The organism is Rhizobium fabae, from assembly GCF_003985135.1.
Lineage (GTDB): Bacteria > Pseudomonadota > Alphaproteobacteria > Rhizobiales > Rhizobiaceae > Rhizobium > Rhizobium pisi.
Genome location: NZ_ML133666.1, coordinates 1 through 56,553, shown reverse-complemented (window position 1 = coordinate 56,553; position 56,553 = coordinate 1). Strand labels below are relative to the sequence as shown.

The window sequence follows — 56,553 nt, the reverse complement described above, 5'->3', positions numbered from 1 at the left end:
GAGAAGTGCACATCCTTGAAGGAGATCGCGCCCTGGCCGATCCGAAGCTCGGCCGCGTCAGGCGCGTCCTTGACCTCGGCCTTTACTTCCAGAAGGTCGAACATCTGCTCGATGTCGGTCAGCCCCTGGCGGATTTCGCGATAGACAAAACCGATGAAATTGAGCGGCACGGAAAGCTGCAGCAGCATCGAATTGACGAAGACGAAATCGCCGACCGTCTGCTCGCCGCGCTGAACGGCCATCGCCGACAGCACCAGCATGATGGTCGTGCCGATGCCGAAGATGACGCCTTGGCCGAAGTTCAGCCAGCCGAGCGAGGTCCAGACCTCGGTCGCCGCCTTCTCGTAGCGTTCCATCGATTTGTCGAAGCGCTTGGCCTCCATCTCCTCATTGCCGAAATATTTGACGGTCTCGAAATTGAGGAGGGAGTCGATCGCCTTGGTGTTGGCATCGGTATCGCTGTCGTTCATCGACCTGCGGATGGCGATGCGCCAGTCGGATGCGCGGATCGTGAACCAGATATAGGCCCAGACCGTGAAGGCGGTGACGGCGAGATAGGAGAAGCCGTAGCCCCACCAGAAAATCACTGCCGTCAGCAGGAATTCGATGACTGTCGGGACCGTATTGAGGATCGTGAAGCGCACGATCGTCTCGATGCCCTTGGTGCCGCGCTCAATGATGCGCGAGAGACCGCCGGTCTTGCGCTCCAGATGGAAGCGCAGCGACAGTTCATGCATGTGCACGAAGGTCTTGAAGGCCAGCTGGCGCACCGCATGTTGCCCGACGCTGGCAAAAAGCGCGTCGCGCAGCTGATTGAGGCCGAGCTGGATCAGCCGGGTGACGTTATAGGCGATGACAAGCGCGATGGCGCCGGCAAGGAGCGGCGGCACGGTGCCGGCGAGATCCATCCTGCCGTTCAGCGCATCGGTCGACCATTTGAAGAAATAGGGAACGAGCAGCAGCACGAACTTCGAGATCAGCAGGTAGACCGAGGCCCAGACGACGCGCATCTTGAGATCGGCTCGACCGGCCGGCCACATATAGGGCCAGAGATTGAGAAGCGTCCGCAGCAGGTGGGATTCAGAGACTGTCTTGCCGTTTGCCATGGGTGTCTCCAGCCCGGATGAAACTTGCCGCGGTTGCGGCGCTTCGATGCCGTCAAAAGCACGAGCTCGGAACGTGCCCGAAAGCGCTTCCCGCAACCCGCAGGTGCCATCGCCAGATAGGGTGCCGGATCGACGAATACAACAGTTGCGGGGTTGAGGAAAAGAGAAGCCGGGCGGTTATGCCGCCCGGCCTCGTCATGCTGTCTTTGAAGCCTAGAGGTGCTGGCCGGAAAGGCGCTTGCGGTGCAGCTCTTCGGCGTTCGGCAGCGCATCCTTCGGCAGGCCGAAGATCTGGCCAGGGCGGATGCGATCCGGATCGACGATCTTGTCCTCGTTGGCGATGTAGATCGTCGTATAGCGAACGCCGAGGCCATAGGTGCGGCGCGAAATCTGCCACAGCGTGTCGCCGCGGCGAATGATGACCGCCGCGTTGTTTGCCGTCAGCGGCGCTTGTTCGATCGTCTTCGGCTCGTTGCTGGCCGCCTCATTTGCAGCCGGTGCGGCCGGCGCAGGTGTCGCGGTGAGTTCGGCAATGATTGAGCCGAGTTGGTCGAGCGCAGCGCCGACCGATTTCGCATCCTTGGGCAGGCCCTGGATCAGTTTCAGCGCTTTAGCGGCGGTCTGCGAGGCCGAGCCGGAGGCTTGCTTGAAGGCGTCGGAGGCATCGACTGCCGGGCGGAAGTCCGCGACCGAGCGCAGCGCGAATTCTGTTGCCGAGCGCGCTGCCGCAAGCTGTTCGGCGCCGGGTTGCTTACCGTCGGCAAACAGCCCCTTCAGCAGACCGAAGGCCTTGCCGGCCTCGGCCTTGCGTTTGCCGAGCTCCCCTTCGTCGAGCGGCACCAGCGAAGAGCCGCTGCTTGCCTCGGCTGGAACGGATTGCGCGGCAACCCTTATCTGATCGCCCGCCGGGCGGTTGAAGTTCACCGAAGCGCGCACGATCACCTTGCCGGCGGGATCGACGACATCGACGCGGATCTTGTGGTCGCCGACCGAGAGCGCCACGACGCCGTCGATGACGAAATGGCCGTCGGAGCCGGCCGTGTCCTGGCCGACGAGGCTGTCGTCGGCATAACCGATGACCTTGGCGTTGGAGCGCGTTGTTCCGGCAATGAAGATCTTGTTGCCTTCGATCTCGACGGCATTGACCATCACATCGGGCGCGACTGTCTTGTCGGCCGGGGTATTGGCGCTGCCCGAGGAGGCATCGGGCAGGCCTGGCGTCTGCAGCGCCAGTTCGCCGGTCGGGGCAGGGGTTGCGGTAGGCGCAGCCGCGGATTCGCCTGTCGCCGGCTTGTCCGCAGGCGATGATGCCGGATTGGAGGCATCGGCGACTTCGGTTCCGCCCTTCGGCGCGGTGATGATGCGGCTCGCCGCGCCCGGTTTGGAAACCATGGCGAGCAGGTTGGCGCCATTGCCGTCCTTCGGCACTGAAATAGTCGCGACCTCTTCGGAAAGCGTGCTCTTGCCGTCCTTGCCGGTAAACTTGAGCACAAGCTGGTGGTCGCCCGCCGGAAGCGGATCGTCGAGCACGGCAGCGAAATCGCCGCTCGCATCGACATTGGCCGTGGTCACCACCTTTTCGCCGTCGAGCACCTCGAGCTTGCCGTTCGGTTCGGCTGAGCCGGCAATCACGGTCGAGCCGTCGGGCTCGACGCGCAGCACGTCGAAGGCGGGAAGTTTCGGGCCGGCATCCTTCGCCGCTGCGGCAGGTTCGGGCGCGCCGGTCAGCGCGGTCTCGGCCTTGGCGATCGCAGCAAGCGCATCGGCGACATTCTCAGGCAGCGACTGCACGATGGCGAGCGCCTTGGACGCGCCGTCCTTGGCCTTCGCGGCAAGGGTCTGGGTGGCGGGATCGAGCCCCTCGGGGATTGCGAAATCGGCTAGCGTCTTCAACGCGCCGACTGCTTTGGTCTTGGAGGCGGTGAGCACATCCGCAGCCGGTCCCTTGCCGTCGGCAAACAGTGTCCTGAGCTCGCTGAGGGAAGTGCCCGCACCGGCGGTGAGGCGGCCCACCTGATCGGCAACCGCAGCCGAGTCGGCGGAACGCGATGTCTTTGCCGACTCATTAACCGTGTTCTTGAGGTCCGTGCTCGCCTGGTTGATGGCGTCGCCGACTTTGGTTGCATCCCCGCCGATGCGCGGCATGACGAAAAACACCATCAGTAAGATTGCGATTACGAGCACTGCAAGGGCCAGCAAGCCGGCACGGTTCTTCATCATTATGTCTCCCAAGGCGGCAATTTGCCGTAGTAACCAAAATTGCTAGCGATTCCCGTTGCTTTCCACAAGCATTCAAAGCAATTAGGCAAGCTAGGCACGCTGCTTTTCAGTCAATTTTCTTGACTGCATTGAAATGGAATAGTTGTTTTGCCCTCATGACCGAACAATCTGTATCGATTCGATCCATCTGCGTTTACTGCGGCTCCAGACCGGGACGCGATCCTTCGCACATGGCAGCCGGGCGTGCTCTCGGAAGAGAGATCGCCGAATACGGCCTGCGCCTCGTCTATGGCGGGGGAACCAAAGGCATCATGGGCGCGGTTGCCAGCGGGACGCTTTCAGGCGGCGGTCAGGTCACGGGCATCATTCCCGAGTTCCTGATCGATATGGAAGCGACTCGCCACTCGCTCGGTCAGCTGAACGAACTTATTGTAACCCCTGACATGCACGCGCGCAAACACACGATGTTCGAGCGCTCCGATGCCTTCGTAGCACTACCCGGCGGCATCGGCACGCTGGAGGAGATCGTCGAGATCATGACCTGGGCGCAGCTCGGCCGCCATGAGAAGCCGATGGTTTTTGCCAACATCAACGGCTTCTGGGATCCGATGATGGAACTGATGCGCCATATGACCGATGAAGGCTTCCTGCACACCGCCCACCGGGTGCAGCCGCTTATCGTCGACGAGGTCTCCGGCATCATTCCGGCGATTATGGCCCAGGCGGCCCAGCTCGCCGCCGACCGCGACGGCGAGGACGAGGTGATTTCGAAGATGTAGGTGGGCTGGTGACGCCCGCGGCTTCAGCGCCCGCGGCTTGTCCGCAGCATTGACCAGCTATAGAGGAACAGCCCCGCCCAGATCAGCGGGAAGGCGATCATGCGCGCTGTGCCGAGCGGCTCGTGGAAGGCGAAGACGGCGATCAAGAAGATCATCGTCGGCGCGATATACTGCATGATGCCGATCGTCGAGAGCTTCAGAAGCTTGGCGCCGTTTGCGTAGATCATCAGCGGCACGGCGGTGATGAGGCCGCAGCCGAGCAGCAAGGCCGTGTCGGCAAAGCCGGTGCGATAGAGATGGCCCTGGCCGCTGCCGAATTCGAGATAGAGGATGTAGAGGAGGGCCGGTCCGCTGAGGAGCAGCACTTCGAGGAAGAAGCCCTGGTTCGGCCCGAGCGGCAGCGTCTTGCGGAACAGGGCGTAGAAACCCCAGGAGATCGCCAGCGTCAGCGCCACCCACGGAATGCCGCCGCTATCGAATGCGAGAACGACGACGGCGAGCGCTGCAAGCGCGATCGCCGCGATTTGCAACGGCTGCAGCTTCTCCTTCAGGAGAACCGATCCCAGGAAGATGCTGAACAGCGGATTGATGAAATAGCCGAGTGCCGCATCGAGCGAATGGCCGGCGCCGATCGCCCAGACGTAGGTGCCCCAGTTGACGGTGATCAGCGATGCCGTCAGCGCCGCCATCGCCAGCATACGCGGCGAGCGGAGTGCTGCGCGGATATCTCCAGTGCGTCCGAGCACGATCAGCACGATGCCAGCCAGCGGCAGCGACCAGACGATGCGGTGCGCAATCACCTCGGCCGGCGAAATATGCGCCAACGCCTTCATGTAGATCGGCAGGAAGCCCCAGAGCAGATAGGCCGTGAGCGCGAAGGCGAAACCGCGCGGACTGTCTTCGTTCTTAGCCAACGGAACGGATGCATCGGTCGACATCGAGTGTTTCCATCTTTGTTCTTCTTCTGATCCGGCCTAGCTTAAGCGCCGTGAATAGGCCAATTCATTTCGTTGAATGAAGGGTGAGAGGATCTGAAGCAGAACGAGGCGATGGACGGAGGATGGCGACAAAGGTCGGCATCACCCTCCCACGCGGAACCGGCGGAACAGACTTATTCCGCCGCGATCTTGCCCGCCAGCTGCCGGTTCTTCATCAGCTTGTAGATGACCGAATCCATCAGCGCCTGGAACGAAGCATCGATGATGTTCTCCGAGACGCCGACCGTCCACCAGCGCACACCGTCGCTGTCGGTGGATTCGATCAGCACGCGGGTGATCGCCTCCGTGCCGCCATTGAGGATACGCACCTTGAAATCGGCGAGCACCAGATCGTCGATTTCATGCTGATACTTGCCGAAATCCTTGCGCAGCGCGAGGTCGAGCGCGTTGACCGGGCCTTCGGCATCGGCAACCGACATCAGCGTCTGGCCGTCGATGGTGATCTTGACCACCGCCTCGGAGACGATCTTCACACGGCCAAGACTGTCGAAGCGGCGCTCGATCATCACGCGAAAGCCTTCGATGATGAAGAATTCCGGGATCGTGCCGAGCGTGCGGCGCGCCAGGAGCTCGAAGCTCGCATCCGCGCCCTCGTAGGCATAACCGATCGATTCACGTTCCTTGACGATTGAGATCAGCAGATCGAGCTTCGGATCGTCCTTGGCAACGATGATGCCGCGCCGCTTCAGCGCATTGATGAAATTCGCCTTGCCACCCTGGTCTGACACCATGACCTTGCGGAAATTGCCGACACTTTCGGGCGGCACGTGTTCATAGGTGCGCGGGTCCTTGATCAGCGCAGAGGCGTGGATGCCGGCCTTTGTGGCAAAGGCGGAGGCCCCGACATAAGGCATCTGGTGGTCCGGCGAGCGGTTGAGCAGCTCGTCGAAGGCATGCGAGAGCCGGGTGAGGTTGAGCAGCCGCTCCTCGTCGATCGCCGTTTCGAAACGTGTATTGTAGGCGCTCTTCAGCGCCAGGGTCGGGATCAGCGTCACCAGATTGGCATTGCCGCAGCGCTCGCCGATACCGTTCAGCGTGCCCTGGATCTGCCTGGCGCCGGCTTCGACGGCAGCGAGCGAGTTGGCGACCGCCTGGCCGGTATCGTTATGGGCATGAATACCAAGACAGCGGCCGGGAACGCCCGCGGCGATCACCGCCTCGACGATGGCGCGCACCTCGGGCGGCTGCGCGCCGCCATTGGTGTCGCAGAGCACGACCCAGCGCGCGCCGCTCTCATACGCCGTCTTGGCGCAGGCGAGCGCATAGGCCGGATTGGCTTTGAAACCGTCGAAGAAATGCTCGCAATCGACGATCGCCTCCTTGCCTGCGCCGCCCGCCGCCTTGACGCTTTCGGCGATGCATTCGAGGTTTTCCTCGTTGGTGCAGCCGAGCGCCACTGCGACATGATAGTCCCAGCTCTTGGCGACGAAACAGATGGCGTCGCTTTTTGCCTGCAGCAGCCCGGCAATGCCGGGATCGTTGGAGACCGAAACGCCCGCCCGCTTCGTCATGCCGAAGGCGACGAAGGCCGCCTGGCTGGTGCGCTTCTCGCTGAAGAAGGCGGTATCCGTCGGATTGGCGCCGGGATATCCGCCCTCGACATAGTCGATGCCGAACTCGTCCAGCATGGCGGCGATCGCAATCTTGTCCTCGACGGAGAAGTCGATGCCGGGCGTCTGCTGCCCGTCCCGGAGCGTCGTGTCGAAGAGGTAGATGCGTTCTTTCATGTCGTTTCCTCCCGCCAAGCGGGTTGTTATGGAGTGCGGATGAGGGGCTGCCCCGACACCAACAATCAGTCTTGCTTCCCGGCAAACTTGTCCGTCGCCCGGATCAGTTGGTCGAGGATCCCGGGCTCCGAATAGGCATGGCCCGCACCTTCGATCAGGTGAAACTCCGCCTTCGGCCAGGCCTTGTGCAGCAGCCAGGCGTATTTTGCCGGGCAGGGCATGTCGTAGCGGCCATGCACGATGACGCCTGGAATATCCTTGAGCCTGCCGGCATCGCGGATCAGCTGCCCTTCGTCCATCCAGCCGGCATTGACGAAGAAATGGTTTTCGATGCGCGCGAATGCGTAGGCGAATTCCGGCTCCTCGAACTTGCCGCTCGTGGAAGGTTCCGGCAGAAGCGTGATCGTTTCGCCCTCCCAGATGCTCCAGGCCTGCGCGGCCTCCAGGCGCACATTTCTGTCCTCGTGCGTCAGGCGGCGATGATAGGCATGCATCATCTCATGCCGCTCATCCGGCGGAATGGGAGCGATGAAGCGCTCCCACTTATCGGGAAACATTTCCGAGACGCCGAACTGATAATACCAGTCGAGCTCGGCTTTGGTCAGCGTATAGATGCCGCGCAGGATGAGCTCGGACACGCGCTCCGGATGCGTCTCGGCATAGGCAAGCGCGAGCGTCGAACCCCAGGAGCCGCCGAACACCTGCCATGTGTCGACGCCGGCCATTTCACGCAGTCGCTCTATGTCGGCGACGAGGTGCCAAGTCGTGTTGGCGTCGAGCTCCGCATGCGGCGTCGACTTGCCGCAGCCGCGCTGGTCGAAGAGCATGACATCGTAAAGAGCGGGATCGAAAAGTCGGCGATGCGCCGGCGAGATGCCGCCGCCCGGGCCGCCATGCAGGAAGACGGCGGGCTTGGCGCCCGGCGTTCCCGAGCGCTCCCAATAGATCACGTGACCATCGCCGACATCGAGATGGCCGGAGGCATAGGGTTCGATTTCAGGATAGAGCGTGCGTAGCACTTCAGTCATATCTTCACGCCTTTTGCGGGCCAGACGGCGGTATCGTGATCGGGATGCTGGAAGGAGATGATCGCCTCCTGCCGGGAGTAGAAATCCGGGTCCTTGTGAACAGGAGCCTCGAAGATCGTCTCGACCCAGGGCAGGCGGGCATCGTAGTTGACCTGGATCTGCGGTGCGAGATCGCTGCGATCGTCGAATGTGCCGATCGCAAGCTCCAGTCCGCCCGGATGACGGTAGGTCATCGGCGTGCCGCAATCCCTGCAAAAGCCACGCTCGATATTGACGGAGGACTGGAAATAGCTCGGCTCGCCGCGCGTCCATTCCATCCCTTCCTCGGGTGCGGTGACGAGCGCCGAGAAGAAGCCGCCGAACTGCTTCTGGCACATGCGGCAATGGCAGATCGACGGCCGCCCGAGCTTGCCCGATATGCGGAAGCGCACGGCGCCGCATTGGCAGCCGCCTGTTCTTATCTTATCCGTCATGGGCTTTCTCCGAGTGGCCAGCTTTTCGTGTCGTGATTCGGGTGCTGATGATTGCTTGCCGCGATCGCGTTCTCGCGGTCGGGCGTTTCAGGCTCGGCCTCCACCGGCAGCCCGTCGAGGGCGTGGAACCAGGACATCTTGCGTCCGGTGTTGGATTGTATTACGGGCCGGACCGCATCGGGATCATCCAGTGAGCCAAGGGTGATGTTGATGAAGTCCGTTTCCGGAATATCGTAGAACAGCGGCGTGCCGCAATCGCCGCAGAAGCCGCGCCGCACCAGATCCGATGAATTGAACCATTTGGGTTCGCCGCGCGTCAGTTCGAAATCTTTCCGCATGGCCGCTGCCAGCGGCAGAAAATAGTTGCCGGCGGCCTTCTGGCACATGCGGCAATGGCAAATATGAGGATAGCCGAGTTCGCCGCTGGCCCGATAGCGAACCGCGCCGCACTGGCATCCGCCCGTCTGTGCTGCTGTCTCCGTCACGCGCGATCCTCCGGCGGCCAGACCGGCGTATCGTGGTCGGGATGCTGATAGGAAACGAGTTCGTGCAGGAAGGAGCCTGCAGTCAGATCCGCCTCGGTTCGCTCTCCAGGCAACTCGTGCAGATGATCGACAAAGCCGATCTTGCCTTCCACGCCCCACTGGATGGTGGGCGGCAGTTGCGACGGATCGTCAAAGGCGCCCGCGGCAACCGCCATTCCATCCGGCGCCTCATAGGTCAGCGGCGTGCCGCAGTCACCGCAGAAACCGCGCTCGACGAAATTGGAGGATCGGAATTTCTTGCGTTGGCCCCGTGTCCATTCGAATTCCATCCCGCGCACGGAAACCAGCGGCGCGTAGTACGCGCCGAACGCCTTCTGGCACATGCGGCAATGACAGATCGATGAATCCGATGGCGTCCCTCGCGCCCGAAACCGGATCGCCCCGCATTGGCAGCCGCCGGTGTAGGTATTCATCATGGCAGATCCTTTCCGATTGTTCGGATGATATGGCTGCACACGTTGTCGATATCGCGCAGGATGTCGTCGTTCCAGAAGCGCAGAACAGTCCAGCCGTCTGCCTGGAGACGTCGAGTCCTGATGTCGTCATAGGAGACGTTCGCAGCAAGCGCGTGCTGCGAGCCGTCTATTTCGACAACAAGGCGATGGGCGGGGCAAACGAAATCGACGATGTAGCCGGCAATAGGCATCTGTCGGCGGAAGCCGAGACCCATCAAGCGATGAGCACGAAGCTCGTTCCAGAGTTTCAGTTCAGCATCGGTCATGGCTTTGCGCATACGCTTGGCATTTGCCCGCCGTAGCGGGGGAACTGGTGTATGCGACACGTCTTGCCTCTCGCTCCGGGCAACACCCCCCTCTGCCCTGCCGGGCATCTCCCCCACAAGGGGGGAGATCGGCAAGATGCGCCAGCTTCCCGAAATCTTTATCGCGCGCCAAGTGGCTTCGGCCACTTTTGATCTTTGATCAAGACGAGCGGACGCCCCCAGCCAATCTCCCCCCTTGTGGGGGAGATGCCCGGCAGGGCAGAGGGGGGTATGTCTCGCCGCCGAACCCATCCTACCGCTTAACCTCCCACGTCGTCACACGCTCGCCCGTCACCGCATCCTTTCCGTCCTTCAGCTGGATGCCTTTCGCCGTCAGTTCGTCACGGATCTTGTCGGCCTCGGTGAAGTTCTTCGCCTTCAGCATTTCGAGACGCATGGCGACTAGCGCATCGACTGCTGACGCGACGGCCGCGTCGATTTCCGTCTTCTTCGGCAAGAGACCCAGGAGGGCGGCCGTTGCGGCAAATGTCGCGCCGGCGGCGGGATCCGTATGGGCTGCTTGCGCCAGCGCATGCAATGCCTGCACCGCCGCGACCGTGTTGAGGTCGTCGGCGAGAGCAGTCAGCACGGCCTCGTCGGGCTTGGCATCGCCGGCTTCGGTCACCGGCCATTTGGCGAGCAGACGTTCGGCCTCTTCCAGTCGCTTGATCGAAAAATCGATCGGCTCGCGGTAATGCGTCATCAGCATCGCCAGACGCAGCACCTCGCCCGGCCATTTGCGGCCGCCGAAAGTCTGCGTGTGCAGCAGATCATAGATGGTGACGAAATTGCCCTCGGATTTCGACATCTTGCGGCCTTCGACCTGCACGAAGCCGTTATGCATCCAGACATTCGCCATCACCTCGGTGCCGTGGGCGCAACGCGACTGGGCGATCTCGTTTTCATGATGCGGGAAGATCAGGTCCAGCCCACCGCCGTGAATGTCGAAGATATCGCCGAGATAGCGCTGGCTCATCGCGGAGCATTCGATATGCCAGCCGGGTCGGCCGCGGCCCCAGGGGCTCTCCCAGCCGGGCTCGTTGTGGCTCGACAGTTTCCAGAGCACGAAATCGCCAGGGTTCTTCTTGTGCGCATCGACGGCGACGCGGGCGCCGGCCTGCTGCTCGTCGAGCGGGCGTTTCGAAAGCTGGCCGTAATCGGCCATGGATTTGGTGTCGAACAGCACTTCGCCTGATGCGACATAGGCATGGCCGTTACCGATCAGCTTCTCGATGATCTCGATCATCTGCTCGATATTGTCGGTGGCGCGCGGTTCGACATTCGGCTCGAGGCAACCGAGTTCGGCGACATCGGCGTGAAACTGCGTCTCGGTCTTCTCCGTCACCGCACGAATCGCTTCGTTGAGCGGCAGGCCCGGATGGTCCCTCAGCGCCCGCGCATTGATCTTATCGTCGACGTCTGTGATGTTGCGGGCATAGATGACATGCTGTTCGCCATAGATATGACGCAGCAGGCGGAACAGCACATCGAAGACGATGACCGGTCGGGCATTGCCAATATGGGCGTAATCGTAGACCGTCGGGCCGCACACATACATGCGGACGTTTTCGGCATCGATCGGCTTAAAGACCGATTTCTCCCGCGTCAGCGTATTGTACAGCTTCAGTTCCGGCGTGCCGCCCATTTCACTCTCCTAAAATGCATATGCAGAAAAATACCACCACCGGCAGGCCGGGGCGTTTCGCATCTTGGACATTTGGGAGACGAAAACGGCCAGGCCAGCTTTGGGCTAGCGAATAATCTTCCGGCAAATAATGCAGGTAACCGTTTTCATGACGCGTTTTATGGCGCGGGATCGAGGTTTGGTCAAGGGAGTTGCTGAGCCATTTCCAACATTGCCGTTCGCGTCAAAGAAACGTCGGAAAGTCGCTCAAGCCGGCAGCCGATAATCCACCAGCTTGTTCTCGCGCACGATGAACAGCTTGCCGGTCTCGGTCACACCCGGGCCGAGCAGCGGGAGGATCGCCTTCGCGACTTCGGAAGGATGCGGCAGCGTCATCGGGTCTTCGCCCGGCACAGCCTGCGCCCGAATGGCGGTGCGTGTGGCGCCCGGATCGACGCTGGTGATGCGCAGCGGCGTCGATTGGGTCTCGCCGGCCCAAGTGCGTGCCAGCGCTTCAACAGCGGCCTTGGAAGCCGAATAGGCGCTCCAGAAGGGGCGGCACTTGTGGGCGGCGCCCGACGACATGATGACGGCGCGGCCGGCATCAGAACGGGTCAGCAGCGGATCGACCGAGCGGATGAGACGCCAGGTGGCATTCACATTGATGTTCATCACCTTTTCGAAGACCTTCGCCTCGATATGGCCGATCGGCGAGATGACGCCGAGCACGCCGGCATTGGCAACGAGAATATCGAGCTTGCCCCAGCGCTCGAAGATCGAGCCGCCGAGACGGTCGATTGCCTCCATGTCGGCGAGATCGAAGGGAACCAGCGTCGCTGAGCCGCCAATGGCTTTGATGGCATCGTCCAGCTCTTCCAGGCCACCAACGGTGCGAGCGCAGGCAATCACATGCGCGCCGGCCTTGGCGAGTTCGAGGGCCGTGAAATAGCCGATGCCGCGCGATGCGCCGGTGACCAGCGCGATCTTGCCTTCAAGATTGATGTTCATCTGTCCCGGTTCCGGATGTGCTTGGAAAGGTGAGGGGCGCAATAGGCCCCTCACAAGGGAAAGTCAAAGCGGAAGCGGCTCAGCCGTTGCTGGCAAGCATGGAAATCTTGTTGCCCATGGACTCGCCGTTCTTGTCGAGCAGGCGGGTCGGATAGTCACCGGTGAAATAGTGATCGGTGAATTGCGGGCGGGCCGGGTTACGATCCTCGCCGCCGACGGCGCGATAAAGCCCGTTGATCGATATGAAGGCGAGCGAATCCGCGCCGATATATTTGGCCATGGCTTGGACGTCGGCATACTGGTTTGCCAAGAGCTTTTCGGCATCGGGCGTGTCGATGCCGTAGAAGTCAGGGAAGAAGATCATCGGGCTTGCAACGCGGACATGGACTTCGCGTGCGCCGGCCTCGCGGATCATCTGCACGATCTTCAGCGAGGTTGTGCCGCGCACGATGGAATCGTCGACCAGCACCACGCGCTTGCCTTCGATCATCGCCCGGTTGGCGGAATGCTTCAGCTTCACGCCGAAGGCGCGGATCTGCTGTGTCGGCTCGATGAAGGTACGGCCGACATAGTGGTTGCGGATGATGCCGTATTCGAAGGGAATTCCGCTTTCCTGCGCGTAGCCGAGAGCAGCAGGCGTGCCGCCATCCGGTACCGGCACGACCACATCCGCATCGACGGGCGATTCCTTGGCGAGGTTCATGCCCATGTTCTTGCGCGTCGTATAAACGTTCCGGCCGCCGACGACCGAGTCCGGCCGGGCGAAATAGACATATTCGAACAGGCAGAGGCGTTCCGGCTGCGGCTTGCTGGGCTTGCGCGCATCGATGCTGATCGAGCCGTCAGGCTGGATTTCGCAGATGACGACCTCGCCATTTTCCACGTCGCGGATGAACTTGGCGCCGATGATGTCGAGCGCGCAGGTTTCCGAGCAGAAGATCGGCTTGCCGTCGAGTTCGCCCATGACCAGCGGGCGGATACCTGTGGGGTCACGCGCGGCGATCAGCTTCGTGCGCGTCATGGCGAGCATCGAATAGCCGCCCTCCATCTGGCGGATGGCGTCGATGAAGCGGTCGGACGTGGAAGCGTGGCGGGAACGGGCGATGAGGTGGAGGACGACTTCGGTATCGGAGGTCGACTGACAGATGGCACCGGTCGCGATGATCTGCCGGCGCAGCGTCAGGCCGTTGGTGAAGTTGCCGTTATGGGCAATGGCGATGCCGCCTTCCTCAAGTTCGGCAAAGAGTGGCTGCACGTTGCGCATGGCCACTTCGCCTGTCGTCGAGTAGCGCGTATGGCCGATCGACATGCCGCCCGGCAGGCGGGCGAGCGTCATCGGGTTGGTATAATGGTCGCCGACGAGGCCCATATGGCGCTCCTGATAGAAGCGCTTGCCATCGAAGGAGACGATACCGGCTGCTTCCTGACCGCGATGTTGCAGGGCATGCAGGCCGAGGGCCGTCAGCGCCGCGGCATCAGGATGTCCCAGAATTCCGAAAACGCCGCATTCTTCATGCAGCGTATCTCCGTCGAGCGGATCGTCGGTCGGGAAGGAATGGGACTGGTTCATTTCTGCGGGCCTCTGCTCTCACAAGAATGGATCGGCATTTCCAGAAATAGCTAAGCCCGGCTGAGCTGGAATGCCCGGCCGGACCCTCATTTCACGTCCCGCTCAAATGGCGATTGCCTTAAGGCGGGTCAAGCTCTTGAACACTGTGTCAATTCGCCGGCTGCTGTGCGCCGTCGGCAGGCGCAGTCGGCGCGTCTTCCGCCGGAGCCTGATCGGCCGGCGGCGGGGTGGCGCCTTCGCCCTGTGCCTGCGGCTGAAGCTTATCACGGATGCTTGCCGGGATCATCTGGGCAAATTGTTCCGGTAGAACCGATTTCAGCTTCACGACCATCGAATCCAGGAACGGCTTCGACTTCGCGTTATTGACCCAGGCCGGACGGTGGTCGACGTCGACGAGCCAGTTCCAGAAGGCCACAGCGACGACCAGCAGCAGCACGCCGCGCGCTGCCCCGAATAGGAAGCCGAGCGTGCGGTCAAGCGCGCCGACGCGGCTGTCGATGATGAAATCGGCGATCTTCATCGTGATGAAGGAGATGACGATGAGCGCGATAAGGAAGACGACCGCTGCCGAACCGACGGTCGCGATGCGGTCGTCATCGGTGTATTTCTTCGCGTAGGGCAGCAGGTAGGGATAGAGGTAATAAGCGGCGGCGGCCGAACCGCCCCAGCTCGCAATCGAAAGGATCTCGCGCGAAAAGCCGCGGACCATCGCCAGCACGGCGGAGAAGAGCACGACGCCGATGACAATACCGTCGAAAATCGTAATGGGCATGTAAATTCAACTCCAGGACTGCCGCTTGGCGGCCGTGTCGTGCCTTATCGTGTGCCTCCTATATCATCACCAATCTTGGCAATGAAAGGATCAAACCTCGTCTTCCACACGCAGCGCTCCCTTCGACCCGGCGATGCGCGCGACCAGATCCGGCAGGCTCTCGACTTCGCTCCAGCGCCCGCCGGAGCCCTTCGGCAATTCGGCGGAGGCGGATGGAAGCAGCGCTGCAGAAAACCCCAGCTTCTCGGCTTCCTTGAGGCGCTGGGCGGTGTGCGCAACCGGCCGGATGGCGCCCGACAGGCTGACTTCGCCGAAATAGACGCAATCTGCGGGAAGGGCAATACCGGCAAGCGAGGAAACGAGCGCCGAGGCGACGGCGAGATCGGCCGCCGGTTCAGAGATACGGTAACCGCCGGCGACATTGAGATAGACGTCGTGCTGGCCGAGTCTGACGCCGCAATGGGCCTCCAGCACCGCAAGGATCATCGACAGCCTAGCCGAATCCCAGCCGACAACGGCGCGCCTCGGCGTGCCGAGCGAGGTCGGCGCCACCAGCGCCTGCACCTCGACGAGAATGGGGCGGGTGCCCTCCATGCCGGCAAAGACGGCTGCGCCCGGCGATTTCTCGTTGCGCTCGCCGAGGAAGAGCTCCGAGGGGTTGGCGACTTCGCGTAAGCCTCTGTCGGACATTTCGAAGACACCGATCTCGTCGGTCGGGCCGAAGCGGTTCTTGACGGTGCGCAGGATGCGATAGTGATAGCCGCGATCGCCTTCGAAATAGAGCACGGCATCGACCATGTGCTCGACGACGCGCGGGCCTGCGATCTGCCCGTCCTTGGTCACATGCCCGACGAGCACCATGGCGGCCCCCGTCTGTTTCGCGAAGCGGATCATCGCCTGCACGCCGGTGCGCACCTGCGTCACCGTACCCGGCGCGGATTCGGCCAGTTCGCTCCACAGCGTCTGGATCGAATCGATAATGACGAGATCCGGCCGCTTGCCCTCGGCGAGCGTCGCCAGAATATCCTCGACATTGGTCTCGGCCGCCAGCATCACGTCGGTATCGGCCGCTGCAAGGCGCTGCGCCCGCAGCCGGACCTGCGCCACGGCTTCCTCGCCGGAGACGTAGATGATCTTGTGGCCACGCCGCGCAAGGGCGGCTGCCGCCTGCATCAGCAAGGTCGATTTGCCGATGCCGGGATCGCCGCCGATCAGCACCGCCGACCCGCGCACGAAGCCGCCGCCGAGCGCCCGGTCGAGTTCCGACATGGCGGTGTGGATGCGCGGCGCTTCTTCGATCTCGCCCGACAGCGCCGTCAGCGCCACCGGCCGGCCCTTCTTCGGCGTCTTGCCCGGACCGGAGCCGATCCCGCCCATCGGGTCTTCTTCGACGATGGTGTTCCACTCGCCGCAGTTCTCGCATTTGCCGGCCCAGCGGTTATGGATCGTGCCGCAATTCTGGCAGATGAATTGTGTCCTGGCCTTCGCCATCAGTTACTCTTTCAGTCCGGGTTCCCGAGTGAAGCAGACACGCCGCTTCATCGAATCATTGTGGTGCTTGAGATAATGGCTATCACGACGGATCAAAACTAATGATTTCCCCATCAGTGCGCCGGTGCCTATCCTTTGTCTCTGCTCATCTGGAACGGTGGAAGATGTTCGATTATTCGCTCACGCATTGGCTTGCATTTCTGTCGGCGGCGGTTTTGCTCAACCTCTCGCCCGGTCCCGACATCGCCTTCATCCTCGGTCACACGATGAAAAGCGGAAAACGCGCCGGTTTTTCCGCATTGTTCGGCGTCTGGTCCGGCGCGTGTCTGCATGTACTGATGGCCGCACTCGGCCTCTCCGCAGTGCTTGCCGCTTCCGCCGCCGCCTTCTCCGCGGTCAAATGGATCGGCGCCGCCTATCTCGTCTGGCTGGGCATCCAGGCGTTGCGCGCCAGCGGCGGGAGTGGCCTGGTAAAAGCTGCCGGCGAAAAAATGCCGGTCGCGAAGATCTACCGGCAGGGAATCCTGGTGTCGCTGCTCAATCCGAAAGTGGCGATCTTCTTCCTGGCCTTCCTGCCGCAGTTCGTCGTCGAAGGGGCAGGGCCGACATGGGCCCAGCTCATGCTCCATGGCGGGCTCATCATCGTCGTCGCTGCCTTCATCGAGCCGCCGCTCATCCTGCTCGGAGGGCGCCTTGCCGACGCACTCCGGAACAATCAAAGGATCGGTCTGTGGCTCGATCGTGGTCTTGGCACGCTTTTCGTGGCACTCGGCGTCCGCCTTGCGCTCAGCAGCCGCTGACAGACGAACCCTACTCCTCGGCTACATAGCGCCTTTCGTGGCGCAGCCCCATACTGGTCAGGATCTCGTATCCGATCGTGCCCGCAGCCCGCGCTACGTCGTCGAGGGCCATGTTCTTGCCGAACAGCTCGACATAGTCCCCGGCGCGCACCGCATTCTCAGGCAGGTCAGTGATGTCAAAGATCGTCAGATCCATGGTGATCCGGCCCGCGACCGGCACCTTGTGCCCGGCGATAAAACCTTGCCCGCCCTGCGGCGCCACCTGGCGCAGCGGCACGCCGCCGCTCGACTGGCTGCGCATGTAGCCGTCGGCATAGCCGGCCGAAGCGACCGCCAGGCGGCTTTCGCGATGAAGCTGCAGCGCCCGCCCGTAGCTGACAGTCTCACCGGCCTCGACAGTGCGCACCTGGATGATACGCGCTTCCGCCGTGGCGACCGGGCGCATCGGGTTCGTCATGCCGCTGACCGCTTCGCCACCATAGAGCGAGATGCCGGGACGGGTCAGGTCGAAGTGGTAGTCTTCGCCGAGAAAGATGCCGGCCGAGGCGGCAAGACTTGAATCGATGCCTTCATAGGCGGCGCTAACCCTGCGGAATGATTCGAGCTGCCGCCGGTTCATCGCATGCGTGGGATCGTCGCCGCAGGCGAGATGGCTCATGATGAGCACCGGTGCGAAGCTCGCCGGCCGCGAGACGTCGTCGGCGAGCGCTAGCGCATCGTCGACGCGAAGTCCCAGCCGGTTGAAGCCCGTATCGACATGCAGCGCGCAGGGGTAGTCGCCGTAATCGGCAAGCACCGCCATCCAGAAGGCGAGCTGTTCGTCGGAGGAAATCACCGGCACCAGATCGTTGTCGAAGAAGCGCCGTTCGGTGCCCGGCCATATGCCCGAGAGCACGAAGATGCGCGCCTCGGGCGCATAAAGGCGAAGCGTCACCCCTTCGTCGACGGTCGCGACGAAGAAGTCCCGCGCGCCCGCGAGATAGAGGGCTTCGCCGGTGTCCTCGATACCCATGCCATAGGCATCCGCCTTGACGACGGCTGCGGCGCGCGCGGCACCCGAGCGGCGCGCCATGTCGCGCCAGTTCTCAGTGAGCGCGGTCAGGTCGACGGTCAGCCGCAGGCCTGCGGAAGCGAAAAGATCGTCGTCTTCGAAGGGGATAGGAAAATCTGTCATGAACCGCCGTGAAGAAATGAAGGGAGAACCAGTTCACCCAGTCTAAAGAGCATTGTGGCGAAGGGAAAGCGCAGGCGATCACATACCGCCGTTTGAAGCCTGCATGATCACTTTTGTTCAAGACGCATGCCGCCTTCCGCGCTAATCTTGCCGGATGCAGAACGTATCGCAGAAAGAAGCGGCGGAGGCCATGCCGCTTGCCAACGTGGAATCGGCCCGCTTCTGGCGGGACAGCCGCTTTCGCGACATGGAGTGCCTGAGCGCCACCTTCCTCACGCATGAATATGCGCCGCATGCGCACGATACATTCAGCATCGGCGCGATAGAAAGCGGCAGCCAGATCGCCACGCTGAGCGGCAGGCGGGAGGAAACCGGCCCGGGCGACCTTTATCTTATCGATCCCGGCGTCATTCATGACGGCGCCCCCGGCGGCGAGGGATACCGCTACCGCATGATCTATCCCGACATGAAGCTGTTCATCGATATTCTGGAGGATGTGACGGGCAAGGCCTTCCATGCGACACCGTCTTTCTCAGGCGGGCTTCCACGCGATCCGCAACTCGCCAATGTCTTTCATGCCGCCCATCGCACGCTCGAAAGGGGCGCCGGTGCGCTGGAGTCCGATGAAAGCATGTTCACAGTGCTGGCGGCGATCTTTGCGCGTCACGGCAGCACCATCGTCGTGCCTGTCGATACGCAGGAGCGAAGCGCCGTCGCCCGCGCCCGCGAATACCTCATCGAGAACTTCGACAGCGATGTCGGCCTCGAAGAACTGGCCGGAGTGGCGGGCCTGAGCCGCGCTCACCTCATCCGCGCTTTCCGCAAGGAATATCACATCACGCCGCACGCCTTCCTGACGGACCGGCGCGTGCAGGTGGCCCGCCGGCTGCTGCGGCAGGGGCGTATGCCGGCCGATATCGCGCTTGAGTGCGGTTTTGCCGATCAGGCGCATTTCACCCGGCACTTCAAGGCGCGCACGGGCGTAACACCTGGTCAATTCCGCACGGGCTGATCACTTTCGTTCAATACGGCCATGTCATGCTGGGCTACTGCTTGGCGATCTCAATCAGGAGGTTGCCATGTTGCAGCAAAGCCGGCCGGCCGGCGAATTTCTTGCCGGAATACGCGCCATCTTTCCGCTTGTCATCGCCGTGATTCCGATCGGTCTGGTTTTCGGCGCGGTTTCCGCCACCAAAGGTCTTTCGGCCTTGGAAACAACGCTGATGAGCGCGCTGGTCTTTGCCGGCGGCTCGCAGTTCGTGGCAATGGACATATGGACGCATCCGGCAAGCTGGATCGGCGTCGGCTTCGCAGCGTTGTTGGTCAACATCCGCCACGTGCTGATGAGCGCCTCCATCGGCACGAAGATGCAGTCCTTCTCCACCATCAGACGCTATGCCGCCATGCTGTTCCTTGCCGACGAGCTCTGGGCCATGGCGGAGTTCCGCGCCGGTAGTGGAACGCTGACGCCGGCCTGGTATGCCGGCATCGTCACGCCGTTTTACGCCGCCTGGGTCGGTTCTTCGCTTGCAGGCGCATTGCTTGGCGCCTTTCTGGGCGATCCGGCGGTCATCGGTCTCGACTTCGCCTTTCCTGCCGTCTTTGTCGTGCTGGTCATGGGCTTCTGGAAGGGGCCGGAAACGGGCGCCATCCTGGCCGCGAGCGGAGTTGCGGCCGTTGCCACCCATCATTTCGTGCCGGGCGTCTGGTATATCGCAGCCGGCGCGTTGGCCGGACTGGCGATGGCCCTCTGGAAGGGCAAGGTACGGGAGCAGGCCGCATGACGCTCGATATCAATACCCTGCTTGCCATCCTCGCGATGGCGCTTGCGACGATTTCCACGCGCATCAGCGGTCTCGTCCTCATCCGTCATATAAAGCTGGACGAGCGCTGGAAAACGGCAATCGAGGCGATCCCACCGGCGGTGCTGATGGCCGTAATAGCCCCGACCGCCTTTGCGACCGGCTGGGCGGAAACACTGGCATGCGCCGCAACGGCGCTGGCCGCCCGCCGGCTGCCGATGCTTGCCAGCGTCACCCTCGGCGTCGCGACCGTGGCCCTGTTGCGGGCCGCAGGTTTCTAAAGGGATACTGACCCGGAAAACCGCGTCAATGTTCCTCGTACTGTGTGAAGGAGGGATCGGCGAGATCTGCAAACCGCGTGAATTCCGCCTGGAAGGCCAGCTTCACCGTGCCTGTCGGTCCGTGGCGCTGCTTGGCGATGATGACGTCGGCCGTGCCCTTCACCTTATCGAACAGCGCTTCCCATTCCGGATATTTCGGATCGTGCGGATCGCGCGGCTCCTGGTTCTTGACGTAATATTCCTCGCGGAACACGAAAAGCACGACGTCGGCGTCCTGTTCGATCGAGCCGGATTCGCGAAGGTCGGAGAGCTGCGGACGCTTATCGTCGCGGCTTTCGACCTGGCGCGAGAGCTGTGACAGCGCGATGATCGGAACGTTGAGCTCCTTGCCGAGCGCCTTCAGGCCGGTGGTGATCTGGGTGATTTCCTGGACTCGGTTGTCGCTTGACTTGCCGGAGCCGGTCATCAGCTGCACGTAGTCGACCACGAGCACGTCGAGGCCGCGCTGGCGCTTCAGGCGGCGCGCGCGCGCCGAAAGCTGGGCAATCGAGATGCCGCCCGTCTGGTCGATGTAAAGCGGCACCTTCTGCATCATCATCGAGCAGGCGACGAGCTTTTCGAAATCGGCATCGTTGATGTCGCCGCGGCGGATCTTCGAGGAGGAGACTTCCGTCTGCTCGGAGATGATACGGGTGGCGAGCTGTTCGGACGACATTTCAAGCGAGTAGAAGCCGACGACGCCGCCGTTCTTGGCCTTCATGCTGCCGTCCGACTGGACTTCGCCTTCGTAGGCGGCGGCGATATTGTAGGCGATGTTTGTGGCAAGCGAGGTCTTGCCCATGCCGGGGCGTCCGGCCAGCACGATCAAGTCCGAGCGCTGCAACCCGCCCATCTTGGAATCCAGCGAATGGATGCCGGTGGAAATGCCGGAAAGCCCGCCGTCGCGTTCCTTGGCGACCGCCGCCATGTCGATGGCGAGCGCCACGGCATCGTTGAAGGACTGGAAGCCGCCGTCGTAGCGGCCGTTTTCCGCCAGTTCGAAGAGGCGGCGTTCGGTATCCTCGATCTGCGACTGCGGCGGCATGTCGAGCGGCGCGTCATAAGCGATATTGACGACGTCCTCGCCGATGGTGATCAGCGCCCGGCGCAGCGCCAGGTCGTAGATCGCCCGGCCGTAGTCCTCGGCATTGATGACGGTGACGGCATTGCTGACGAGGCTCGCCAGATATTGCGAAACCGTCATGTCGCCGACTTTCTCGTCGGCCTTCAGGAAGGTCTTGATCGTCACCGGATTGGCGATCTTGCCCATGCGGATGATATCGCCGGCAACCTCGAAGATCTTCCGGTGCAGCGGCTCGTAGAGATGGATCGGCTTCAGGAAGTCCGACACCCGGTAATAGGCGTCGTTGTTCATGAGGATGGCACCCAGAAGCGCCTGCTCGGCTTCAATATTGTTGGGTGCTTCGCGATAATGCTGCTCCGACGGAGCAACGGCTGCAATCTTTCGAGCGGCGTCGTTCATCATCATCCGTTCTGTTTTTTCCAACTCCGGATTTGCAATTCCGGATGGAGAAAATCAAGGGCCCACGAAAGGGGCGGGGCTCGCTTTGCCTAAATACTGAACGCTGTGCCCATTGTTCGACTTCTCCACAGTGCCGGGCGACGAAAAGGAGAAATACTGGCAGTGTCACCCGCACGACACGGTTTGGCGCGACTCACGCCCATCCGTTCCGGAGAAGCGCAGTCTAGCGCGACGACATCAGACCCGCAGCAAAAACATCCCCAAATCCCCTTTAAAAAACCACCCTATGGGCTGCCTCTTGCCAGGATGGGTGGAAACGAAAAAGCCCGGCGCGGTGGCCGGGCTTTCTGTCGCGGATGACTCCGGCGAGAATTATGCTTCGTCTTCGTCGACGCCGTCGGCTTCCGGATCGAAGAAATCCTCAGGACGCAGCGCGTCTTCGTCGACGCCGTAGATTGCGTCGACCGAGGTGAGTTCTTCGCCCTTGGCCTGACGCTCTGCCTCTTCGGCCGAACGGGCAACGTTCAGCTCGACGTGGATTTCGACTTCGGCATGCAGCTGCAGCTCGACCTTGTGCAGGCCGATGGCCTTGATCGGCGTGTTGAGGTGAACCTGGTTGCGGCCGATGTTGAAGCCTTCGGCAGCGAGGATCTCGACGACGTCACGGGCAGCGACAGAACCGTAGAGCTGGCCGGTTTCACCGGCGGAACGTACGACGATGAAGGACTTGCCGTCGAGAACGTCGGCGACCTTCTGGGCTTCCGACTTGCGCTCGAGGTTGCGGGCTTCGAGAGTCGCGCGCTCGGCTTCGAAGCGGGTCTTGTTGGCGGCGTTGGCGCGCAGCGCCTTGCCGAGCGGCAGCAGGTAGTTACGGGCAAAGCCGTCGCGAACCTTTACGGTTTCGCCCATCTGGCCGAGCTTGGAGATGCGTTCGAGAAGGATGACTTCCATTTTCTTTTCCTTTCTTATGTCTCAGATTTTCGTGTCGGATTGTTTGGGGGCATCGGCATCTTTCGTCGGGGTCAGGGCGATCGCCTTGCGCGTATCGCTGAGACCCAGGACGAGGATGAGGAAAACTGGCAGAAGCATGAGCATCGAAGCCAGGTAGCAGAGGATGAGGGCCGGTATGCGCCAATCCTTGCCGCGTGTGCGGAAATGCAGGGAGGCGAAGCCGGAGAGCATGAAGCCCGCGCCGAAGGTGCCGATCACGGTGGCGCCGACCAGCGCCGGAACGCCGCCGAAGAAGCAGGCGGCAAGCCCGGCCAGAAAAATGAAGATCGAATTGCGGTTCATGCGCAGCGATGAGGGAATGTCCTCGCGCGGACGCAGGCCCCGGCCGGACGCTGCAACGATGCGCACGGCGAAATAATAGGCGGCAAACAGCATGCTGACCCACATGCCGCCCTGCACGGCCGGCAGCATCAGCAGGATCAGCGATTTGGTCTGCGCGGTCGCCGCCGGATCGGGCATGAATTCCGGCTGCTGCTGTTTGACCGAGGCGATCAGCAGATCGACGATCGGATCAGTGATCTCCGGCCCGTAGCCGATGATCACACCGATGACGATGACGGCGATCGTCACAAGCCCGCAGAGATGCAGCAGAATATCGGAGAGCGGGTACCAGGCAAGCAGATGGTCGGGGCCGCCGAGTTCGGAGGCGGGACGCGCCAGATTGGCGAGATGGCTGAGCCAGCCGGCCGGCAGCAGCGTCACCAACGTCATGATCAGCGCGAAGGAAGGAGAGATGAAAACTGCGCCGAGCGCTGCCGCCGTGACGACGGCGGAGATTGCGGCGGCATTGCCCCAACCGAGGCCGACGAGCAGGATCGGCAGCGCCGAGGCCGTGTAGAGAAGCGCGCTGAAAAACGACGGCTGCACGCTCGCGCCCAGCACCAGCAGGGCGGCGGTCAATCCGGCAAGTGCGCCGATCAGCAGCGTTCTAAGGTTCGGTCGTTTCAAGGTCGCTGTCCTGCTTCATCAAGCAGTTAGAGGATGTTCCGGAATCGAATTCTGAAACGTCTCAACATGGGTTTTAGGAGTTCCGATCCGCGCCCATCGCGAAAGGGAGAAGGGAAGGCACGAATGCCTTCCCTCAAAGGTGGTTACGTCAGCCGATCACGCGACGACGTAGGGCAGCAGGCCGAGGAAACGGGCGCGCTTGATCGCCTGGGCGAGTTCGCGCTGCTTCTTCTGGGAAACGGCCGTGATGCGGGACGGAACGATCTTACCGCGCTCGGAAATGTAGCGCTGAAGCAGACGTACGTCCTTGTAGTCGATCCGCGGTGCGTTTGCACCGGAGAACGGGCAGGTCTTGCGGCGGCGATGGAACGGGCGGCGGACCGGAGCGGAGGAAGTTTCAGCCATATCTCAGATCTCCCTTATACACGGTCTTCGCGCGGACGGCGCGGACGGTCTTCACGGTCGCCGAAGCCGCCTTCGCGCGGCGGACGCGGGCCGCGATCACGATCGCCGAATTCCCGGCGCGGGCCACGGTCGCCGCCTTCACGCGGGCCACGGTCGTCGCGGTCGCGCTTCTGCATCATGGCAGACGGGCCGTCTTCGTGCTTTTCAACAGCGATGGTCATGTAGCGAAGAACGTCTTCGCTGATGCGCATCTGGCGTTCCATTTCCTGGATCGCAGCAGCCGGTGCATCGATGTCCATCAGGGCGTAGTGCGCCTTGCGGTTCTTCTTGATACGGTATGTGAGGGACTTGAGGCCCCAGTTTTCGATACGCCCGACCTTACCGCCGTTAGCTTCGATCACACCCTTGTACTGTTCTACGAGGGCATCGACCTGCTGAGCGGAAATATCCTGCCGGGCAAGGAATACATGTTCATAAAGAGCCATGACAGCTTTGCCTTTCTTGCGTTTGGTTCAACCCGGTAATCGGCGGCTAAGCCTCAACGACTGCTCCTGATTGGGCGGGCCCAGGCAAGAAAAGCGTTTCCGAGACGGTCGAGAGCGGAGACACGGGAGGCTGGAACGCTTCCGTTCCGAACGATTTCCGAGAGGAAACCGGCCCTCCGTTCAGCCACCAGCCAGAAGACCGGGTCAACGAACAGCGCGGGTTATACGGATTTTTGCGCGAAAGGCAAGCGCATTCGGACATTCGAGCCCGACGCAGGCCGATGGCCGGCATCGGGCAGGTGCAAAAGAGAATATGATCAAAGCGTCAGCGGATACTGCCGGTGCACCTTGGCGATCTCGACCAGGACCTCGTCTGAAAGCGTCAGGTCGGCCGCGCCGATGTCGATCTTCAGTTGCTCCATCGAGGTCGCGCCGATGATGACCGAGGCCATGAAGGGCCTCGAGAAGCAGAAGGCGAGCGCCATTGCTGCCGGGTCGAGGCCGTATGTTGCGGCGATCTCCAGATAGGCTTTGGTCGCCGGTTCCTGCAACGGTTGCAGGCGGCCGCCGATGTCGTGATTGATCGAGGCACGCGAGCCCTTCGGCCTGATGCCATCGACATATTTACCGGTCAGGATGCCGCCGGCGAGCGGCGAATAGGCGAGCAGCCCGACGTCCTCGTGGTGCGAAAGCTCGGCAAGATCGAGGTCGAAGTGGCGGTAGAGCAGATTGTATTCGTTCTGGACGCTGGCAACGCGCGGCAGGCCCTTCTGTTCGGAGAGCGTCAGATATTTCTGTATGCCCCAGGTGGTTTCGTTGGAAAGGCCGATCGCGCGGATCTTGCCTTCCTTCACCAATGCGCCCAGCGTTTCCAGAATGTCGAGCATGTTGGCGGCAGCCGCCTCGCGATCCTGGTTGAAGGGGTTGTAACTCCAGTTCTGGCGGAAATGGAAATGGCCGCGGTTCGGCCAGTGGACTTGGTAGAGATCGACATAATCCGTCTTCAGCCGCGTCAGGCTGGCCTCGAGCGCCAGGCGGATGTTCTTCGCATCCGCACCTTCGCCGCCCCGCAGGTAGTCGCGGCCGCGGCCGGCGACCTTGGTGGCGAGGACGATATCTCCACGCTTGCCGGTCTTCTTGAACCAGCTGCCGATATAATCTTCGGTCCAGCCCTGCGTTTCCGCCGAAACCGGGGTGGTCGGGTAAATTTCGGCGGTATCGAAGAAATTGACGCCCTTTTCGACGGCGTAATCCATCTGCGCATGGGCGTCGGTTTCGCTGTTCTGCGAACCCCAGGTCATCGTGCCAAGGCAAATCTCTGAAACGGAAATCTCGGTGCGGCCTAGTGAATTGTACTTCATGTGAAAACCTTGGGAGAGAGGTGAAAGCCTTGGGAGGGTCCGCGCAAATCTAGGTCGGATTTGGCCAAGCGCAAGAGCAAAACCGGGCTTTTGCGCGAGCGCAAGGCTTGCAACGGCGTTCTGGATAGGTCGGCTTATTGTTTTGCGTAATTCACCGGTAATCCTTGCAAGCAGAGTGCGCCCATCCTTCGAATATCCTCTCGAAGGTTTCGCGGGAGCGTTCCTTTTCGCTCTCATGGTCACTTCACGCCGCGCTGAAGGGCGCCGCGCTTCTGTTTGGAGTAATAAATGCCTTCGATGAGAACAAGACTCGCCTTGTCAGTTACATCAGCCGTGCTGCTTTCCCAAGCCGCCGCGGCAGCAGATCTGGACAATTCCTATGTCCAGGCACCTTACCCCCAGCCGACCACGTTCGATTGGAGCGGCGCTTATGTCGGGGGACATGCCGGTGTTGCCTCAAGCCGTCTCAATCCCTTTTCCAACGGCAAGGGCCTCGCCGCGGGGGCACAGGCCGGATACAATTTCCAGTTTGGTTCCGCCGTCCTGGGCGCGGAGCTCGAAGGTACCTACATGGGCGGTACCGATCAGAGCGTACGCGGCGGCAATCTCGACGAGCAATGGCGCCTGGCCGCCAAAGCGAAGGCCGGGATGAGCCTCGACAAGACGCTCGTTTACGGCACTGCCGGCTATACGAGGACCAAATTCGAAAACGGCAGCAACGTTCGGCGCGGCCCAGGCTGGGAAGGCGGTTATTTGGTCGGCGGTGGCGTTGAGCAGGCTTTTGGAAACGGCCTTTCCGCAAAGCTGGAGTATAATTACGTCATGACCCCCGACGTGAAGACGACGACGAATGCCGGCACCACGCGTACTGATATAGACAGCCATGTGATCAAGGCAGGCATAAATCTTCGCTTCTAGAGCATGATGCCGAAAATGTGCGATATCAGGCTCTAATTCTTTGATTTAGATGCGGATTCAGATTTTAGGCCGGTCTGGCCTAAAAACATCCGGATCTGGCGCGCATGCACTGCCGCGGCGGTTCCGACTGGTCACCCAGGCCGACGTGTCGAGCCCGGTGGATACTCCATGGAAAAACGATGAGATGTCTGCGAGGGTGATCAACCGCCAACGAATGATTTCTGGTGGGTAACAGGGAAAGGCTGGTAAGACATTTCCCGGGCCGTGCGTTCCGATGACGCCCCTTCTCAACACTGTAACTGGCGCTACGCTTTGAGCGTTGCGCCAGCTTATGCGTTTGATATGTGACTTGCACACACAAGACGGATTTGCCGTCGAGCTCTGCAGGCACCCTACGTTTCTATGCCAGAATATCCGTACGGTCAGGGATCCGTATTTCCGGGGGAGCCGCCTCTTCGGCTATTGCATGACGGGCAAAGAGCACCAGCATCAGGCACATCAAGAAAATCAGCACCGCGCCGAGCAACCTGTCCGATCGATCCGGATCAGGAAGCTTCTGGCGGAAGGCATCCCGCAATCGGGACAAATGGCTGAACATGCATCTCTCCATGAAATCCGAGCGCCGGTAGCGGTCATCGGCTGCGGTAGGTCGGTCACTCGCATTCGAGCTGCGGCCTGCGGAAACTCGTGACGAACCATCGCGTCCCGGAGGCCTGCGCGAAGAATGTGTAGAAGCACTCCGTCTCCTTGACGTAGCCGGGCGACTGGGAGATCTCGTAGCGTTCGCCATGGCGTGTCTGACGTACTTCGCCAGTGGTGGTGCCCGTCACCGTTTCCGTGTTGATGCGCCGCCATTGGAACGCTCTTTGACCAACACCGATTTCAATGACGTTGTCGGGTGGTCCATAGTCCAATATCACCGCATCCACCGGTCCTCCGACGTAGTTTTTCATGATCTGCGATGCACAGCTTGCCAGCAGCGCAACGGCTGCCAAGGCGAGTAACGAATGCATTCGACGTATTTTCTGAGGTATTTCCTTATGCACGGCAGCGGCTCCAGTTGGTCTTAACGCTCGCTACGTGGCGAAGATTACGAGCGGATTACCGATTGCGAAGGCCGCTGCGATGGAGCCTATTGAGGGCAGACCCGGCGCCCAAAAAGAGTTGCTAACGGACGGTGCCCAATGCGCCAATTTCGAGGCGCACCCGGAAGCCGCCGTCGGTATCGGCAAACAGCAATCGCCCGAAATGAAGCTCCGCCGCCTTATGCGCCAGGTTGAGCCCCAGCCCCGCGCCAGAGGAGTGGGTATTCAGCCGATAGAAGGGTTCCAGCACGCGGATGCGTTCTGCGGGAGGAATACCCGAACCCTCATCGGAGACATCGATGAAACCTCGCGCATCGACTGTGACCGCGATCGTGCCCTTGTATCCTGAATGATCGACTGCATTGCGGATCAGGTTGCTGACTGCGAGCTCTACCGTCGAGGGATAGATCATGAGGGGTGCCTCGGCAGGAGCTGGCTCGAAGAGGAAATCGTAGCCCGCATCGATGACCCCAGGCGCGAGATCGGCCGCGATCCGCCCGACAAGCTCGTTCAGGTCGGCCATCTGGGCAGTCTGCGAACCGGCGCCGATAGCCTGCATGTCGAGCAGTTGATGCGCGACCCTGGAAAGACGGTCGATATCTTGCAGCAGTTGCCGACTGTCCGCACTCTCCGGCAAAAGGTCTGCCCGCGTCCGCACGATCGCGATCGGTGTGCGCAGTTCGTGTGCGGCATCCGCCAGAAAACGGCTATGTTGCTGATAGCCGTGATCAAGCTTTGAAAGCGTGTGATTGAAGGCGTCGACGAGCGGAATGATCTCGCTTGGAACTTTCGAAACATCGAGGTGTGCCGATCGGGTTTCGAACTCTATCGCTTTTGCCTGGTTTGCCGTGTCGACCAGGCCCGTCAGAGACCGACCGATCGAGTAGGGCGTGACAATAGCCGTTGCTGCACCGGTGACGAGCAGGATCGGAACCACGAGGATCGCCAGGATGGCTCCCGTTGCCGGGACGACGCTGAGCCAGAAAATTTCCGCATTGCCGCCGCTCTCGGGCATATCGATGTCGAGACTGATCCAGATGTTGACGTCCTGGCTTTTCCCGCCGATGCGGTCAGTCGACGCGGTAAACTGAAGGCGACCAATCGGCGTGTCGCGATTGCCGATCGCCGCATGCGCACTCGGGCCACCCTTCAATGTTGCCCCTTCAATGGACATCGGGAAGGGTTCGGTCAGCAGCGTCGTTGGAAATACGCCATGCTGGTAGAGATTATTCCCGCCATCCCGGACGATAAACCACAGATCCGGATACTGGCGTGTCAATTCGGCGATCTCCGGCGTCTCGATGACATTGAGCGTGCCGTCGGCTTTGCGTTCCACGTGTTTTGCAAGCACGCGGATGATCGATTCATTCGTATCCTCAAGTTCCGGGTCGATGACCCAGACCCACCCGGCAAGCAAGGTGAAGAAGAACAACAAAAGACATGCCTGAAGGCCGATCAGGCGCCGTGTCAGTATCCATTTGAGCGAGCGGCTTTTGCGCAGTCTCATGTGCTGACCCGAAGCAGGTATCCGATGTTGCGGACGGCGCGAATTTCCACCGATGCACCCGCGCTGCCCAGCTTGCGGCGGATTCGCGACACATGCACGTCCAAGGCGTTCGACTCGATCTGATCGTCGATGGTATAGACGGCATCGACGAGCATTGACCGTGTGACAATGCGATTTGCACGCCGGATCAATGTCTCGACCACAAGATACTCGCGTCGCGCCAGGTCGATGAAATCGCCTGCAACGGCAACTTCGTTGCTGCGCGGATCAAGCGTCAGATTGCCGAGGGAAAAACGCTCGGCTGAAACGGTTGGCGAGCGCCTTTGCAGCGCGCGCAATCGCGCCAGCAATTCTTCAATCGCGAAGGGTTTGCTGAGATAGTCGTCGGCACCGCCGTCGAGCCCTTCGACACGATGATCGACGCCACCAAGTGCCGTCAGCATCAGGATCGGAGCGGTAATTTTCTGGAAGCGAAGCACGGGGATGAGATCGAGGCCTTCGCCGTCCGGCAGGCGACGGTCGAGCACAAGCACGTCATAAGTCCCGACCCGCGCCATGAGTTCGGCATCGGCGATCGTGCGCACATGGTCGACGATAATATCGCGGCGGCTGAGCGCTTCGATCAACGCTGCCGCCATTTCTCGCTCGTCCTCGAATAATAATATACGCAATGCGTGTCTCCGGATCCCATGCCTTTTGCCGCTCATCCAGTGAGCTGACAAAGATTACCCTTAGATTACAAAAGTCGAACCATCAGGTTCGCATCACCCCGAATTTGGCAATGCTTGTCTTTTGGATGTCGCACGAGATCCATTGCCGATCACACTGCCAACCAACGGGCTATCCAGAGGGCCTTTAGCCTGAGGCGATTGCCCTGGGAGAGAATGGGCCGCCACTTGACTCTGCCGGAAAGAATGTCAATTGGAGGCAAAATAGCCTTGAGAGGCGCAATCAGGGATACCAGAATGACCATCGCTTTTACTTTTCCCGGCCAAGGTAGCCAGGCCGTTGGCATGGGCAAGGATCTCGCCGAGAATTTCGCGGAAGCTCGCGCGGTTTTCGAAGAGGTCGACGAGGCACTCGGTGAGAAGCTTTCGGACGTCATGTTCAACGGTCCCGAGGACACGCTGACCCTGACGGCGAACGCCCAGCCGGCGCTGATGGCCGTCTCGATCGCCGTTGTCCGCGTTCTGGAGGCCAAGGGGCTGGATCTGAAATCCAAGGTCGCCTACGTCGCTGGCCACTCGCTCGGCGAATATTCCGCACTTTGCGCCGCCGGCACCTTTTCGCTCGCCGATACGGCGCGGCTGCTGCGTATTCGCGGCAACGCCATGCAGGCGGCCGTCCCCGTCGGCGTCGGCGCCATGGCGGCGATCATCGGCCTCGAACATGCCGATGTCGTTGCTGTCTGCGAGGAGGCGGCCGCCACCGGCGCCTGCCAGATCGCCAACGACAATGGCGGCGGCCAGATCGTGATTTCAGGCGAGAAGGCAGCTGTCGAAAAGGCTGCCGGTCTTGCGACCGACAAGGGCGCCAAACGCGCCATCCTGCTGCCGGTTTCGGCCCCCTTCCATTCGACGCTGATGGCCCCGGCGGCCGACGCGATGCGCGAGGCGCTGGTGGGCGTGAAGAAGGCCGATCCGGTAGTGCCTGTCATCGCCAATGTCCGTGCGGCCCCGGTCACCAATGCTGAGGAGATCGCCGCGCTTCTCGTCGAGCAGGTCACTGGTCAGGTCCGCTGGCGCGAGACGGTGGAATGGTTTGCTGGAAATGGCGTCACGACGCTCTATGAACTCGGCTCCGGCAAGGTTCTGACCGGCCTTGCTCGCCGCATCGACAAGACGATCAACGGCATCTCCGTCAACGGTCCGGCCGATATCGACGCGGCTGTCGCCGCCCTCATGGCCTGATTGGCATCACCAGACAAAGGAACGTTTCCATGCTCGATCTTTCCGGCCGCAAGGCTCTCGTCACAGGCGCCTCGGGCGGCATCGGCGAGGAAATCGCCCGCCTTCTTCATAAGCAGGGCGCTATCGTCGGCCTGCACGGCACCCGCGTCGAGAAGCTGGAAGCGCTGGCGGCCGACCTTGGCGAGCGCGTCAAGATCTTCCCCGCCAACCTCTCCGACCGTGATGAGGTCAAGGCGCTCGGCCAGAAGGCCGAGGCCGAACTCGAAGGCGTCGATATCCTCGTCAACAATGCCGGCATCACCAGGGACGGCCTCTTCGTGCGCATGAGCGACGAGGACTGGGACGCCGTTCTCGAAGTGAACCTGACGGCGACCTTCCGCCTGACGCGCGAATTGACGCATCCGATGATGCGCCGCCGCTACGGCCGCATCATCAACATCACCTCCGTCGTCGGCGTCACCGGGAATCCGGGCCAGGCCAATTACTGCGCCTCGAAGGCCGGCATGATCGGCTTCACGAAGTCGCTGGCGCAGGAGATCGCTACCCGCAACGTGACGGTCAATTGCGTGGCGCCTGGCTTCATCGAAAGCGCCATGACCGGCAAGCTGAACGACAAGCAGAAGGAAGCGATCATGGGCGCGATCCCGATGAAGCGCATGGGCACGGGCGGCGAAGTCGCTTCGGCCGTCGCCTATCTCGCGTCCTCCGAGGCTGCCTACATGACGGGCCAGACGCTGCACGTAAATGGCGGCATGGCGATGATCTGAAACGACAAACTGTCGGCGGGGGAGTATTTCCCGCCAATAGCATGTTGAGCAATCACGAACCGTTGATTTTCTGGCTTTGCGGCAGGCATAAAGCATGTTAAGCGGGCCATGACTGTGAACAGTCGTCCCGAGAAAGCAGACGGACCGGCGGGCTTTTTGCAAGCCTGGGACATCTCTGAAGCCGGGTAAACGAGTTTGCCGAGGATGTCTGAAAACATCGCAGGCTGAAACAGGGTAGGGGTGCCGCAAGGGCATTCCGATCAGGACATAAGGTCGAGGAAACCGACATGAGCGATATCGCAGAACGCGTAAAGAAAATTGTTATTGATCATCTTGGCGTTGATGCCGACAAGGTCGTCGAGAGCGCCAGCTTTATCGACGATCTGGGCGCTGACTCGCTCGACACGGTCGAACTTGTCATGGCTTTCGAAGAAGAATTCGGCGTTGAAATTCCTGACGACGCTGCTGACTCGATCCTGACGGTCGGCGATGCCGTGAAGTTTATTGAGAAGGCCCAGGCCTGATCCTGTGCATTTGAGTAAAGGGCGGGCCTGGAGTCCGCCCTTTTCTTATCGGCATATTTCTCCATAGAACATAAGAGACGGGGGAAAGCACGCGATGAGACGTGTCGTCATCACCGGTACCGGCATGGTATCACCCTTGGGATGCGGAACGGAGGTGACGTGGTCCCGGCTGCTTGCCGGTCAGAACGGCGCCCGCCTCGTTACCGAATTCGAGGTCGATGACCTTCCCGCCAAGATCGCTTGCCGCATCCCGCTCGGTGATGGCACTGACGGCACCTTCAATGTCGATCAGTGGATGGAGCCGAAGGAACAGCGCAAGGTCGACCCCTTCATCATTTACGGCATGGCTGCCGCCGACATGGCGCTTGCCGATGCCGGCTGGCATCCCGAGACCGATGAGGACCAGATCGCCACAGGTGTGTTGATCGGCTCCGGTATCGGCGGCATCGAAGGCATTGTCGAAGCGGGTTATACCCTGCGCGACAAGGGCCCGCGCCGCATTTCCCCCTTCTTCATTCCCGGTCGCCTGATCAATCTCGTCTCCGGCCAGGTCTCGATCCGCCACAAGCTGCGCGGACCCAATCATTCCGTCGTCACCGCCTGCTCGACGGGCGCGCATGCGATTGGTGATGCCGCGCGGTTGATTGCGCTTGGTGATGCCGACGTCATGGTCGCCGGCGGCACGGAATCTCCCGTCAGCCGCATTTCGCTGGCAGGCTTTGCCGCCTGCAAGGCGCTGTCGACCCAGCACAACGACGACCCCCAGAAAGCGTCGCGCCCCTATGACCGCGACCGGGACGGTTTCGTGATGGGCGAGGGTGCGGGCATCGTCGTGCTTGAGGAACTGGAGCACGCCAAGGCGCGCGGCGCCAAGATCTACGCCGAAATTGTCGGCTACGGCCTGTCGGGCGACGCCTACCACATCACCGCTCCGTCCGAAGATGGCGAGGGCGCCGGCCGCTGCATGGCGATGGCGCTGAAGCGCGCCGGGCTGACGTCGGCCGATATCGACTACATCAACGCCCATGGCACTTCGACCATGGCCGATACGATTGAACTCGGCGCCGTCGAGCGGCTGGTCGGCAACACGGCGTCGAAGATCTCCATGTCTTCGACCAAGTCGGCGACGGGGCACCTTCTCGGTGCCGCCGGCGCCATCGAGGCGATCTTCGCCACGCTCGCCATCCGCGACAATATCGCACCGCCGACGCTCAATCTCGACAATCCCGAACGTGAAACGGCGATCGATCTTGTTCCGCATAAGGCTCGCGAGCGAGAAATCAACGTGGCGTTGTCCAACTCGTTCGGATTCGGCGGCACGAACGCATCGCTTGTGCTGCGTCGCTACGCGCAATAAGCGTCCAGTACGCGGTGTGGCGGGTGTTCCTCGCGCCGCAGACCGGCCGGTCTTCTGCGTTATGTGGCAGCTGTGCGAAAGCATAACGACCGGCAACGGCGTCGGCGAACGGCGGCAGAACCTGCTTTTGCCGCATTGCTTCGCGAAATAGCGAAGTGAGGGTCAAGTTTTAGAGGATTGCCGGTGAGCGATACGACGAACCAGAGCAACGATACCCCGCAGGGCGAGAACGGCCGGCAGGCGCAGAAGGGACCGATTATCCCGAAGTCTCCGAGCGAAGCCCTGCGTCCGGAGCGCGTTCCGGAGCCGCCGAAGCGCTCCAAGAAAGCCCGCGGACAGGTTGTTCTCTTTCTGAATTTCATCATGACGCTGGCAGTTCTGGTCTGCGTCGTCGCCCTCATGGGCTTCTATTACGCCACGTCGACCTACCGGAGCCCCGGTCCGCTGCAGACCAACACCAATTTCATTGTCCGCAATGGTGCGGGCCTTGCCGAAATTGCCTCGAACCTCGAGCGCAACGCAATCATCAGCGATGCCCGCATCTTCCGCTATCTCACTGCAACGCATCTTTCGGCCGGTGAGAGCCTGAAAGCCGGCGAATACGAGATCAAGGCGAAGGCCTCCATGAGCGATATCATGGAGCTCCTGAAATCGGGCAAGTCCATCCTCTATTCCGTTTCCTTCCCCGAAGGCCTGACGGTTCGCCAGATGTTCGACCGCATGCTGCAGGATCCGGTGCTGGAAGGCGATCTGCCGGCAGCACTCCCGGCCGAGGGCAGCCTGCGTCCGGATACCTACAAATTCTCGCGCGGCACCAAGCGCTCGGAAATCATCGACCAGATGGCGGCAGCGCAGCAAAAGCTCGTCGAGCAGATCTGGGACAAGCGCGATTCCTCGCTGCCGCTGCGATCGAAAGAGGAATTCGTAACGCTTGCCTCGATCGTCGAAAAGGAAACCGGCGTTCCGGACGAGCGCGCCCATGTCGCCTCCGTTTTCCTCAACCGGCTCGGCAAGGGCATGCGCCTGCAGTCGGACCCGACGATCATCTACGGCCTCTTCGGTGGCGAGGGTAAACCGGCCGACCGGCCGATCTTTCAGTCGGACCTGAAGCGGGACACGCCTTATAACACTTATGTCATCAAGGGCCTGCCGCCGACGCCGATCGCCAATCCCGGCAAGGATGCGCTGGAAGCCGTCGCCAATCCCTGGAAGACGCAAGATCTCTATTTCGTTGCAGACGGCACCGGCGGTCATGTTTTCGCTGCCACGCTCGAAGAGCACAATGCCAACGTCAAGCGCTGGCGTAAGCTCGAGGCCGACAAGGGCTCGGACCCGAACATCGTCGTCGACGGCCAACCGGAAGAGCAGCCAGTAGATAATGGCACGACTGCCGTGCCGCCGAAGAAAAAGAAGATCAACTGATATTCGGGAGGCTCGTATGGCTTTGCAGTCCATGACCGGTTTTGCACGGCGCGAGGGAACGAGCGGCCGCTGGCGCTGGGCATGGGAGTTGCGTTCGGTCAACGGCAAGGGCTTTGATCTGCGCCTGCGCCTGCCGCCGGGCCTCGAACGCATGGAGGCAGAAGTCCGCCGCCTTGCCGGCGAGAGCTTCAGCCGCGGCAACGTGCAGGCATCGCTGTCCGTCACTGCCGATGAGAACCGCTTCGAGGCGGTGCTGAACAGGGAAGCGCTCGCAGCTGTGCTTGCCATGCGTGAGCAGTTGGACGGGGTGATCGATCCGGCGCCGCTGAAGCTCGATACGCTACTTCTGGTACGCGGCATCGTGGAATTTCGCGAAGGCGAGGATAGCGAAGAGGCGCTCGCCACGCGTGACGCCGATATCGCCGCCGGTCTGCTGGCCGCCCTTTCTGATCTAAGAGCGATGCGCGAACAGGAAGGGGCAGCACTTGCCCGCATTCTTCTTGATCATGTCGCGACGATCGAAGGGTTGACGCGGACGATCGAGATCGATCCCTCGCGTTCACCGCAGGAGATCGCAGCGCGGCTTGTCGCGCAGGTCGCCTTGCTGATGGACGGCATGGCCGCACTGGACCGCGACAGGCTGCACGCCGAAGCCGCGCTGCTGGCGACCAAGGCGGATCTGCGCGAGGAAATCGATCGCCTGAAGGCACATATCGCCGCAGCACGCGATCTCCTGGTGAAAGGTGGCCCTGCCGGCCGCCGGCTGGACTTCCTTGCACAGGAATTTAACCGCGAATCAAATACCATCTGCTCGAAGTCGAATACCTCGGCCGTCACCGCCGCTGGCATCGAGTTGAAAGTCGTGATCGACCAGTTCCGCGAGCAGGTCCAGAATTTGGAGTAGGACATGAAACCGGCGAAAACTTCGCCCGTGCAGATCGCCCGCCGCGGTCTGATGCTTGTCATTTCGTCGCCGTCGGGCGCCGGCAAGTCCACCATCGCGCGCACGCTTCTGGAGACCGACAAGCATATCGGCCTTTCCGTCAGCGTCACCACGCGCCAGCGCCGCCCGAGCGAGGTCGAGGGTGTGCACTACCACTTCAAGAGTGTGCGCGAGTTCGAGCGGCTGCGCGATAGCGACGCGCTGCTCGAATGGGCCGAGGTGCATGGCAATTTTTACGGCACGCCGCGCGAGCCGGTCGAGCAGGCCATGGCCGAGGGCCGCGACATGCTCTTCGATATCGATTGGCAGGGCGCCCAGCAATTGCAGGAGAAAATGTCGGCCGATGTGGTCTCGATCTTTGTGCTGCCGCCGACCATGACCGAGCTCCAGTCGCGGCTTCATCGCCGCGCCGAGGATTCCGAAGAGGTCATCCAGACGCGCCTCGCCAATAGCCGCGCCGAGATCGCCCATTGGCGCGAATACGACTATGTTATCGTCAACGATGACCTCAACACGGCCTTCGACGCGGTTCAGTCGATCGTCAAGGCCGAACGCCTGCGTCGCGACCGGCGCCATGGCATGTTCGATTTCGTCCGCGAACTGCTGGAAGAGACGCCGTCGCTTTAGCACACTTCCTGGTTTCTCGCGGTCAGACGCAAAACCGCTGCGCACTTTCCCGGAATTGCCTTAAAGGCTGTTTGCCAACAGGCAGAATTCCTCGACGGATAAGGTTTCCGCCCGCCGCGCCGGATCGATCCCGGCCTTGACGAGCAGGCTTTCACCACCGAGCGATTTTAGGCTTTGGCGCAGCATCTTGCGGCGCTGGCCGAAGGCGGCCTGCGTTACCTTTTCCAGATTGGCGACAGCGCAGGGAATGGGGTTTTCGCGGGGGACCAGATGCACGACCGTCGAAGTCACTTTCGGCGGCGGTGTGAAGGCTTGCGGCGGCACGTCGAAAGCCATGCGGGCCTCCGTCCGCCAGCCGCAGAGCACACCCAGACGGCCGTAGTGATCATCGTCTTCGCAGGCGACAATACGCTCGCCGACTTCCTTCTGAAACATCAGCGTCAGCGACTGCCAGAACGGTGGCCAGGTTTTCGGCAGCAGCCAATTGACCAAAAGCTGCGTGCCGACATTGTAAGGCAGGTTGGCGATGATCTTGACCGGGCCTTCCGGCGCCAATGTCTCGAAATCAGTCTTCAGCGCGTCGCCTTCGATCACCTCCAGCCGGCCGGGATAATGATCGGAAATTTCGGCAAGCGCCGGCAGGCAGCGCGTGTCCCGCTCGATGGCGATAACCTTCCTGGCGCCGAGCGCCAGGATTGCGCGCGTCAGCCCGCCGGGGCCGGGGCCGACCTCGAAGACGGTCGCATCTTCCAGTGCTCCCGCCGTGCGGGCGATCTTCTGCGTGAGGTTGAGGTCGAGCAGGAAGTTCTGCCCGAGCGCCTTGCGTGCGTCGAGGCCGTGACGCTGGATGACGTCGCGAAGCGGCGGCAGGCCATCGAGTGCTGCCATCAGCGACGGCTTTCCATGCTGCGGCCGAGCTGGGCTGCAAGCTTCAGCGCCGCAACGAGGCTCTGCTCGCGCGCCAGCCCCTTGCCGGCAATGCCGAACGCGGTGCCGTGATCCGGCGAGGTGCGGACGAAGGGAAGCCCGAGCGTGACGTTGACGCTATCGTCGAAACCGAGGGTCTTGGCCGGGATCAGCGCCTGATCGTGATACATGCAGACGGCGACGTCGTATCGCGTCCGCGCCTCGTCATGAAACATTGTGTCGGCGGGCAGGGGGCCAATCGCATCGATGCCCTCGTCGCGCAGGCGCTCGATCGCCGGGCGGATGATCGCTTCATCCTCCTTGCCCATCGCCCCGCCTTCGCCGGCATGCGGGTTAAGGCCGGCAACCGCAAGCCGCGGCGCCTCTATGCCGAAGCGCTGCCTCAGGTCCTGATGGGCGATCCGGCAGGTTTCCATGATCAATTCGCCCGTCAGCGCCTGCGGCACTTCCCGGACAGGAATGTGAATGGTGACAGGGATGGCTCTCAGCTTCGGGCCCGACAACATCATTACAGGCGTGACCGGCTTGCCTGTCGCCCTGGCGGCGAGATCGGCGAGAAATTCGGTATGGCCGGGAAAGCGGAACCCGGCGTCGTAGAGCACGGCCTTGGAGATCGGATTGGTAACTATTGCGAGCACCTCGCCACCGATCACGAGTGATACGGCTTTCTCGATCGCCGCGACCGTGCCTTTCGCCGTCGCCTCGTGCGGCTCGCCCGCCACGACCTCGATGCCAGCCGGTATTGGCATGACGGGCAGGGCGTCGGCAAACATGCCGGCCGCCTCGCTGGCCTTATGGGTTTCACGGATCGAAACCGCGAGATTGAGCTGGCGGGCTCTCAGTGCCAGCACATCGGGATCGCCGATCAGGAAGAAAGGCGGCAGCCCGAGTTCACGCCGCCGGAGCCAGGCCATCAGAGTGATATCCGGCCCGATGCCGGCGGGATCGCCCTGGCTCAGGGCAAGCGGTCGCGAAAAGGGTGTCGCCATCGTCGGTCAGCGGTAGGCGATCTGCGCCTTCTTGCGCAGTTCATCCAGGTATTTCTTGCTGTTCTCGTTTTCCGGCTTCGCTTCCTTGTCGCCCTTGGACTTGTCGAGATCCTCCTGGCGGAAGACCATCTCTGCGGCCTGATCGTCGGAAACCTGGCGCTGACTGCAGATTGCCAGATACTCGACCCCCTTGTCGGTGACGCGGGTACCTGTCGTGTTGCCCTTGGCCTGCTCGACCAGCGGCTTCCAGTCCTGCGGAATTTCAGGAGCGAGCATGCGGCCGAGATCGCGCACGGAAACGTCGCGCATCGTCGCGGCAAAGACCTTTGCCTGGTCGCAGCCCGGGAATTTCGAACGCGACGCTTCGGCCTCGCTCTTGCGTTTTCCGGTAATGGCGCTGCGCTTGGCTTCAGGAACGACGAAAATGATCTGCTGCAGCATATATTCCGTCGTCACCGGCTTCTGCTTGTTGTTCTGCATCATGCGCGAGACGAGATCATAGTTCGACAGCCGCGAAGTCGATCCGTAGCGCGCATTGACGATACGCGGCCAGCTCATCTGTACGGCGATGAAAGCCTTGAAATGGTCGACGCCGACGCCGGCGCGATCGAGGATCTGCGACATCTGCTCGACGGAAAGTTTGTTGCCGGTCGAAAAGCGTGCGAAAGACGCGTCGACGTCCTGCTGTGAAACCGACATACGGACACGAGCGATTTCCTGCCGCTTGAGCGTCTCGTCGATCAACTGCTCCTCCGCAGTCTTCGCATCGGCCTTCGTATGCTGCAGGCGCAGAAAGGCCTGGCGCTTGGCGACATCGCCGCTGGTGATAGCGGTGCCGTTGACTACGGCCTTGACTTCGCTTGCGGCAACTCCCGGACCGGCAAAGCCTGCCAGCAGGCTCAGCACTGCTCCGGCAATGAAGGTTCTTACGGCTTTCTTCGCGTCAATCATCTGTTGACCTCCCGATGGCGCCGCGAGACGGGTTCGCGGCGTTCTTACCACAGTGCGAGACACGCGGAATTCGCTTCCAACATGACGCGAAACCCCTATGCCTCAGATATCGATTGGCAGCAATGTCCTGCACAGGCTTACGGCGAAAGAATGACCTGAGACCATCTTTCGCCGTCCGTTATTCGAGGGTGTTGGTGCCGATCTTGATATCGCCGAGCGTGCGGAAAGTCAGCCGCGCGCCGATTGTCCAGTCGCTTGCCGACTCGTTGCTGGGGTCCCTGGTATCGGTATAGGCGATCGTAAAGATCGTGCATTCGTCGTCATAGGAGAGGCCGATCGTCCGGCGGCTGATGACATCATTGTTCAAATCCCAGGCGATGCCGCCAAAGATCGACCAGTAATCCTTGAACTTGACGCTGCTGTTGCTCTGGATCTCGTCATTGTCTGTGTCGAAGCCATATGCTGGCTGGGCGCTGATATGCGTGTAGGTCAGCTGCGTGGCGAAGGTGTCGTTCTGGTAGGCCGTCGTCAAGTCACCGCGACGGAAGTCGAAATCCTTTTCGTCGAGGCGGTAGGAGCCCGTCATGGAAACGCCGTACGGTGTCTCGATGCCGCCGAGGCCCACATAGTCGGAGCGGGCGGTTTCGAGGCCTGAATCCGCGCCGACGTTGACGAGATCGTCGGTCGCAAAGGAGTTCTGGCCGGCGATCTGATAGGACTGGCCGAAGATGCCGTGCAGCTTGTAGCCGCTGTCGAAAGTGCCGGTATACTGGATGCCGATATTGGCGCGGGTGCCGCCTTCGATACGGTCATAGCCGGAGAATTTGTCGCGGTCGAACAGCGAGGTGGCGTCGAAGACGAAGCTCTGCGCATCCTCGTTCGGCAACCGACCGGCAAGCTGTTCGTCCGGACGTGCATAGATCTGCGCGATCGGCTCGAGGATATGGGTACTGTTATCGGTCGTCATCAGGATCGGATAACGCATCTCCAGCCCGGCCGTGAACATCGAGCGGGTCGCAGAATTGCCGTCGTCGTAGCCGCCGGTGTAACCGGTGGGGTCGTCCATATTAAGCGCGAAGGCATCGCCACGCCCGGCCAGAAGCGGCGTGATCACCAGGCCGGTCGGCGTAACATAGGTGCGCTTCCACTGCAGTTCGGCGGTCAGGCGCGAGGTCTGCCCCCTCAGGCCGCGAAAGCGCTCGAAGCCGTCGACGGTATAGAAGTCTTCGTGGGTGCGCGAAAGGTTCGTCAGGTTGACGTCCGCCGAAAGCTCACCGCCTGCAAGCGGCTGCGGCGCCACATAGTGGTAGTCGAGCGAGGGATAGACGATCGCCTGCTGCTTTTCGGCCGTGTTCTTCCGGTCGGCATCCTGGATGTCGAAATAGAACGCCCGCATGTCGAAATAATTGCGCTTCCCGAGACCCGTCAAATAGACTTGGTTCGTGCGGTCCGTGGCGCTCAGTCCGCGGAGTTTGTAGGTTTTCGAGAAATTGTTGTCGCTCTGCATCATGACGTCCCAGCCGAACGTCCATCGCGGATTGATGCGGAATTCGGCCTTCGACGCCACCATGCCGCGCTGACCGGCTTCGGCATCGCTGGTGCCGGAGGTGAAATTGTCGGGCTTTGCCTGGTCTATGCCGGCGACGCGCAGGATATGCGTGCCGTTTTCGAAGCGCTGCCGAAATTCACCTTCGACGAGAAAGCCCTGTGCGGTGTAGCCGGTGGCGGTGACCGTCGCATCCATGCTCGGCGAGATCACGTAATAATAAGGAATGGAAAGACCGAAGCCGAGATTCTGCGACAAGGCCATCGTCGGGAAGAGAAAGCCCGACTTGCGCTTCACCGTGTTATCGGGAACCTCGATAAATGGCAGGAAAGCGATCGGATGGCCGAGCAGCTCGAAGCGAGCCCGTTCCAGGCGAATCGTGTGTGTCACGCCGTTCTGAATTACCCGCTTGGCCTTGACCTGCCAGAAGGGCGCGCGCTTCGGATCTTCGGCGCAGGGAAGGCAGGCTGTGTAGACGCCCTTGTTGAGGATCATCATCGTGCCGCCGACGCGCTCGCCGCTTTCAGCTGCGATACGCGTATTATCTGAGGTTTCGATGCGCAACGCGTTCAAAAACCCGTCGGCGAAATTGTCGGTCACGTCTAAGTTGTCGGCATAGATCCGGTTGCCGTCGGGGCTGACCAGTTCGATATTGCCGATGGCCATCATCCGGCCCGTCTTCTGGTTGTACTCGACCTTCTGCGCGACCATCTTGTAGCCGCCATAGTTGATCTGCACGCCGCCGACCGCCGACACCAGCTGGGAGTCACGATTATAGAGGAGTTCATTGGCGGAAAGCATAAGCTTGGCGCCTTCGGGAATCTTCTTCTGGATATCTTGTTCAGGGGCAGTGGCCTGGCCGTAAGAAGCCGGGACGCTGCCGAAATAGGAACATAAAGCCGCACCGACAAGCAGGGCAACCAACTGTTTACTAAAATACTTGCGGTCGCCTGCCGCCACTAGCCATCCTCCTGATGAAGCAGAATAGTCGCGCCCAACGCTAACGCGACGACCACCGGTATCCACGTCGCCACGAAGGGAGGCACGACTCCACTGCTTCCGAATGCTTTTACAAGCACGGTGATGACATAAAGCATGAAGCCCGCGAGGATTCCACCCAGAATCACCGAGCGAGATTGGTTGAACCGGCTAAATTTTAGGGACACTGTTGCAGCAATGAGAGTCATGGCTACCAGCAGCAAGGGCTGGGACAACAGGGAGTTGAATTGCGTCTCCAGTGCCTTGGTTGAGATGCCGAAGGATTTGGCCGCCGCAATGCGGTTGGAAAGGTCAAAGAAACCAATTGTTTCCGGCGCTGTCAGCCGCTCCTGGACGAAATCCTGTTTCAGATTGGTGCGAAGTTGAGCCGAAGCTTTACGCACGGGGATTTCGCCAGGCTTGCGCTCAACGACGTTGTTAAGTTGCCAGTAACCATCTTCCAATTTTGCAGTGGAAGCGTCCTGTCTCAGAATGACTTGGCCGCCTGAATCGAAATGGATCAGCACTGCGTCGACCAGCTTGGTTCCGTTTTCCTGGACCATCTGAGCGCCGATAATGACATCGTCCCGGCCGCTGATCTGGCGCAGCCACGGAATCTGAGGTGCCTTGCGCAGGACCGCGTTTTCGCCGCGCCAGTCGGATTCGACGAGCAGCGCCTGGCGCTGTCCCCAGGCGGCAAGCGGATTGAGCGCCGTCATGGTCAGCACGCCGAGCGCCAGCGATCCGATGATGAAGGGGAACATGAACTGCCAGACCGAAACACCGGCCGCGCGCGTGACGACAAGTTCGTATTTGCGATTGAGCCCGATCAGCACCGTTATGCCGACGAAGAGCGCGACGAAGGGTATCGTCTGCTGCAGAATGAGTGGCAGTCGCACGGCGGTCATCAGAACGCCGCCGCCGATCGTGTAGCCGGGCAGGCCGGACATGCGGCCCGCCGTCTCGCTGAAATCGAGGAGGAAGGCAATCGCCGATACGCCGACCAGGAACCAGCCTGTCGTCACCAGGTAGCGGCGAAAGAAATAGCGCGACAATGTCCCGAACATCATTGGGCAGTGCCCCCGTCGGTCCCGCTTGTGGCGGAAAGCACTCTTTCCTGAGTCCGCCTCCAGACAGATGACATCCGATCCCTGAGGAACGAAGGCATGACCAGTCGTTTGTGCAAACCGAGGAAGACGATCGAGACGACGCTGCTGACAATCGGAATTGCGTAAAGGACAGCTATATATTCAGGATCGGTATCGATCTGATTGGCCGCGTAGAAGGCCGCCCAACGCAGGGCGAAGGCATAGGCGAGCGCGCTGACCATAGGGTGCAGCCGCGCCTCGCGGTGCGAGCGCGCGTCGCCGGCGATCGCCAGCGAAAACAGCGCGAATACCACGGGCAGGACCCAGTCCGTCAGCCGGCGATGCAGTTCGGCGCGGTAGGTCTGCGGCCGGATCGTATAGTCCTTGTCGTTCGGATCGGGATTGAACAGGAACCAGAGGTCGCGGTCGCTGGCTTTCAGCGTCGCCTGACCGCGATTCTCGGTCATGTCAGAGAGGTCGAAGGAATAGGAATCGAAATTGATGACCGAGACGTTGCCGTCGGGCGTTTTGCGGTGCACTTCGCCCTCGTGCATGATCAAGGTCGTGCCCGTGTCGTCGACGGCGCCTTCCTTCGCATAATAGATCAGCTCGTAGTTCGGATCGCGCTCATCGGCGACGAACAGGCCTTTCAGCATGCGGCCCGCCATGCGCTGCGAGATCTGCACATAGAGGCCTTCGTCGAGCTTGCGAAAGGTCTTTTCCTCGATCACCGAGGAGAGAAGGTCGGCATAGGTCTCCGCGATCATCTGGCGCACCACGGTCTTTGCCCGCGGCTCAACCACATTGTCGACGAAGAAGGAAAAGACACTGACGGCGGCGGCAAGCAGCAGGATCGGGCGGACCAGCACGCTTCGCCGCGCCCCGGCCGCATCGATGACGGTGAGCTCGGAATCATTGTTCATCGTCGTCAGCGTCTGCGTGATGGCGATGACAAGGGCGAAAGGCAGCACGACGGGAATAATTGACGGCAGGATCATCGTCGCAAGCTTTGCGAACGAACCGATCGACTGGCCGCTATCGGTGACGAGGTTGATGCGTTGCAGAACCTGAGTCGTCCAAATGATCGCCAGCACGGGCAGGAGCGCCACGAGAAACATCTGGCTGACGCGCCGCAATATGTATGTCTCGAGTAGTTTCATGCCGGCCCTTGAAAGCACCTGCAGGCCCAAACGGCTTGCAGGAAAATCCCTCTACGCTCTTTGTCGCGCTTTTGCGACAAGCTGGTGTCAAAAATTCATTCAAATTTCAGAATTTTTTTGGCTCTGTTGCGACTCAGTCAGCGCCAGCAGCGCGGCGAAGATGACAAGCGAGGAAAGCCATCCGAGCACGACGTCGGAAAGATAGTGCGCGCCGAAGGATAACCGCATTGCCGGCGTGAGGATCGAGATCACGGCTATGGGCGGGAACAGCGCATAGCGCAGGGATTTCGGAACGAAGAGCAGAAGGCAGAAGAGCCAGCCGGCGCTCGCCGCTTCGCCGGAGACGAAAGAGCAGTTCGAAACGCATTTGCCGGCAAGTGAGCCTGCCTCGGCGAAATGCAACGTGCCGCCGAAAATGTCGGTCTGCACCGGCCGCGGCCGTCCCCAATGTTCCTTCAGGATGACATTGACGAGCAGCACCGGCCCGATCAGCAGCGTTCCCAAGGCAACCTTGAGCTTGCGGGCGCGCTCGGCGTTGAAGGTCGCGCCGTGTTGCTGGTAGCATTCGATGAGCTTCCACGCCATCACGATCGCCACAATATAAGGAAGGCGAAAGAAGGCGGTGCGCACCAGGTCGAGGATCGCCGAGTCGCGATAGGGAAATCCGCCGCAGATGCTGCCGGCGGCGGCAGTGGCGTCGCAATCCGCGGTCACGAAAAAAATCCGGGAAAAATAGATGTCTATTCCGGGGAAGGCGCGGAACACGACAAGCAAGGCCCACCACGTCCAGAACAACAGCACGAAAGCGCCGAAAGTGGTTTTCGGCAGGCCTATTGCCAGGTCCCGCCATCGATTTTTCGAAAAAACTGTCAACGCGAATATCTACGAAACTGACGAAAACATGAGGGGTCCCGATGGCCGCGGGCGACCATAACAATTGTCGCAAGCCATTGACAGACCCGCCAAACGCGAAATTATCCGCAAGGGACGGATTTCAAAGAATCCCTGCGGAGAAGACATGTCATCAAAGTTCGAAATTTCATTCTCAAAGTCGGCGAAGCTCCATGGCGGCCTGGCGATCCTGTTGAAGACGACGGATGCCGAGAGCGCCGCGGGCGTCGAATCGGTCGATCCGGCAGGCGTTGTCGCCAAGGCTGCGAAGATCGGCCGATTCTCCGCGAAGTCCATGAGCGCACTCGATATCGTCGCCCCGGAAGGCTCATCGGTCGAGCGTATCGTCGTCATCGGGCTTGGCAAGGCCGCCGAACTCACTGCGCATGACTGGCTGAAGGCCGGCGGCGCCGCGGCATCGAAAATCAAGAATACCGACAGGGCCGCCGTCTTCATCGACGTGCCTGGCCTTGAGACGAGCGCGCGGGCCGCCGCCGATTTCGCGCTTGGCATGCTGCTGCGCGCCTATAGCTTTGATACCTATAAGACGAAGAAGGGCGACGAAGAGGAGAAGCCGGCGAAATCCGTCAAGGTGACGATCGTCACCGCCGATCCGGGTAGCGCCAAGAAGGCGTTTTCCGATTCCGAAGCCGTCGCCGGCGGCGTCAATCTTGCGCGTGATCTCATCAATGAACCGCCGAACGTGCTCGGTCCCGTCGAGTTCGCCGCCAAGGCGAAGGATCTGGAAAAGCTCGGCGTCGAAGTGGAAATCCTGACGGAGCGGGAGATGCGCCGCCTCGGCATGGGCGCCCTTCTCGGCGTCGCCCAGGGCTCCGTACGCCCGCCGCGGCTCGCGGTCCTGCAGTGGAAGGGCGGCAAGGGCAAGGATCGCCCTATTGCCTTCATCGGCAAGGGCGTCGTCTTCGACACCGGCGGTATTTCGATCAAGCCGGCCGCCGGCATGGAAGACATGAAGGGCGATATGGGCGGTGCTGCAGCCGTCACCGGTCTCATGCATGTGCTTGCCTCCCGCAAGGCCGCCGTCAACGCCGTCGGCATCATCGGCCTGGTCGAGAACATGCCTGACGGCAACGCCCAGCGTCCGGGCGATATCGTCACCTCCATGTCCGGCCAGACGATCGAGGTGATCAACACCGATGCCGAAGGCCGCCTCGTGCTCTGTGATGCGCTCTGGTATTGCAACGATCGCTTCAAGCCGCAGTTCATGATCAATCTCGCCACGCTGACAGGCGCGATCGTCGTGGCGCTCGGTAATGTGCATGCAGGCCTGTTTTCCAACGACGACCAGCTTTCCGCCCAGCTGACGGCGGCCGGCCTCTCGACCAATGAGAAGCTCTGGCGCATGCCGCTCGGCAAGGACTACGACAAGCTGATCGACAGCAAGTTCGCCGACATGAAGAACAGCGGCGGCCGACAGGCCGGCTCGATCACGGCGGCGCACTTCCTCAAGCGCTTCGTGCAGGACACGCCCTGGGCGCATCTCGATATTGCCGGCACGGCGATGGGCTCGCCGCAGGACGAGATCAACCAGTCCTGGGGTTCCGGGTTTGGCGTGCGCCTGCTCGATGAACTCGTTCGCGCCCATTATGAATCCTGATGACGGACGTCCTCTTCTACCATCTGACCGAAACCAGGCTGGAGGACGCGCTTCCGCCGCTCATCGACAAAAGCGTCGAGCGCGGCTGGCGCGTTGCCGTCCAGACGCGTGAGGCGGCGCGGCGCGATGCGCTCGATCAGCATCTTTGGACTTTTCGCGAAGAGAGTTTCCTGCCGCACGGCACCGACGAGGGTGATTTCGCCGAAAGCCAACCGGTGCTTTTGACGGTGACATCGGACAATGCCAATGCAGCGACCGTGCGTTTCATCGTCGATGGCGCCGAGCCGCCGCCGGTCGACGCCTATGAGCGCGTCGTCTTCATGTTCGACGGTCACGACCAGGAGCAATTGGAAGCCGCCCGTGCACACTGGAAAAGACTGAAAGGCGAGGGGCATAATCTCACCTACTGGCAGCAGACGCCGGAAGGGCGATGGGAGAAGAAGGCCTGACATCGATTGTCAGGCCAATCCGGCCTCGGCCAGAACCTTGTCGATGAAATCCTTCTTTGCGCCGGTATAGGCCGCGCGGCTCTCGGCAAATTTCTGCGCAAGGTCGATCTTCAGCTCTTCATAGGCGAAGGCCAGGGCCGGATCGTTTTGCAGCCTGTCGCGGAAGAAAATGTTCCGCCTCCAGTTGAAACCCTGATATTCGACCACGTGGGCGAGATGTGTGCGCGTCTCGCCCGTGATGCCCCGGCCGAAGAGGTGGTCGTCGGGCACGATATCCGCGCCGGCATAGTCGTAGCCGATCTTTTCCATCGGCCCGATGCAGGCAAGCCCATCCTCGAGCCGCGGGGCGCCGATCAGGATGTCGATGATCGGCTTTGCCTTGATGCCTGGAATGGCGGTGCTGCCGAAATGTTGGATGTCGAGCGCCAGAGGACCAAGCGCGTTGCGGATCCTGGTCTCTTCCAGCAGATAGGCCTCGCGCCATTTCGCATTGGGGTCGGAAAGCCTGACCGTCAGATGCCGGACGCCCAATCCAAACGATTCATCCTGCTCCTGCTGCATGGAAGCGGCCCTCGTGTGTTAGGACCACTATTTTAGCATCTAGCCGGAGCAATGACATCTGTCGGCGCAGACCAATCAATCGTGGAAGGCGTCCACGAATTTCCGCTTGCCGAGCATGAAGGCGTCAGCGACGTGGCGCAGCGGCGCGAGATCGACATCCGATTTGCCGGCCTTGATGATCTCGGCGAAACGCTGGTAGAGCGAGGGATATTCCTGCTCCGGCTCGGCGAATGTCAGTGCGCCGTTGACGGAAAGCTTGGCGCCGCCTTCGGAGAGGACCATTTGGCCGGCTGCCGTTTCCGCGACGATATCCCAGCTCTGCTTGCCAGTCTGGCGCCAGTCGAATTCGGCATGAACCGGAAGGCCGTCGGCATTCCGGAAGCGGATGTCGGCAGCGATCGGCGCGTCCCGATTCTCGGGGAATTCCAGCACGGCCTCGGTGATGAAGATCGGCCGCGGCAGGATGTGGGTGACGATTGACAGCGCATTGATACCGGGATCGAAAACGCCGAGGCCGCCGGCCTGCCAGATCCATTCCTGGTTCGGATGCCAGTGGCGGACATCCTCCTTCCAGATCACGTGCACGCTGTCGATCGTCGTCGCGGCGAGAAAGGCCTTGGCGGCCTCGACGGCCGGCGCATAGCGCGAATGCCAGCTGGCAAAGAGCGATGCGCCCTGTTTTGCGGCAAGTGCCTCGAGATCGGCGACTTCGCTGAGCGTCGCGCCGGGCGGCTTTTCCAGGAAAACGTGCTTGCCGGCGACGAGCGCCTTATAGGCTGCCTCGTAGCGGTACTGCGGCGGCATGCAGAGCGAAACGGCATCGATCGAGGGTTCGGCATCCAGCATGGCGTCGATCGTCGTATAGCTCTTGACGCCTTCGACCGTACCGTGGCGGCTTGCCGTCGCGACGAGCGCGAAATCCGGGTTCTTGGCGATGGAGGGAAGGTGCTGATCGCGGACGATCTTGCCGACGCCGACGATGGCGAGGTTGATAGGAGACATGGTGTTTCGCTCGAGCCTGTGAAAAGTATGATTTATTGAGCTTCTTGTAGCAGAAAGAGGAGCGCCGACAAGCTCTCCTCGGCCATTCTATAGCATCCTAACGCATGATGGCCCGTCTACCTCATGATAGTTTGGCGAAGGAAGCTATAACCCATCGCCGCGCGGGCGGCACGCTCTTCGGAATTGCCGTCGCCGCCGTGTCCGCCCGAGCCGAATTCATGAAAGAGCGGCCGGTGACCTGCCTCTTCCAGCCGCGCGGCAAAGCGGCGCGCATGCGAGGGGTGCACGCGGTCGTCATTGGCGGAGCTTTCGATATAGATCGGCGGATAAGTAACCTCGCTTGCCGGCCCAACATTGTGAAGCGGCGAATAGCTAAGCATGAAGTCCCGGTCTTCCGGCACATCAGGGTCGCCATATTCGTCCATCCAGGCTTGCCCTGCGCTGAACAGTTGGAAGCGTATCATGTCTAGAACCGGCACCTGGCACCAGACGGCGCCGAAATCGTCTGGGTAGCGCGTCAGCATCACGCCTGTCAGCAGACCGCCATTGCTGCCGCCCTGGCAGGCGATTCGTGACGGCACGGTGTAGCCGCGAGCGACGAGGTCGCGGGCGATGGCGACGAAATCGGCAAAGGCCTTGTCTCGTCCTTGCCGTTTGGCGCTGCGATACCAGTCAGGCCCGAATTCGCCGCCGCCGCGAATATAGGCCTGCACATAGGCGCCGCCCTGTTCCAGCCAGCGTCCGGTGACGCCGGAATAGTTCGGCGACAGCGGCACGTCGAAGCCGCCATAGCCATAAAGCAGCACAGGCAGCGCCCCCTTGGTCCATTGCTTGGGCAGGACCAGCCGGTAGGGAACTTTCGTTCCGTCCTCGGAAACAGCCTCCAGCAGTTCGGACGACATATCGGTCGCATCGAAATAGCTCGGCGCAGCCGCGACGAAAATCGGCTCGGCCTCTCTGCGGCGATCCGACAACTCCAGGCGGTAGCAGGTCGGAGGCTGCAGAAAGCCCTGACCGACGATGTAGAGCGTATCGTCGCCGAGATGCAGTTCCGCGTGAAGGGACCTGAAATAAGCCGTCTGCATGTCTGCGGGAAGCGCGATCTCGCGCTGTTCGGCATCGGGCTTCGTCAGATCCAGCACCATGAGACGCGGGCGCAGCCGATCGGAGATGATGAAGACGCACCACTCGCGCATCAGCATCATCTGCGAGATGGACTGGCCCTCGGCAGGCTGAAACAGGATCCGCTGCGGCCCCAGCATCGTCTGAAAGGTTGGGTCGAAGCGTTGCAGTACGAGGCTTCCGGTCGCAACGCGCTCGTCGGTCTTTGCCCGCCAGAGGCAATGATCGCGATTGAATTGAAAGTCCGCCTCTTTGGGCAGATCGATGCGCCGCTGCGTGCCGTCGTTCGCAACGAGGAAAGCGCTCGCGACGCCGATCTCATGGGCGGCGCCGAAAATGCTGATCACTCCGGCAGCCGCCGAAGCGCCCGACAGGGCAGGGTCGATAACGATATTAAAGCCATAGACGTCGTCGTCGGCAGCCTCGAACATGATCGTGGCATCTTCGGGTCGCTGCCCACGCTTCAGTCGCCGCCCGACCCGCGGCCATCCCGAGCGGGTCGCCGAGAAACGATCGATGGAGCCGAAATAGCAGATCTCATCGCGGCTCAGCCAATTGGCGTGCGATCGTACGGCGGGCAGGTCGAAGCCCCCTTCGACAATCTGCTTGCTCTCGGCATCGAATTCGACCTGGCGGATGAGGTCGGAGCCGCCATCCGAAAGGCTGAGCAGCACCCGCGTCGGTTCCCAGGCGCAGGTCACCGCACCGCGCCAGCTCCAGCGCTTGCCCTCGCTGGCGCAGAAGGCATCGAGATCGAAGACCGGCTCCCAATCGGCATCAGGCAGAGGATTCTGATCGGCGGGCAAGCGAAGCCAGACGCCGAGCGGATTGTCCTTGCTCTGACGGAAGTCGAACAACCAGTCGCCGCGCCGCGCCGGGACGATAAGCCTGTCCTGCCGCTCGATCAGCGCCTTGATCGCGTCCCGATCCTCGGCGAATTCGGGTGTTCTGAGCGCCGCGTCCGAGAGTGCGTTGTGTTCGTCGATGAACCGGCGTGTCCGCGGATCGTCATCCGTTTCGAGGTGAAGATTCATGTCCGACCTGCTTGGTTCTGTTGAACGTCGCACAGGTCTAGGCAGCCAATCCCGACTTGGCAACCCGCCTCAGCGGGTCATCACGATATCGGCCGAGGCGACGAGATTGCTCGGCGCCTGTGCCTTCCTGAATTTCAGCGTCACGACCTTGTAGCCTTCGTCTTCGAGTTTCGAAAGCAGGGTCGGCAGCATCGTCGCGGTGCGTTTGTGGATGTCGTGCATCAGGATGATGCCGCTGCCGCGCTTATGTAGCAGGTTCATGGTCCGCTGCATCACGGAGGCTGGCGTCGTGGTGAAATAGTCCTTGCTGTCGATGTCGACATCCATGACCACCAGGTCGCGCATGGCGATTGCCGCGCGCAGCCTGTGGCTCTCGGCGAGATAGGGGAACCGGAAGAAGGCGACATCTGTTCCGGTCGCCTTGGTCACCGCCATTTCGCCCTTCGTCACCTCGGCCATCGCCGCGTCGAAACTCAGTGCATTCAGGTTGGCGTGCCGGTAGGTGTGGCTGCCGATCGTGTTGCCGTCCATCGCCACCTTGCGGGCGAGCGCCGGATGCATCTCGGCCATCTGGCCGACCATCATGAAGGCGCCCTTGACGCCGAACTGGTCGAGGATCGCCAGCACCTTGTCCGTCCGGCCGGGGATCGGACCGTCGTCGAAGCTCAGGATCACTTCCTTGTCATGCAGCTTTAGATCGGCGAGCGAAGAGATCTCCAGCGTCCGCCCCGCCAGGTGATGCGGGCCGGCAAGGAGAGGTGCTGCGGCATCGCCATCGGCCGAGTAGGCAAGTTTCCGTCCCTCAGGGGCAATCACCGAAGAGGTCTTGATCGATGTATCGGGAGAGGATTGTTTTGTGGTGCTGCAGCCGGACAGTGCTGCGGCGAAGACGATGCAGGACAGAACGAAGAAACGGTACATTGAAAGGGCTCAACAAATCGGTAACGAATGTTGAGACAACCTTTCGAATTATGGTTAACGATCGGTTGAGAGCCGCAAGAATTATGCCGAAACGCGGCACTTCGCCGCGTTTCCTTGAAGCCTGTGGCTATCCTGCCATCGCCTCTTCGTATTCGGCCGACAGCATCAGCCAATCCTCCTCGGCGGCGGCGAGTTTTGCTGCGGCCTCGCCGCGCTGCTTTGCCTTCTCCGCTGCCTTGGCGGGCGTCTTTTCATAGAGAACAGGGTTTGCAAGTTCTGCATCAAGCGCCTGAATCTGTTTCTCCAGCTTGGCCGTCAAGGATTCGATTTCGTTGATCTTTTTCCTGAGCGGCGTTAGCGAAGCGCGCTTTTCCGCATTGAGCTTGCGCTGGTCGGCCTTCGAGGTCGCGTCTTCAGCTAGCTGCGGCTTTTCTTCTTTTTTTTTGCCCGAAGTGACGATCAGGTCGCGATACTCGTCCATGTCGCCTTCGAAAGTGGTGACGGTGCCGCCGTTGACCAGCCAGAGCCGGTCGACCGTCGCCTCGATCAGGTGGCGGTCATGCGAGATCAGGATGACGGCGCCTTCATAATCGTTCAGCGCCTCGATCAGCGCGCGGCGACTGTCGATGTCGAGATGGTTGGTCGGCTCGTCGAGGATGAGCAGGTTGGGCGCATGGAAGGCCGCAAGCCCCATTAGCAGCCGGGCTTTCTCGCCGCCGGAAAGATCCTTTGCGGCCGTCGCCATCTTCTCTGTCGCCAGCCCCATCTGGGCGACGCGGGCGCGTACCTTTGCCTCAGGCGCGCCGGGCATCAGGCGGCGGACATGCTCCACCGGCGACTGCTCCGGGACGAGGTCGTCGAGCTGGTGCTGCGCGAAGAAGCCGATCTTGAGGCCCGGCGCGAGCCTGACCTCGCCGCTCTCCGGTCCAAGTCGGCCGGAGATGAATTTCGCGAATGTCGACTTGCCGTTGCCGTTCGAGCCGAGCAGGGCGATGCGATCGTCGTTGTCGATGCGCAGGCTGAGGTTCTTCAGGATCGGCTTGCCGGGCTCATAGCCGACGGCGCCGCCCTGGATCGCGACGATCGGCGATGCCGGCTGCTTCTCCGGCTCGGGAAAGGTGATCGGCTGCACGTGATCCTCGATCACCGCAGCGACAGTTCCCATGCGCTCGAGCGCCTTGACGCGGGATTGCGCCTGCCGGGCCTTGGAAGCCTTGGCTTTGAAGCGGTCGATGAAGCCTTGCAGATGCTTGCGCGCCGCCTCGTTCTTCGCCTTGGCCTTGGTCTGCAGCTCGTCGGCTTCCGCCTTCTGCCGCTCAAACTGGTCGTAATTGCCGCGATAGAAGGTGAGCTTCTTCTGGTCGAGATGAACGATCGCATTGACTGCGTTGTTCAGGAGGTCGCGGTCGTGGCTGATGATGATGACGGTGTGGGGATAGCGGCGGATATAATCCTCCAGCCACATCGTGCCTTCGAGATCGAGATAGTTGGTCGGCTCGTCGAGCAGAAGCAGGTCCGGCTCGGCAAACAACACGGCGGCAAGAGCGACGCGCATGCGCCATCCGCCTGAAAAGGAGGAGGCGGGGCGGGCTTGTGCCGCTTGGTCGAAGCCGAGGCCGGCGAGAATGCTTGCAGCGCGTGCTTCAGCCGAATGCGCGTCGATGTCGACGAGACGCATCTGGATTTCGGCGATGCGGTGCGGATCACTGGCCGTTTCCGCTTCGGTGAGCAGCGCCGCGCGCTCCTTGTCGGCAGCAAGCACGATTTCGATCAGGGTATCCTCGGTTCCGGGCGCCTCCTGCGCCACCTGGCCGATGCGCGCGCCCTTCGGGATCGATACCGATCCGCTCTCAGCGCCGAGATCGCCGGTGATGACGCGAAACAGCGTGGACTTGCCCGCGCCGTTGCGCCCGACGAGTCCAGCCTTGGTGCCCGAAGGCAACGAAACGCTGGCATTGTCGAGAAGCAGGCGCCCGACGATGCGAGCTGAAATGTCGGTAATCGTGATCATGGCCGGCGTTTTGGCCGAAAGCGCCCGTCAAGGCAAGAGCACTTATCCCGCGCCAAGCTTGCTTGTGCGCTGGCAAGAGGCTTCTCCGCCTCAGCGGCCGAAAGCCTGCACCGGCTGGCGCGGGTTCGACTGCGCGGCGAAAAGTGCCACGCGTGCGTTGGCCTGCAACTGTCCCGGCGTTGCCGCATCGGCGCTCAGGGCCACGCCGATAGAGATGGTGAGGCTGTCGGGATTGACCTTGTCGGACGTTGCGAAGACGAGATTGTCCTCGACGGATGCGCGCAGGCGCTCGGCGATCGCCATTGCATCCTGCATGCCGACATTGGAAAACAGGAAGGCAAATTCATCGGCTTCCGTGCGGGCGACGAAGTCGTTTTTCTTGATCGATTTGCGAAAGAGGCCTGCGAGCTTTTTCAGGAGCTTGTTACCGGCTTGCGTGCCGTATCTGTCCTTAAGTTCGGCGAAGTTGTCGATGTCGACTAGGATCAGCGCGCTGCCGGCTGCACCCTCCTCGCGCTCGTAGAGCTCTGATATCACCCGGTTCAGCGCGATGCGGTTGGCAAGGCCGGTGATCTTGTCGGCCGCAGTGGCCGATTGCATCGCCGAAATCCCGCGTTCCAGCACCTCAAGCGCCTTTATGTCTTCCTGAAGCTTGGCGCCGATTTCCATTTCCGCCGACAGAACCGCCGTCAGCGAAGCAGAGAGGTAGTCGACCTCGCTGAGGAAGGCGGCAAGGCTCTGGTCCTCGTGACTGGAGACGGATTTCAGGATCGTGCCGCAGGCGCGGGCAAAGGCGTTCTTGTGCCTGAGGCCTTCGGCAAGCCGCTCGGCAACGTCGCGCAGCATCCGGCTCGCCTCGTTCCGTGACGTTTCGCCCACCAGGCCGCAATGGCCGACGAGACGGTATTTGACACCGAGTTCGTCGAGCATCGCCTGTTGCGGCTGGGACCCGAGCGCAGCGATATCCTGCGCAAGGCCCGGATTGAGCCCGATGATCGCCTCGTGGAAGAGTTCGTAGTTGCGCGGCAGGGCGGCGACGTTCAGGCGCGCCATATGCTGGGCGATCTTCTGGATATCCGCCATCGGCGCACTGCGTGCGGCCTCGCGCGCCACCAGTGCGTTTGCGCTTGCATTCTGCATGACGATCCCTCGCGGCCCGGCCTCTTTCCTATGTTCCGCTATGCCCGCAAGCTTTTAAGAGAGGCTGAATTTCGAATGGGAAGCGCCGGATTGGCCTGCGGAACCCGCAAAGGCGGTTAATGCAGTCTTGATGGCGAAGGCCTCACATCCACTCGCGGCCCTGTAGCGCGCAAAATCAAATGGCAACAGGATCTGTTTCGATTGCTTCTCTTTACTTGCGTTGGAGGGCGCTGAAAAGTCGATGTGCAAAGGCTATCGGTAATCCTCGACTCTCACGTAACATTGAAACTATCGCGTTCATCCCGACGATCGCCTCAAAACACGTGACGGAAGATGGAAACCAGCTTTCTCTATATGGATGAGTTTTATTCAGATCATCGGACGTTCAAACATCAGACGGCCAAGAACCGGCCGGAGTACGTGGCCCTGACCGGCCTGCTAGTTCCGGCCGGAATACGATCTGAGTTTCGTGATCGCTTCTATAGAGCCGTGGGAGAAGCGCTCGATCTTCCAGCCAACACGATTCCACCTATGCCGCAAATTCACGGTTCGTCTCTGTTCCCAGACAGACCCGATGACGTGAAACTTCGATTTCTGGAGAAGATCGCCAAGGCATGCGTCGATCTTGAACTGAGCGTCGTACGTAGCGGATATTATTGGACGCCGGAACTCAAAAGGATGTTCCCAACTCCCAAGGACACTCTGGGCCCATGCTTCCTCAACATGTTGTGGTTTGCCACTAGCTTGAAATCCAAGGAAGTCTGGCCGGTCATTGAAACAGACCAGTCGGCACAACAGGACAGAGCGTTCGCAGGTGCCATACAGACGCTTGACTATGTCACAACGAATGTCAGCCGCCTTAGCCTCTCGGTTGATAACTCCAATCTTGGAGAGGTGCTATATTGCTCGAAGCGATCGATTTATGGGACCGTTGTCGATCTCGTTTCGTATCTTCTAGATGCTCGGTTTCTGACGCAGAAAGGCTTTGCCGTTACTGAATATAAGGAAAACCTAGCCCGCATTGCCGCCCGGCTAAATCCGATCATCCTTCGCGACGAGATCATTGAAATGGCTTTTGAAGGACCTCCCGATCATGTCCCAGGACGTGGTGTAGCTTAGACGACCACGGCTCATCCCAGAGGGCCGGATGAGTGTCAGCTTGCTGCTGGCAGGCTGATGAGGGGATCATCGCTCATTGTGGCGATTGTCTCAAGT

At 61.2% G+C, this 56,553-nt stretch carries 54 protein-coding genes (1 of these 54 only partly in view); 16 read left to right on the top strand and 38 right to left on the bottom strand.

The genetic code is table 11. The annotated features are described in order from the left end of the window. On the bottom strand, positions 1–1,106 hold the 5' portion of the coding sequence (locus EFB14_RS31180; RefSeq protein WP_126830541.1) for an ABCB family ABC transporter ATP-binding protein/permease. 772 nt of this gene lie to the left of the window's left edge; only the first 1,106 of its 1,878 coding nucleotides appear in the window; it begins with the start codon at positions 1,104–1,106; its stop codon lies off the left edge, out of view. Positions 1,107–1,319: 213 nt separating this feature from the next. After that, a complete protein-coding gene (locus tag EFB14_RS31175) occupies positions 1,320–3,326 on the bottom strand; it encodes a LysM peptidoglycan-binding domain-containing protein (protein ID WP_126830539.1) in 2,007 nt (668 codons plus the stop codon). Between the two features lie 155 nt (positions 3,327–3,481). Here EFB14_RS31175 and EFB14_RS31170 point away from each other — a divergent pair, with 155 nt between their 5' ends. Next, positions 3,482–4,105 carry an LOG family protein gene (locus tag EFB14_RS31170; protein WP_125846808.1) on the top strand — a complete coding sequence of 208 codons (624 nt, stop codon included), beginning with the start codon at positions 3,482–3,484 and terminating at the stop codon, positions 4,103–4,105. A gap of 23 nt (positions 4,106–4,128) precedes the next feature. Here EFB14_RS31170 and rarD read toward each other — a convergent pair whose 3' ends face one another. The 12 genes from rarD to radA form a co-directional block, all read right to left on the bottom strand. Continuing rightward, entirely contained in the window at positions 4,129–5,043 is a 915-nt protein-coding gene (gene rarD / locus EFB14_RS31165) for an EamA family transporter RarD (protein WP_126830537.1), read from the bottom strand. A gap of 173 nt (positions 5,044–5,216) precedes the next feature. Further along, entirely contained in the window at positions 5,217–6,830 is a 1,614-nt protein-coding gene (gene cimA / locus EFB14_RS31160) for a citramalate synthase (protein WP_126830535.1), read from the bottom strand. Positions 6,831–6,895: 65 nt separating this feature from the next. Beyond that, positions 6,896–7,858: a prolyl aminopeptidase gene (gene pip, locus EFB14_RS31155; RefSeq protein ID WP_126830533.1), complete on the bottom strand. Its 963-nt coding sequence runs from the start codon at positions 7,856–7,858 to the stop codon at positions 6,896–6,898. Next, a complete protein-coding gene (locus EFB14_RS31150) occupies positions 7,855–8,331 on the bottom strand; it encodes a GFA family protein (RefSeq protein ID WP_126830531.1) in 477 nt (158 codons plus the stop codon). The genes pip and EFB14_RS31150 overlap by 4 nt, the downstream gene beginning before the upstream one ends. Then, positions 8,328–8,816 carry a GFA family protein gene (locus EFB14_RS31145; RefSeq protein ID WP_126830529.1) on the bottom strand — a complete coding sequence of 163 codons (489 nt, stop codon included), beginning with the start codon at positions 8,814–8,816 and terminating at the stop codon, positions 8,328–8,330. The genes EFB14_RS31150 and EFB14_RS31145 overlap by 4 nt, the downstream gene beginning before the upstream one ends. Continuing rightward, complete coding sequence (locus EFB14_RS31140; RefSeq protein WP_126830584.1) at positions 8,813–9,289, bottom strand: GFA family protein; 477 nt, start codon at positions 9,287–9,289, stop codon at positions 8,813–8,815. The genes EFB14_RS31145 and EFB14_RS31140 overlap by 4 nt, the downstream gene beginning before the upstream one ends. Then, complete coding sequence (locus tag EFB14_RS31135; RefSeq protein WP_126830527.1) at positions 9,289–9,657, bottom strand: endonuclease domain-containing protein; 369 nt, start codon at positions 9,655–9,657, stop codon at positions 9,289–9,291. Before EFB14_RS31135 ends, EFB14_RS31140 begins: the two co-directional genes overlap by 1 nt. Before the next feature lie 232 nt (positions 9,658–9,889). Continuing rightward, on the bottom strand, positions 9,890–11,281 hold the full coding sequence (cysS, locus tag EFB14_RS31125) for a cysteine--tRNA ligase (RefSeq protein WP_126830525.1): 1,392 nt from the start codon (positions 11,279–11,281) through the stop codon (positions 9,890–9,892). Between the two features lie 246 nt (positions 11,282–11,527). Continuing rightward, positions 11,528–12,268 carry an SDR family NAD(P)-dependent oxidoreductase gene (locus EFB14_RS31120; RefSeq protein ID WP_126830523.1) on the bottom strand — a complete coding sequence of 247 codons (741 nt, stop codon included), beginning with the start codon at positions 12,266–12,268 and terminating at the stop codon, positions 11,528–11,530. Positions 12,269–12,347: 79 nt separating this feature from the next. Beyond that, complete coding sequence (gene purF, locus EFB14_RS31115) at positions 12,348–13,838, bottom strand: amidophosphoribosyltransferase (protein ID WP_126830521.1); 1,491 nt, start codon at positions 13,836–13,838, stop codon at positions 12,348–12,350. 148 nt (positions 13,839–13,986) lie between these two features. After that, positions 13,987–14,610 (bottom strand): CvpA family protein, encoded by a 624-nt coding sequence (locus EFB14_RS31110; RefSeq protein WP_125846819.1) that lies wholly within the window; start codon positions 14,608–14,610, stop codon positions 13,987–13,989. 90 nt (positions 14,611–14,700) lie between these two features. Beyond that, positions 14,701–16,101 (bottom strand): DNA repair protein RadA, encoded by a 1,401-nt coding sequence (radA, locus tag EFB14_RS31105; protein WP_126830519.1) that lies wholly within the window; start codon positions 16,099–16,101, stop codon positions 14,701–14,703. A 164-nt stretch (positions 16,102–16,265) separates the two neighbouring features. On the opposite strand from radA, the gene EFB14_RS31100 reads away from it, so the two are divergent. After that, positions 16,266–16,901 (top strand): LysE family translocator, encoded by a 636-nt coding sequence (locus EFB14_RS31100; RefSeq protein ID WP_126830517.1) that lies wholly within the window; start codon positions 16,266–16,268, stop codon positions 16,899–16,901. 10 nt (positions 16,902–16,911) lie between these two features. Here EFB14_RS31100 and alr read toward each other — a convergent pair whose 3' ends face one another. Then, the gene (alr, locus tag EFB14_RS31095; protein WP_126830515.1) at positions 16,912–18,075 is read right to left on the bottom strand and encodes an alanine racemase; all 1,164 of its coding nucleotides are present in this window, start codon (positions 18,073–18,075) and stop codon (positions 16,912–16,914) included. Between the two features lie 190 nt (positions 18,076–18,265). Here alr and EFB14_RS31090 point away from each other — a divergent pair, with 190 nt between their 5' ends. The 3 genes from EFB14_RS31090 (at position 18,266) to EFB14_RS31080 (ending at position 20,158) form a co-directional block, all read left to right on the top strand. Then, positions 18,266–19,087 (top strand): AraC family transcriptional regulator, encoded by an 822-nt coding sequence (locus EFB14_RS31090; RefSeq protein WP_126830513.1) that lies wholly within the window; start codon positions 18,266–18,268, stop codon positions 19,085–19,087. 67 nt (positions 19,088–19,154) lie between these two features. Beyond that, entirely contained in the window at positions 19,155–19,859 is a 705-nt protein-coding gene (locus tag EFB14_RS31085) for an AzlC family ABC transporter permease (protein ID WP_125846823.1), read from the top strand. Next, positions 19,856–20,158 carry an AzlD family protein gene (locus EFB14_RS31080; protein ID WP_125846824.1) on the top strand — a complete coding sequence of 101 codons (303 nt, stop codon included), beginning with the start codon at positions 19,856–19,858 and terminating at the stop codon, positions 20,156–20,158. The genes EFB14_RS31085 and EFB14_RS31080 overlap by 4 nt, the downstream gene beginning before the upstream one ends. 25 nt (positions 20,159–20,183) lie before the next feature. Here EFB14_RS31080 and EFB14_RS31075 read toward each other — a convergent pair whose 3' ends face one another. The 6 genes from EFB14_RS31075 to EFB14_RS31050 all read right to left on the bottom strand — a co-directional run bounded on the left by EFB14_RS31075 (position 20,184) and on the right by EFB14_RS31050 (position 25,890). After that, positions 20,184–21,680, bottom strand: a complete 1,497-nt coding sequence (locus EFB14_RS31075) for a replicative DNA helicase (RefSeq protein ID WP_126830582.1) — start codon at positions 21,678–21,680, stop codon at positions 20,184–20,186. A 372-nt stretch (positions 21,681–22,052) separates the two neighbouring features. After that, the gene (gene rplI, locus EFB14_RS31070) at positions 22,053–22,631 is read right to left on the bottom strand and encodes a 50S ribosomal protein L9 (RefSeq protein WP_049733920.1); all 579 of its coding nucleotides are present in this window, start codon (positions 22,629–22,631) and stop codon (positions 22,053–22,055) included. 21 nt (positions 22,632–22,652) lie between these two features. Further along, positions 22,653–23,639, bottom strand: coding sequence for a DUF2232 domain-containing protein (locus EFB14_RS31065; RefSeq protein WP_126830511.1), 987 nt, complete (start codon positions 23,637–23,639; stop codon positions 22,653–22,655). Positions 23,640–23,795: 156 nt separating this feature from the next. Next, on the bottom strand, positions 23,796–24,044 hold the full coding sequence (gene rpsR / locus EFB14_RS31060) for a 30S ribosomal protein S18 (RefSeq protein WP_125846826.1): 249 nt from the start codon (positions 24,042–24,044) through the stop codon (positions 23,796–23,798). 14 nt (positions 24,045–24,058) lie between these two features. Further along, on the bottom strand, positions 24,059–24,529 hold the full coding sequence (gene rpsF / locus EFB14_RS31055) for a 30S ribosomal protein S6 (RefSeq protein WP_125846827.1): 471 nt from the start codon (positions 24,527–24,529) through the stop codon (positions 24,059–24,061). A gap of 317 nt (positions 24,530–24,846) precedes the next feature. Beyond that, positions 24,847–25,890, bottom strand: coding sequence for an aldo/keto reductase (locus EFB14_RS31050; RefSeq protein WP_126830509.1), 1,044 nt, complete (start codon positions 25,888–25,890; stop codon positions 24,847–24,849). A 297-nt stretch (positions 25,891–26,187) separates the two neighbouring features. Here EFB14_RS31050 and EFB14_RS31045 point away from each other — a divergent pair, with 297 nt between their 5' ends. After that, the gene (locus EFB14_RS31045) at positions 26,188–26,808 is read left to right on the top strand and encodes an outer membrane protein (protein WP_164737620.1); all 621 of its coding nucleotides are present in this window, start codon (positions 26,188–26,190) and stop codon (positions 26,806–26,808) included. 400 nt (positions 26,809–27,208) lie between these two features. On the opposite strand, the gene EFB14_RS31040 is transcribed toward EFB14_RS31045, so the two are convergent. From EFB14_RS31040 to EFB14_RS31025, 4 genes are all read right to left on the bottom strand, one after another. Then, positions 27,209–27,406, bottom strand: coding sequence for a hypothetical protein (locus EFB14_RS31040; protein ID WP_126830505.1), 198 nt, complete (start codon positions 27,404–27,406; stop codon positions 27,209–27,211). Between the two features lie 55 nt (positions 27,407–27,461). Beyond that, positions 27,462–27,821 (bottom strand): hypothetical protein, encoded by a 360-nt coding sequence (locus EFB14_RS31035; protein WP_126830503.1) that lies wholly within the window; start codon positions 27,819–27,821, stop codon positions 27,462–27,464. Positions 27,822–27,975: 154 nt separating this feature from the next. Further along, positions 27,976–29,400 (bottom strand): sensor histidine kinase, encoded by a 1,425-nt coding sequence (locus EFB14_RS31030; RefSeq protein WP_126830501.1) that lies wholly within the window; start codon positions 29,398–29,400, stop codon positions 27,976–27,978. Further along, the gene (locus tag EFB14_RS31025) at positions 29,397–30,071 is read right to left on the bottom strand and encodes a response regulator (RefSeq protein WP_126830498.1); all 675 of its coding nucleotides are present in this window, start codon (positions 30,069–30,071) and stop codon (positions 29,397–29,399) included. The genes EFB14_RS31030 and EFB14_RS31025 overlap by 4 nt, the downstream gene beginning before the upstream one ends. A 294-nt stretch (positions 30,072–30,365) precedes the next feature. On the opposite strand from EFB14_RS31025, the gene fabD reads away from it, so the two are divergent. The 7 genes from fabD (at position 30,366) to gmk (ending at position 36,950) form a co-directional block, all read left to right on the top strand. Further along, positions 30,366–31,310: an ACP S-malonyltransferase gene (gene fabD, locus EFB14_RS31020; protein WP_126830496.1), complete on the top strand. Its 945-nt coding sequence runs from the start codon at positions 30,366–30,368 to the stop codon at positions 31,308–31,310. 29 nt (positions 31,311–31,339) lie between these two features. Then, on the top strand, positions 31,340–32,077 hold the full coding sequence (gene fabG / locus EFB14_RS31015) for a 3-oxoacyl-[acyl-carrier-protein] reductase (RefSeq protein ID WP_125846835.1): 738 nt from the start codon (positions 31,340–31,342) through the stop codon (positions 32,075–32,077). Between the two features lie 287 nt (positions 32,078–32,364). Beyond that, positions 32,365–32,601, top strand: a complete 237-nt coding sequence (locus EFB14_RS31010) for an acyl carrier protein (RefSeq protein WP_003547058.1) — start codon at positions 32,365–32,367, stop codon at positions 32,599–32,601. Between the two features lie 94 nt (positions 32,602–32,695). Next, positions 32,696–33,958 (top strand): beta-ketoacyl-ACP synthase II, encoded by a 1,263-nt coding sequence (fabF, locus tag EFB14_RS31005; protein ID WP_126830494.1) that lies wholly within the window; start codon positions 32,696–32,698, stop codon positions 33,956–33,958. 183 nt (positions 33,959–34,141) lie between these two features. Continuing rightward, complete coding sequence (gene mltG / locus EFB14_RS31000; RefSeq protein ID WP_126830492.1) at positions 34,142–35,380, top strand: endolytic transglycosylase MltG; 1,239 nt, start codon at positions 34,142–34,144, stop codon at positions 35,378–35,380. 16 nt (positions 35,381–35,396) lie between these two features. Beyond that, complete coding sequence (locus EFB14_RS30995) at positions 35,397–36,284, top strand: YicC/YloC family endoribonuclease (RefSeq protein WP_125846838.1); 888 nt, start codon at positions 35,397–35,399, stop codon at positions 36,282–36,284. A 3-nt stretch (positions 36,285–36,287) separates the two neighbouring features. Next, a complete protein-coding gene (gene gmk, locus EFB14_RS30990) occupies positions 36,288–36,950 on the top strand; it encodes a guanylate kinase (protein ID WP_125846839.1) in 663 nt (220 codons plus the stop codon). A gap of 60 nt (positions 36,951–37,010) precedes the next feature. Here the strand turns inward: gmk and rsmA are convergent, their stop codons facing one another. The 7 genes from rsmA to EFB14_RS30955 form a co-directional block, all read right to left on the bottom strand. After that, entirely contained in the window at positions 37,011–37,838 is an 828-nt protein-coding gene (gene rsmA, locus EFB14_RS30985) for a 16S rRNA (adenine(1518)-N(6)/adenine(1519)-N(6))-dimethyltransferase RsmA (RefSeq protein ID WP_126830490.1), read from the bottom strand. Next, positions 37,838–38,866, bottom strand: coding sequence for a 4-hydroxythreonine-4-phosphate dehydrogenase PdxA (gene pdxA / locus EFB14_RS30980; protein ID WP_126830488.1), 1,029 nt, complete (start codon positions 38,864–38,866; stop codon positions 37,838–37,840). The genes rsmA and pdxA overlap by 1 nt, the downstream gene beginning before the upstream one ends. 6 nt (positions 38,867–38,872) lie before the next feature. Further along, complete coding sequence (locus EFB14_RS30975; RefSeq protein ID WP_126830486.1) at positions 38,873–39,817, bottom strand: SurA N-terminal domain-containing protein; 945 nt, start codon at positions 39,815–39,817, stop codon at positions 38,873–38,875. Between the two features lie 178 nt (positions 39,818–39,995). Next, entirely contained in the window at positions 39,996–42,323 is a 2,328-nt protein-coding gene (locus EFB14_RS30970; protein WP_126830484.1) for an LPS-assembly protein LptD, read from the bottom strand. Further along, positions 42,323–43,411: an LPS export ABC transporter permease LptG gene (lptG, locus tag EFB14_RS30965; protein ID WP_126830482.1), complete on the bottom strand. Its 1,089-nt coding sequence runs from the start codon at positions 43,409–43,411 to the stop codon at positions 42,323–42,325. Before lptG ends, EFB14_RS30970 begins: the two co-directional genes overlap by 1 nt. After that, entirely contained in the window at positions 43,408–44,589 is a 1,182-nt protein-coding gene (gene lptF / locus EFB14_RS30960; RefSeq protein ID WP_126830480.1) for an LPS export ABC transporter permease LptF, read from the bottom strand. Before lptF ends, lptG begins: the two co-directional genes overlap by 4 nt. Before the next feature lie 99 nt (positions 44,590–44,688). Next, the gene (locus EFB14_RS30955) at positions 44,689–45,462 is read right to left on the bottom strand and encodes a phosphatase PAP2 family protein (protein WP_126830478.1); all 774 of its coding nucleotides are present in this window, start codon (positions 45,460–45,462) and stop codon (positions 44,689–44,691) included. A 145-nt stretch (positions 45,463–45,607) separates the two neighbouring features. Here EFB14_RS30955 and EFB14_RS30950 point away from each other — a divergent pair, with 145 nt between their 5' ends. Together EFB14_RS30950 and EFB14_RS30945 are read left to right on the top strand one after the other, a co-directional pair. Then, complete coding sequence (locus EFB14_RS30950; RefSeq protein WP_126830476.1) at positions 45,608–47,098, top strand: leucyl aminopeptidase; 1,491 nt, start codon at positions 45,608–45,610, stop codon at positions 47,096–47,098. Beyond that, the gene (locus EFB14_RS30945) at positions 47,098–47,547 is read left to right on the top strand and encodes a DNA polymerase III subunit chi (RefSeq protein WP_126830474.1); all 450 of its coding nucleotides are present in this window, start codon (positions 47,098–47,100) and stop codon (positions 47,545–47,547) included. Before EFB14_RS30950 ends, EFB14_RS30945 begins: the two co-directional genes overlap by 1 nt. 9 nt (positions 47,548–47,556) lie before the next feature. Here EFB14_RS30945 and EFB14_RS30940 read toward each other — a convergent pair whose 3' ends face one another. The 6 genes from EFB14_RS30940 to EFB14_RS30915 all read right to left on the bottom strand — a co-directional run bounded on the left by EFB14_RS30940 (position 47,557) and on the right by EFB14_RS30915 (position 55,338). Next, positions 47,557–48,108 (bottom strand): GrpB family protein, encoded by a 552-nt coding sequence (locus EFB14_RS30940; protein ID WP_126830472.1) that lies wholly within the window; start codon positions 48,106–48,108, stop codon positions 47,557–47,559. 75 nt (positions 48,109–48,183) lie between these two features. After that, positions 48,184–49,110: a Gfo/Idh/MocA family protein gene (locus EFB14_RS30935; protein WP_126830470.1), complete on the bottom strand. Its 927-nt coding sequence runs from the start codon at positions 49,108–49,110 to the stop codon at positions 48,184–48,186. A gap of 116 nt (positions 49,111–49,226) precedes the next feature. Further along, positions 49,227–51,266, bottom strand: coding sequence for a prolyl oligopeptidase family serine peptidase (locus tag EFB14_RS30930; RefSeq protein WP_126830468.1), 2,040 nt, complete (start codon positions 51,264–51,266; stop codon positions 49,227–49,229). A 69-nt stretch (positions 51,267–51,335) separates the two neighbouring features. Next, positions 51,336–52,187 carry a polysaccharide deacetylase family protein gene (locus EFB14_RS30925; protein WP_126830466.1) on the bottom strand — a complete coding sequence of 284 codons (852 nt, stop codon included), beginning with the start codon at positions 52,185–52,187 and terminating at the stop codon, positions 51,336–51,338. Positions 52,188–52,314: 127 nt separating this feature from the next. Continuing rightward, entirely contained in the window at positions 52,315–54,198 is a 1,884-nt protein-coding gene (locus EFB14_RS30920; RefSeq protein ID WP_126830464.1) for an ABC-F family ATP-binding cassette domain-containing protein, read from the bottom strand. A 90-nt stretch (positions 54,199–54,288) separates the two neighbouring features. Further along, a complete protein-coding gene (locus tag EFB14_RS30915) occupies positions 54,289–55,338 on the bottom strand; it encodes a GGDEF domain-containing protein (protein WP_126830462.1) in 1,050 nt (349 codons plus the stop codon). Positions 55,339–55,671: 333 nt separating this feature from the next. Here EFB14_RS30915 and EFB14_RS30910 point away from each other — a divergent pair, with 333 nt between their 5' ends. After that, positions 55,672–56,457, top strand: a complete 786-nt coding sequence (locus EFB14_RS30910; RefSeq protein ID WP_126830460.1) for a hypothetical protein — start codon at positions 55,672–55,674, stop codon at positions 56,455–56,457. The last annotated feature ends 96 nt before the right edge of the window (positions 56,458–56,553 follow it).

What these genes read in the sequence shown, in the direction of transcription:
- EFB14_RS31075 (WP_126830582.1), bottom strand. Translation starts at nt 21,680, where the DNA reads ATGAACGACGCCGCTCGAAAGATTGCAGCCGTTGCTCCGTCGGAGCAG.
- gmk (WP_125846839.1), top strand. Translation starts at nt 36,288, where the DNA reads ATGAAACCGGCGAAAACTTCGCCCGTGCAGATCGCCCGCCGCGGTCTG.
- cimA (WP_126830535.1), bottom strand. Translation starts at nt 6,830, where the DNA reads ATGAAAGAACGCATCTACCTCTTCGACACGACGCTCCGGGACGGGCAG.
- EFB14_RS30940 (WP_126830472.1), bottom strand. Translation starts at nt 48,108, where the DNA reads ATGCAGCAGGAGCAGGATGAATCGTTTGGATTGGGCGTCCGGCATCTG.
- EFB14_RS31045 (WP_164737620.1), top strand. Translation starts at nt 26,188, where the DNA reads ATGAGAACAAGACTCGCCTTGTCAGTTACATCAGCCGTGCTGCTTTCC.
- EFB14_RS30925 (WP_126830466.1), bottom strand. Translation starts at nt 52,187, where the DNA reads ATGTACCGTTTCTTCGTTCTGTCCTGCATCGTCTTCGCCGCAGCACTG.
- EFB14_RS31120 (WP_126830523.1), bottom strand. Translation starts at nt 12,268, where the DNA reads ATGAACATCAATCTTGAAGGCAAGATCGCGCTGGTCACCGGCGCATCG.
- EFB14_RS31080 (WP_125846824.1), top strand. Translation starts at nt 19,856, where the DNA reads ATGACGCTCGATATCAATACCCTGCTTGCCATCCTCGCGATGGCGCTT.
- EFB14_RS30945 (WP_126830474.1), top strand. Translation starts at nt 47,098, where the DNA reads ATGACGGACGTCCTCTTCTACCATCTGACCGAAACCAGGCTGGAGGAC.
- EFB14_RS30975 (WP_126830486.1), bottom strand. Translation starts at nt 39,817, where the DNA reads ATGATTGACGCGAAGAAAGCCGTAAGAACCTTCATTGCCGGAGCAGTG.
- EFB14_RS31090 (WP_126830513.1), top strand. Translation starts at nt 18,266, where the DNA reads ATGCCGCTTGCCAACGTGGAATCGGCCCGCTTCTGGCGGGACAGCCGC.
- pdxA (WP_126830488.1), bottom strand. Translation starts at nt 38,866, where the DNA reads ATGGCGACACCCTTTTCGCGACCGCTTGCCCTGAGCCAGGGCGATCCC.
- radA (WP_126830519.1), bottom strand. Translation starts at nt 16,101, where the DNA reads ATGGCGAAGGCCAGGACACAATTCATCTGCCAGAATTGCGGCACGATC.
- EFB14_RS30935 (WP_126830470.1), bottom strand. Translation starts at nt 49,110, where the DNA reads ATGTCTCCTATCAACCTCGCCATCGTCGGCGTCGGCAAGATCGTCCGC.
- fabD (WP_126830496.1), top strand. Translation starts at nt 30,366, where the DNA reads ATGACCATCGCTTTTACTTTTCCCGGCCAAGGTAGCCAGGCCGTTGGC.
- EFB14_RS31175 (WP_126830539.1), bottom strand. Translation starts at nt 3,326, where the DNA reads ATGATGAAGAACCGTGCCGGCTTGCTGGCCCTTGCAGTGCTCGTAATC.
- EFB14_RS30910 (WP_126830460.1), top strand. Translation starts at nt 55,672, where the DNA reads ATGGAAACCAGCTTTCTCTATATGGATGAGTTTTATTCAGATCATCGG.
- EFB14_RS31030 (WP_126830501.1), bottom strand. Translation starts at nt 29,400, where the DNA reads ATGAGACTGCGCAAAAGCCGCTCGCTCAAATGGATACTGACACGGCGC.
- purF (WP_126830521.1), bottom strand. Translation starts at nt 13,838, where the DNA reads ATGAACCAGTCCCATTCCTTCCCGACCGACGATCCGCTCGACGGAGAT.
- EFB14_RS30995 (WP_125846838.1), top strand. Translation starts at nt 35,397, where the DNA reads ATGGCTTTGCAGTCCATGACCGGTTTTGCACGGCGCGAGGGAACGAGC.
- rpsF (WP_125846827.1), bottom strand. Translation starts at nt 24,529, where the DNA reads ATGGCTCTTTATGAACATGTATTCCTTGCCCGGCAGGATATTTCCGCT.
- fabF (WP_126830494.1), top strand. Translation starts at nt 32,696, where the DNA reads ATGAGACGTGTCGTCATCACCGGTACCGGCATGGTATCACCCTTGGGA.
- EFB14_RS31085 (WP_125846823.1), top strand. Translation starts at nt 19,155, where the DNA reads ATGTTGCAGCAAAGCCGGCCGGCCGGCGAATTTCTTGCCGGAATACGC.
- EFB14_RS31140 (WP_126830584.1), bottom strand. Translation starts at nt 9,289, where the DNA reads ATGAATACCTACACCGGCGGCTGCCAATGCGGGGCGATCCGGTTTCGG.
- EFB14_RS31150 (WP_126830531.1), bottom strand. Translation starts at nt 8,331, where the DNA reads ATGACGGATAAGATAAGAACAGGCGGCTGCCAATGCGGCGCCGTGCGC.
- EFB14_RS31035 (WP_126830503.1), bottom strand. Translation starts at nt 27,821, where the DNA reads ATGCATTCGTTACTCGCCTTGGCAGCCGTTGCGCTGCTGGCAAGCTGT.
- fabG (WP_125846835.1), top strand. Translation starts at nt 31,340, where the DNA reads ATGCTCGATCTTTCCGGCCGCAAGGCTCTCGTCACAGGCGCCTCGGGC.
- EFB14_RS31010 (WP_003547058.1), top strand. Translation starts at nt 32,365, where the DNA reads ATGAGCGATATCGCAGAACGCGTAAAGAAAATTGTTATTGATCATCTT.
- lptF (WP_126830480.1), bottom strand. Translation starts at nt 44,589, where the DNA reads ATGAAACTACTCGAGACATACATATTGCGGCGCGTCAGCCAGATGTTT.
- EFB14_RS30930 (WP_126830468.1), bottom strand. Translation starts at nt 51,266, where the DNA reads ATGAATCTTCACCTCGAAACGGATGACGATCCGCGGACACGCCGGTTC.
- rarD (WP_126830537.1), bottom strand. Translation starts at nt 5,043, where the DNA reads ATGTCGACCGATGCATCCGTTCCGTTGGCTAAGAACGAAGACAGTCCG.
- EFB14_RS30950 (WP_126830476.1), top strand. Translation starts at nt 45,608, where the DNA reads ATGTCATCAAAGTTCGAAATTTCATTCTCAAAGTCGGCGAAGCTCCAT.
- lptG (WP_126830482.1), bottom strand. Translation starts at nt 43,411, where the DNA reads ATGATGTTCGGGACATTGTCGCGCTATTTCTTTCGCCGCTACCTGGTG.
- EFB14_RS31040 (WP_126830505.1), bottom strand. Translation starts at nt 27,406, where the DNA reads ATGTTCAGCCATTTGTCCCGATTGCGGGATGCCTTCCGCCAGAAGCTT.
- rplI (WP_049733920.1), bottom strand. Translation starts at nt 22,631, where the DNA reads ATGGAAGTCATCCTTCTCGAACGCATCTCCAAGCTCGGCCAGATGGGC.
- cysS (WP_126830525.1), bottom strand. Translation starts at nt 11,281, where the DNA reads ATGGGCGGCACGCCGGAACTGAAGCTGTACAATACGCTGACGCGGGAG.
- rpsR (WP_125846826.1), bottom strand. Translation starts at nt 24,044, where the DNA reads ATGGCTGAAACTTCCTCCGCTCCGGTCCGCCGCCCGTTCCATCGCCGC.
- EFB14_RS31100 (WP_126830517.1), top strand. Translation starts at nt 16,266, where the DNA reads ATGTTCGATTATTCGCTCACGCATTGGCTTGCATTTCTGTCGGCGGCG.
- rsmA (WP_126830490.1), bottom strand. Translation starts at nt 37,838, where the DNA reads ATGGCAGCACTCGATGGCCTGCCGCCGCTTCGCGACGTCATCCAGCGT.
- EFB14_RS31110 (WP_125846819.1), bottom strand. Translation starts at nt 14,610, where the DNA reads ATGCCCATTACGATTTTCGACGGTATTGTCATCGGCGTCGTGCTCTTC.
- EFB14_RS30920 (WP_126830464.1), bottom strand. Translation starts at nt 54,198, where the DNA reads ATGATCACGATTACCGACATTTCAGCTCGCATCGTCGGGCGCCTGCTT.
- EFB14_RS31170 (WP_125846808.1), top strand. Translation starts at nt 3,482, where the DNA reads ATGACCGAACAATCTGTATCGATTCGATCCATCTGCGTTTACTGCGGC.
- alr (WP_126830515.1), bottom strand. Translation starts at nt 18,075, where the DNA reads ATGACAGATTTTCCTATCCCCTTCGAAGACGACGATCTTTTCGCTTCC.
- pip (WP_126830533.1), bottom strand. Translation starts at nt 7,858, where the DNA reads ATGACTGAAGTGCTACGCACGCTCTATCCTGAAATCGAACCCTATGCC.
- EFB14_RS30915 (WP_126830462.1), bottom strand. Translation starts at nt 55,338, where the DNA reads ATGCAGAATGCAAGCGCAAACGCACTGGTGGCGCGCGAGGCCGCACGC.
- EFB14_RS31050 (WP_126830509.1), bottom strand. Translation starts at nt 25,890, where the DNA reads ATGAAGTACAATTCACTAGGCCGCACCGAGATTTCCGTTTCAGAGATT.